This window comes from Acinetobacter sp. X9, assembly GCF_054889255.1.
This window is the reverse complement of sequence record NZ_CM142679.1, coordinates 3,400,888-3,458,558: the sequence shown is the minus strand read 5'-3', so window position 1 is coordinate 3,458,558 and position 57,671 is coordinate 3,400,888. Positions and strand designations below refer to the sequence as shown.

The window sequence follows — 57,671 nt, the reverse complement described above, 5'->3', positions numbered from 1 at the left end:
CACTTCAGTACAGCTATGACCGCCATACAACCTTTATTTTCCGAGCTAGAACCTATGCCTAAAGCATCAGCAGATGCCCCAATTGGTATTTTTGATTCGGGAATTGGAGGGATGTCAGTTGCAGCAGAAATTGCTAAATATTTGCCTAATGAACGTATTGTGTATTATGCCGATACTGCCTACGTTCCGTATGGTCCACGCTCTGATGAAGAAATCAGGGAACTCACGGCGCGAGCAGTCGATTGGCTATATCGTCAAGGCTGTAAAATTGCAGTTGTAGCCTGCAATACAGCTTCCGCATTTAGTCTTGATCATTTGCGTGAGCATTATGGTGAACACTTTCCAATTGTTGGATTGGTTCCAGCATTAAAACCTGCCGTATTACAGACGCGTTCTAAAGTGGTTGCCGTCTTGGCAACGCCTGCTACTTTTCGAGGGCAACTCATTAAAGATGTGGTCGAGAAGTTTGCTGTTCCGGCAGGTGTTAAAGTGATGACTTTAACTAGCCTTGAACTTGTTCCCTGTGTAGAGGCAGGTCAGCAAATGGGTGAGGCATGTTTAAAGGCATTAAAAGAAGTTTTACAGCCTGCTGCTGATCAAGGTGCTGACTATTTAGTGCTCGGTTGCACGCATTATCCTTTCTTAAATCAAGCAATTCATCACCTTTTTGATAACCAATTCACACTAGTTGATTCTGGATTGGCAGTTGCCCGACAAACAGCCCGTATTTTGATAAAAAATGAGTTATTATGTGACCAAATAGGTCAGAATGTTGCACGTATTGAATGCTACGTTAGTGGGAATAATGCCGAAGCACTGCAACCTGTTTTACAACATATGATTCCACACGAGTTAACTTGGACGCTACACAATCTGAATTGAGCTCTGTTGTAGGCATTCAGTATAAAGCTTTTTTATATTTATTTTTTCTTATTTGGGGCGGTTCATAATCTTGGCTTATTTAGGCCATCTTAGATTATGGGGCGATAAGGGTATTGTTATGCTCGATACACGCTATCAGATCTTTATTTCAACGTCAGGTCGCGATATGCAGCCAGAGCGGATGGTTCTGTCTCAAACCTTGGTAGGGATGGGTTTCTTTGCTTGGGGATTAGAACAACGAACACCCCTAACAACCACACTTGCACGTCGGCAAATTGATGAATGTGATTACGTTGTTTTGCTGCTAGGTAGTCAGTATGGTGAACAATCTATTTCTGGCGCTAGTTACTTTGCTTTAGAGTATGAATATGCCTTAAGTCAGGCTAAACCTATTATTGTATTGATGCACGAGCAGCCCGAAAGTCGTGATATGCATTTACAAGAAACACATCCACAGCTTAAAGATAAATTTCTCGCATTTAGAAAAAGGTTATTACTTGATGCGAATCATATTTTTTACTTTAAAACTCCACGTGAACTAGAGTTGGCTGTCCGTTTAAATATGCCTTTAATAGTTGAACAGCATATGGGACAAGGTTGGGTCCCTGCTCATCAAGCTCATCACTTAGAAGATGAAATTAAGTTATTAAAAAGTAAAATTTTACAGTTAGAACAACAATTAGCAGAATCATCAGCTCAAATAAACGAAGTTGCTCCTCAGGATGTTTTTGCATTTGAATATCAAATTCAAGCATTTCAGGATGGGAATTTTAAAGAGCTTAAACGACAACGACAAATGACTTGGTCGCAGTTGTTAAGCATATTGGCAAAGCAGTTTGAAACAGCTACACCAGAAGAGAATTTTGGGACATGTTTAAATGAATATTTAAATCAGGCTGGCTTAGAAGATGCTCGTCAGGAGTTACCTCGTGCTCATGCTGTTGCCTGCGCTCAGATTAACCATAAAGCATTGTTTCGGATCAAAAAGCAAATGCAGTCACAGGGCTGGATTGTTCCAACTCAGACTGAACAATCCTATAGCTTATGGAAAGTCACAGCTAAAGCTCAAAAGTTATTACTTAGCTATAAATGGAATCATCGGGGCATTCGATTAAAAGCTTAGAGCGATTCAATTTATATATGACAATAAAAGCTGTTACATTAGTGACATAAGATGAATTGAAAGGCATTTACACATGTCGTTTGAACAAAAACCGAAAGTCACAGTCATTTTAGCGAATTTAGGTACACCGGATGAGGCCACTGTTCCTGCGGTTCGCCGTTTTCTAAAGCAGTTTTTATCTGATTCACGTGTAATTGAAATACCGAAATTCATTTGGTGGATTATTTTAAATCTGTTTGTTTTACCTTTTCGCCCAAAAAGGGTAGCACATGCCTATGCTTCGGTATGGTCAAAAGATTCGCCGATGCGTGAAATTGTGTTTGAGCAAACTCAACGTATTCAGGCTTATTTGCAGCGAGAAAATAATCAGTTTGATTTAACCGTGATACCGGCGATGACCTACGGTAATCCGGGTATTGACGCAGTTTTAGAAAAATTGGCGACTAACCCGCAAGAGCATGTCATTCTATTGCCTTTATTTCCTCAATATTCCGCAACGTCTACAGCGCCGTTATATGATGCATTTGCCAAGTGGATTCCAGCTCAGCGGAACTTGCCGGGTTTAACGATTATTAAAGACTATTATCAACATCCAATGTTTATTCAGGCATTGGCAGAAAGCGTTTTAGCCTACCAAGAGCAGCATGGTAAACCTGAAAAACTGTTGATGTCATTTCATGGTATTCCACAGCCTTATGCAGACAAAGGCGATCCTTATGCAGACCGTTGTCGCATCACAGCAAAGTTAGTCGCTGAAGCCTTACATTTAAAAGATGATGAATGGGCGATTAGCTTCCAGTCACGTTTTGGGAAACAAGAGTGGGTTAAACCTTATACAGACCAACTTTTGCAAGATTGGGCGAAGCAAGGCGTTAACTCAGTACAGGTATTAAGCCCAGCTTTTTCTGCTGACTGTTTAGAGACACTTGAAGAATTAGCCATCCAAAATGCTGAGTTGTTTCAACAAGCTGGCGGTGGTAGCTATGCTTATATTCCAGCTTTAAATAGCGATCAAGCCCATATTGATTTGCTTGCAGGATTAGTTCAGGCTAATCTTGATGCCCTTACTTATACCTTAGCCCACCGTTAATTGCGTTTTAGCCAGAGGTTCTTATGCTGCAAGTCAAAATTGTTCCAGTTACTGCATTTGCCCAAAATTGTTCTCTTGTTTGGGACAGTGAAACAAAAGAAGCAGTTTTGATTGATGCAGGTGGTGACGCTTCAGTTTTGAAGAAAGAAGTAGAAGCCTTAGGTTTAAAAGTAAAGGCACTATGGCTCACTCATGGGCATTTAGATCACGCAGGGGCGGTGGGTGAACTCGCACAAGAATGGAGTGTCCCTGTTGTTGGTCCGCATAAAGAAGATCAGTTCTGGCTAGATATGATTCAGGAAGTTTCAGCACGTTATGGCTTTCCAATTCCACAGTCTGTTAAAGTCGATCAATGGCTTGAAGGCGGTGAAGTGCTAAAACTGGGTGAAGATGAGTTTGAGGTACGTTTTGCGCCGGGTCATACACCAGGACATGTTATTTTCTATAATAAAAATCATGGTTTACTTTGGACTGGTGATGTCTTGTTTAAAGGCTCGATTGGCAGAACAGACTTCCCGCGTGGAAACCATGATCAGTTGATTGAATCGATTAAACGTGAGTGTTTTAGTTTGCCAGATGATACTCAGTTTATTTCTGGACATGGTCCAATGAGTACCATTGGCTATGAAAAACAATTTAACCCGTTTGTCGCGGGTAAAGCTGGTTAATCCTCATAATCATCTTCATTTTGACTACCCTTGTTATGCTGAGGCGCATCTTGGGTAGGCAGTCTATATTCATCATTTGCCCAAGCACCTAAATCAATTAATTTACAGCGTTCAGAGCAAAATGGACGAAATTCGTTACCTTCCCAAACACTTGGTTCACCACAACGTGGGCAGGGAAATGTACGTGGCATAAAGCGATATCCTCAAAGTGAAGAGAAATAGATTAGGCAAAAGTCAGGTGACTTGTTAGACTTATGCCGATTTTTATTTAGTTTGATGTGATTATGCAGATTCGTCAATTTCAAGCACAACGTATGCAAGCGCCTCGCGATTTTACCCCAATTGAAAATACCCCGATTTGTGTAGAAATTGGAGCGGGCAAGGGTAAACATGCTTTGCTTTTTAGCGGGCAACAGCCGCAGCACACATTGTATGCAATTGAACGAACCCGAGAAAAATTCTTGGCAATGCAAAAACAGCATGGTCTGGAACCAAGAGATAATTTAATTCCTGTACATGCAGATGCTTTACCGTGGGTGGTACATGCACTACATCCTGCTCAAGTTGAACATTTCTTTATTCTCTATCCAAACCCAGAACCCCATAATCCAGCACAGCGCTGGTTGAATATGCCATTTTTTGAGTTCTTAATCTCTCGTCTGCAAACAGGTGGAACCATTACTTTGGCAAGTAATATTCCTGAATATATTGAAGAAGCTGAACAACAATTAATTAATGTCTGGAAGCTGCCTTACCAAAAAGAAAAAATTGCTCAAACATCTGCACGTACTCATTTTGAAATTAAGTATTTGGAACGTGGAGAACTTTGCCAACAGCTTGTGATCACTAAACCTGAAGGTTACAGCACACGTTTTGATGAGTTTGCCCCATTACAAGGTCAAGTGCATGGCGAATAAGCGGGTTGCCATTATTGGAGCAGGCCCAGCAGGTCTTATGGCTGCTGAGGTGTTGAGCCAATATGCTTATGATATTGATGTATACGAGCAAAAACCTTCAGCTGCACGTAAGTTTCTGATGGCAGGGAAAACGGGGTTAAACATCTCACATGCTGAACCATTAGCGCAGTTTATTGAGCGCTATGACCATGCAGAATGGCTCAAACCGTGGGTTGAAAAGTGGGATGCAGTCTGGATTCAAAACTGGATGAAAAATCTGGGAATTGAATCTTACGTTGGCACCTCAGGTCGCATTTTTCCTGTCGAAATGAAAGCGGCCCCTCTGTTACGTGCTTGGCTAAAACGCTTAGCAGAACAGCAAGTTAAATTCTTTTATCGTCATCGTTGTATTAATTTGCAAGGCACAACGGTGACTTTAGAAAACCAAAATAATCAAAGCACTGAAACTTTTACCCAGCAATACGATGCAGTCGTGTTGGCTTGCGGTGCGGTGTCGTGGTCACAATTGGGCAGTGATGGTGCTTGGCAGCAATGGGTTGATCAATCCAATATTGAACCTTTCCAGCCAAGTAATGCAGGTGTACTTCACACTTGGTCAGCTTTTATGGAAAGCTGTTTTGGTGAGCCTTTAAAACGTATCAATGCGTGGGTTGATCCTAGCCAGATTACTCATGGCGATATTGTGATTACTCACTATGGTTTAGAGAGTGGCGTTATTTATAAACTTGGACGTGCTTTACGAGAACAACAAAAACAAGGGAAAAGCTTAAATTTGTTTTTAGATTTATTGCCTGATGTAGAGTTGTCACAGTTAGTTAAAAAATTACAAGTTAGCAAAAAACAATCACTCACCAATATCTGGCGTAAAGCAGGCTTAGACACGGCCAAGATTAACTTAATTCGAGAAGTGGTCGATAAAGCACTATGGAACCAACCAGAGGCTATGGCTCAGCAGATCAAAGCGCTTCAAATTAAGTTAGAGGGGTTTAGACCCATTGAAGAAGCGATTAGCTGTGCTGGTGGTGTTAAGCAGAATGCATTAACTGAAAGCTTAGAGCTTAAACAAACCTCAGGTGTTTTTTGCTGTGGTGAAATGCTGGATTGGGATGCTCCTACGGGTGGATATTTACTTACAGCATGCTTTGCTACAGGGCGAGCGGCTGGTGAGGGTGTGCATTCATTTTTAGAGAAATAACAGGATGATTTGGTGCTATGTTTGATATGTGAAAAGTGTTATTTTTGAGCGATCAATAATAATGGGATTTACGAGAACATGTCTCAAGCATCACCAGTTTATCAAGGAAGTTGTTTATGTCAGGGTATTCGCTATGAAATTAAGGGCGATATCGGAGATATTATTCAATGTCACTGTCAACGCTGCCGAAAAGCCAATGGAACAGCATTCGCAACGAATGCTCCTGTTAAAAGTACAGATTTTAAAATTACCCAAGGTGAAGACCTTGTCAAAAAATTTGCTGTGAACGGGGTATATCGTTGGTTTTGTAGCGAATGTGGTTCACCGCTTATTAGCTCGCGTGATGCGCAGCCTGAATTATATCGCTTAAGAATTGGGACACTTGATACACCACTAGACCAAAAGCCGACAATGCATATTTTTGCTGCTTCTAAGGCGGAATGGGAATGTATTCAGGATGATTTACCACAATTTGCTGAACGTCCATGATTTAAAAAGTATGTTTTAATCAAATTTTAGATGATTTAATATACTTAAAACGGGGAGATGGCATTCCTCCCCTGAAAAACCGCCGTATTGGCTAATGATGCCTACGTTACCCTCATGTATTTATATCGCTGGGTACGTAGGTTATTGCGTACTCTGCTTATTTTTGGAGTACGCTGTGTCATATTTCCCTTCATTATTTTTTGCTCTTTTAGCGTCTATCTAAAGGGGTGGTCCTATGTATTACTCTCTACTTTCAATTGCTTTAGGCTCAGTTCTAGGGGCATGGCTGCGTTGGTTTTTAGGTTTAAAACTCAACCCGATTTATCCGCAAATTCCACTTGGTACAGTGACTGTTAATTTAGTGGGTGGCTTTATTATTGGCTTTGCGATGGCTTATTTTGCTCATAGTGATTTAAGTCCGAATTATAAGCTTTTTGTGATTACTGGTTTTTGTGGTGCTTTAACTACGTTTTCAACTTTCTCGATTGAGATCGTCACTTTATTACAAAGTGGTAAGTTGGGAATGGCTATGTTGGGGATTTCTATCCATTTAATTGGGTCTTTAATTTTTACGTGTTTGGGGTTGGCGACTTATTATTGGGTAGCGGGCAACTGATTATTCGGATGTTTAAGGAGCGAGATATGCGGTACGGCCTCCGTTTTAAGATGTTCTCCAATACCATTTGTATAGGCATACCTTACTTTTGAAAGATCAAAAGTAAGCAAAAATCTTTTGTTTCGCTGATGCTACAACCATGTAGCACAGCAAAACTGCGGCATCCATGCCGCTTGTCACGATAGTAAATGATGAATTAAAAACTCCTGATTTATTTTGGGATTTGATACGCGTTAAAGTCATCAACAGCCTGACTGAAATCAGCTATATATTGTTTTTGCAAGATATGGGATAAGTGCAAACAGATAACAGGTTCTGTTGATGAAAATGGTTTTGCCTACTTTTCCCAAAAGAAAAGTAGGTCGAGCCGAAGGCTAATCTAGATATAGAACGTCACTGAAAAAACTCTGTTGTGACAATCTTCTAATTTAAGACATTTCTATTATTTATTTAAATCTTATTATTTTTCAGTTAAAGCCTGACCTTCAAACTTGACACCATCCCAACCATTTTGCATAAACTGACGAATATTTTGATGATCAGTTCCTTCTGGTGTAGCCAATACAGATGCGTAGTGTTCTGCAAATAAACTTAAAGTTTGTGCTTGGTCTAAACCTTGTAACTTGGCAAAAGAGAAAACTTTTGCACTGCCTTGATTTTCAGTAGCAGCGTTATGCTGTGCACCATTTTGAAAAGCCGTTGGAGTATGTTGGTAACGTGCTTCAATATGAGCTAAAACGTCTGAAAATTTTGCTGTGCCTGCTTGTAATTGGGCAAGTAACTCTTGTGCCATAATCTTAAACTTCCTATCAAATGGGGCTTAAGCATAGCATTGAATACATGCTTTGAAAGCTTGGCAATTATAAAAATTGAGGAGTTATTGAAAAAAAGCAGAAGAGTTTTTATACAAGTTGTGGATAAGTTCTCTTTTATACACAACATAAAAATATCGAAAAAATACACATAAAAAAAGAAGCCTAAGTGGAGGAGATAGTCTTAGGCTTCCAATGATTTAAGTGTATTGGTCAAATCTTAACGTAAGATTAACTCTTACGATTAAAGCGAGCGAAGCGTTTATTAAAGGTTGCAACACGGCCTTCGTTACTTGCTTGACGTACTTCACCTGTGTAGAAAGGGTGAGATGCACTTGAAATATCAAGGGTTACATAAGGATAGACTTTTCCTTGATATTCTTTGGTTTGTTTAGACTGAAGAGTACTACCAATTAAGAAGTACACGTCTGCATTGGTGTCATGAAATAACACTTGTTGATAAGCAGGATGAATATCTTTACGCATGAGAGATTGTCCTAAATTATTTTTGATTAAAGAAATGTTATAACATAACAATTAAAAAGTCAATGTAACCCCTAGAAGGCTACATTGATCAGTAAATTAAGTTAGTTAGAAGGTGGGACAAGCTCTTCAAATAAACCGTTCAGATTGTCATGTACTTTTAAGTGAATTAGGTTCCAGTAGTGTCCTGAAATGGTTCTATTGACCATTAGGGTATCTGGTGAAGGCTTAAAGACATCCCAGTACTTCAAAGATTTTTTCACAAGCAACATGCCATCATGATGTGATGAGTTCTCGGCAAAATCATAAGTAGTGGTAAGCGGACGTAATAACACTTCAATCCAGAGTTTATAAAGATCGCTCGGGAATTTGCCTTTTTCGGCTAGTGAATGTAGCTCAAGTAACTCAGTTTCAATAAGATCAATATCTTCATGACGAGCTGCGTTCACCAATCGTTTAAAGCTATATACAATTTCATTGGAAAGCGTTTTAACACTGCCATAGTCATAAATAATGACACTGCCATCTTGGCGGAAGGCAAAGTTACCCGGGTGAGGGTCACAGTGAAAACGTTTTAAAAAGAACATTTCCTGGCCTAAAGCACGAATCAAACGACGTCCAATCGTATTTCGAATTTCAATGGGCCATGCACTGGCAGTTTCAATACTGTCACCTTGTTCGAGGCTCAAGGTTAAAATACGTCTTGAAGAATAATCTTTATAAACAGTAGGGATGATAATTTTGTCATCTAACTGGCTGTGAAATGTTTTGAAAACTTCAAGGTTTTGAGCCTCAATTTCATAGTTAAGCTCTGCCGAAAGACTATCCTGAATTTCTGCAAAAAGCTGATCTTGTAGCTTTTTATCAATTTTAAGTACGCCCATTAAACGAAGGGCTAAACGTACTTGTTTTAAGTCACTTTCACAGGCCTCATCAACACCTGGATATTGCACCTTAACAACAACTTGTTCACCACTTGGCAGGACAGCTTTGTGAACTTGTCCAATTGAAGCAGCTGCAAAAGGTTCTTGATCAAAAGATTTAAAGGCAACATTCAGCGGTTTGCCAAGCTCGCGTTCAACTTGTTGCTGAATAGCAGCAAAGGGCATAGGGGGAGCTTGGCGCTGCAACTTAGAAATCGCTTTAGCAACTTCGGGTGGGAAGATATCTTTATATTGCGATGCAATTTGGCCGACTTTCATGACGGCACCTTTCATTTCGCCTAAGGTGTCGGCAATTTGCAAACCAATATCCTGAAATAACTTGGTTTTTGAAGCCAGCTTTTGCTCTTCATCTGCGGTCAAGTTTCGAATCGAGTTAGAAACGGTTTTCGTTGCAATGCTCGCGGTCATTCCTGCAAGTTTCATAAATCGTTTGCCAGGTGAACTTGCATTCTTTGCCATATCTTCGATACCTCGTTGACTACAACATAATATTGTCTAGTTTTGATCATAGGTGACAAAACTTAAAAAGCCTATATGAAATTGTTTAGCGCATGTAAGAAAATTTTCGAAAAACAAAACGTTATTTTTAAAGTAAAAAATGTGAAAAGCTTTTCAAAATTCATTTCATAAACAAAGCTTTAATAACTATAAAGTCGCTGTTTTTTTAGTGCTAAGGTGAAGGACATGTTAAATAAAAATAGAGATAACAAAAGTTATGACAAGTTTAAGTTCGGCCCATGGGCGGTCTCAGGCGGTTCCTTTATCTGTGTTTGAGCAGTCAAAAGATGCGCATATTATTCGTTCTGATGAAGAGGCAATTGAGCTTGCCAAACAACTTGCTCAAGAGTTTGCACAAGAAGCATCTGAGCGAGACAAAGAGCGCCGTTTACCTCTAAACGAAATTCAACAGTTCTCACAAAGTGGCTTATGGGCTATTACGGTTCCCAAGCAATTTGGTGGTGCCCAAGTTAAATATCGAACCTTGGCTGAGGTCATCAAAACAATTGCGAGTGTTGATTCATCTCTTGCACAGCTTCCCCAAAATCACTTGGCTTTTATCGAACATTTACGTCTTGATGCAGGCCCAGAACAACAACAGTTCTTCTTTAACTTAGTGTTGAGAGGGATTCGTTTTGGCAATGCATTTTCGGAAAAACATAGCAAAACAGTGGCTGACCTCACTACCACATTAAAAAAGACTGAGCACGGTTATGAAATTAATGGGAAGAAGTTTTTTGCAACTGGCGCATTGCTTGCACATTGGGTTCCAATTGTCGCTGTAAATGAACAAGGGCAGCCTTATGCGGCACTAGTTCCTCGGGAAACTTCTGGCGTTAATATTATTAATGACTGGTCTGGTTTCGGGCAAAGAACCACAGCCAGTGGTACGGTAGAGTTAAATCAAGTACCAGTACGTGAAGAATATCTAATTCCGATTTATCAGGCTTTCGAACGTCCTACACCGGCAGGTGCAATTTCACAATTTATTCAAGCTGCTGTTGATGCTGGTATTGCACGTGGCGCGATTGAAGAAACAATTCACTATGTCAAAAATCATAGCCGTGCATGGGTCGATTCAGGTTTAGAAAAAGCGAGTGATGATCCTTATACGATTGCAAATATTGGCGATTTAAAAATAAAACTTCGTGCAGCAGAAGCGGTATTAGATTTAGCAGGAGATGCGATCGATCAAACGATTGCCGACACGACAGAAGAACATGTAAATCAAGCGACATTATTAGTTGCTGAAGCAAAAGTACTCACTACAGAAGTTGCGATTTTAGCAGCCAATAAGCTTTTTGAGTTGTCTGGAACACGGTCAACCTTGTCTGAGCTTAATCTGGATCGCCATTGGCGTAATGCGCGTACTCACACCTTGCATGATCCAGTGCGTTGGAAATATCACATTGTCGGTAATTACTACCTCAATGGCATCCATCCACCTCGTCATGCATGGAGCTAAAGTGAAGAAAAAATAAGATTAGGAGAATAAAGATGACGATTACCCAAATTGAATTAGAAGAACTGTCTGTAGGCGCCGATTATGAAAAGGTCGCAAGTAGATTTCGCCCAGTTTTTGAAAAAATTGCCCAAGGTGCAATTCAGCGAGAAAAAGAACGAATCTTGCCTTTTGAACCGATTCAGTGGTTAAAAGAACTCAAGTTAGGTGCGGTACGTGTTCCGGTTAAATATGGTGGAGATGGGGTGTCATTACCGCAACTTTTCCAGCTTTTAGCAGAATTGGCGCAAGCAGACTCGAATATTGTTCAAGCTTTGCGTGGACACTTCGCTTTTGTTGAAGACCGCTTAGTTGCCCATAAAGAGCATTCGCAGGAGGTTTGGTTTCAGCGTTTTGTACAAGGTGATTTAGTTGGGAATGCATGGACTGAAGTTGGAAATGTGCAAATCGGTGATGTCGTTACACGAGTAACCAAAGATGCTTCGGGCAACTTGGTAGTGAATGGTGAAAAGTACTATTCAACCGGAAGTATCTTTGCAGACTGGATCGATTTATTTGCTTACGATGAAGTAAATGACCGCCACGTGATTGCTGCTATTTATCGCCATGAAACGGGCGTGAGTGTGATTGATGATTGGGATGGCTTTGGTCAAAAGACAACGGGTAGCGGTACTTTAAAAGTACATCAGGTTCATTTACCAGCTTCGCACCTTATTCCATTTGACCAACGTTTTAAATATCAAACTGCTTTTTATCAGGTTGTCCACCTTGCAACCCTAACAGGGATTGCACATGCGGCAGTAGAAACTTTTAGTCAAGAAATACGAGAGCGAAAGCGTATTTTTAGTCATGGTAATGGTGACCTTGTTCGTCACGACCCACAAGTTTTACAGGTGGTGGGTAAAGCCTCTGCTCAAGCCTATGGAAGTCTAGCAATTACGATTAAAACAGCTGAAGCATTACAGAAGGCTTATGAAAGTCACTTTAGTGAGTTAGAGGTGAAAGAACATCAGTTTAATGTAGATGCTGAGCTCGAATCGGCGCAAGGGCAGGTGGTGATTTCTAATTTGGTACTCGATTTAACCAGCCAATTATTTAATGCTTTAGGCGCGTCAGCAAGTAGTCAGGTCAAACAACTCGACCGTTTCTGGCGTAATGCGCGCACGGTATCTTCGCATAATCCGCTCATCTATAAAGAAAAGGTGATTGGAGATTGGGAAGTAAACCGTACCGATTTACCTTTTGTCTGGCAAATTGGAGCAAGCCCGCGAGCCAAGTCTGCATAAAATAAAAAAAGCCGATGTTTCATCGGCTTTTTTTATTAGGTTTTGCTTAAACGTTTGGTATTTAAATAAAGCCTTGAAAGTAATAAAACACAAGCAATGCTTAAACCAATAATTAAACCTAACCACACGCCAGCTACACCCCAATGGGTATAACGTGCTAAATAAAGTCCAATAGGGAAAGCAATCACCCAATATGCCATAAGCGTAATCCACATCGGTGCTTGAGTATCTTGCATACCTCTTAAACAGCCTGCGGCACTCACTTGCAATGCATCCATCAACTGATAACCCATTGCAAACCAGAGTAAATACATGGCAACAGGAACCACATCTATATCTTGAGTATAAACCGAGACAATTTGTTCACGGCCTAAGGCAATAAAAGACATGGTCAATAAGGCAAAAAATATTGCTGTGCTCAAACCAATTTTTTGTACTTGGTACATCGAAGCCCAGTTCTTTTCACCATAATAGGTTCCCACACGAATGGTCAGGGCAATCGCAAGTGAAAGCGGAATCATAAACAGCACAGAGGTGACTGAAATTGCAACTTGATGTGCTGCAATAAACACTTCACCTAGTGGGCTAAGCACCAATGCGCCAGTACTAAAAATACTGACTTCAAAGAACACAGCTAAACCGATTGGCAAGCCAAGCTGTAAAATTCTTTTTACCCAAGTCAGGTTAATTTTATCGAATCTGCTAAAAATAGAGGTGTTTCGGTAAGCCGAAGCTTTATAAATATAGCCAGCTAAAGTAATTAGCATGAGCCACTGTAAAATGGATGTTGCAAAACCACAGCCTGCACTACCTAAAGCAGGTATTGGTCCTAACCCATACATAAAGATCATGTTAAGAGGAATCAAAACCACTAAGGCCAATAAGCTAATGACCGTTACAGGACGTGGATGGCCTAAAGCCTCAGAATAACCGCGTAGGGCTGCGTACATGGTCACAGCAGGCATGCCTAAACCAATCGCATGTAAGAACAAACTTGCTTTAGGCTGTAAGCTCTCTGGTACGCCAAACACATGCAAGAAAAACGGCATGAGCTGCAAAATGAGCATAGCCATTACGCCTAAAATGATGGCGACCCATAACGATTGACGGACAATGACAGGAATTTGTTCTGTATTTCTTGCACCTTTTGCTTCAGCGACCAAAGGTGTAGTTGCAATCATAATGCCACTGAACAGGAGCATGACTGGGATCCATAAGCCCACACCTACCGCAATTGCTGCTAAATCGGTTGCAGATAAATGCCCAGCCATAATAGTGTCAATTAACCCAAATCCCGCTTGAGCAAACTGGGTAATTAAAATCGGTAGCATTAAGTGGAAGAGTTGTTTTAATTCAGACCGAAAAGATGTGACATTCGACACAAAAGGTACTCTTTTTAAATATAAAAATGAAGCTAACGTTGTAAAGTGAGTAACACACCAACAAAGATGATCACGCCACCAAGAAACCGTTGCCATGTAACAGGTGTCTTTTCTGTACCTAACCAGCCAAAATGGTCAAGCAACATTGAAATGACCAATTGCCCAAAAACGACTAGCCCTGTAAAGGTTAAAAAACCAAGTTTAGGTGCAGTATAAATGCTCATGCTGATTGCATAAACCCCAAGAAATCCTCCCGTCCAAAGAAGCCATGGAATATTTGATATTTCACTTAAAGTGGGCTTCTCGGCACTTTGAAAGAAAACCATAATGGCTAAAACAATTGTACCTATGAAAAATGATAATAAAGCTGCCTGCAAGGGTGAGTGTAGTTGCTCGCGCAGTTGAGCATTGATTGCAGTCTGAAAAGCCATGGCAACACCGATTCCCATAGCTAGAGGTAAGATCAGGAAAAGTTGACTAGAGAATTTCATCATTTTTATCAATATTTAAGTATGTTTAAAAACAGTCTAAAGCAATTAAGGTATGTTTTCATAAGCCCATTGATGCAGTCATGTTAAAATAGAAATATTGTGTAAATTGGACCTGCTCCTTGGCCGTATTAAATCCTGCTTCTGTTCCTTTATCTTTATATATCCATATGCCTTGGTGCGTGCGTAAATGTCCATATTGTGACTTTAACTCGCATGCCGTACCAGATGGAGCGCTTTCGGCAGAACTCGAGCAAACCTATTTAAAAGCATTAGTGACCGACTTTGAAACTCAAGTTGAGATGGCTCAGGGACGTTCAATTCATAGTGTATTTATTGGTGGCGGAACGCCTTCACTTATTTCTGCTAAAGGCTATGCGTGGCTGTTTGAACAGCTTAAGTCATTGCTCAAATTTGAAGATGGCTGTGAAATCACCCTAGAGGCAAATCCCGGAACACTAGAACATGACCCGTTTGCAGGCTATTTAGACGCAGGTATTAACCGTTTATCGATTGGTGTGCAGACTTTTAATACAGAGCACTTGCAAAAACTGGGGCGTATTCATTCAGCCAACAATGCTATGGATGCAATTGAGCAGGCACGACAAGCAGGCTTTAAGCGAGTTAATGTCGATTTAATGCATGGCCTACCTGAGCAAACCCTAGGACAAGCGCTTTATGATTTAAAGGTCGCTGTAGAGCATGGCGCGACACATATCAGTTGGTATCAACTTACTATTGAGCCAAATACCGTATTTTTCCGAACTCAGCCTATTTTACCTCAAGATGAAGTGTTAGAAGATATTCAAGAGCAAGGCGAAGCATATTTAAAAGCAAATGGCTTTGTAAACTATGAAGTGTCGGCTTGGCGTAAAGAACAACCTTCAGCCCATAATTTAAATTACTGGGAATTTGGTGATTACCTTGCAATTGGTGCAGGGGCACATGGCAAAGTGACACAACCAGATGGGGTGTACCGTTTCCAAAAAACTCGTTTGCCAAAAGACTATTTGGCTAAGGTTCCAGCCGAACATTTGCAAATGAAAAAGATTGAGGCTGAAGAGATACCTTTTGAGTTCATGATGAATGCTTTACGTCTAAATGATGGTGTAAAAGCTGAGTTATATGAGCAGCGCACAGGCTTAAGCTTAGATCATTTAAATGAGGTACTCACTTCACTACGAGCTAGAAAGCTACTGGTAGAGGATAGTTCTCGTTTGGCTTGTACAGAGCAGGGGCATATTTTCTTGAACTCAGTACTAGAAGAGTTCTTGTGATAAAGCAAAGTCAAAGCCGCATTATCAAATGCGGCTTTTTTGATTTTAGCGAGTGGTGTAGCCACCATTTGCAAAAATTGTTTGACCGGTAATCCACCAACCATCGGTCACTAAAAATCGAACTAGAGGTTCAATATCTTCAATTTTGGTAAGCCCACCTAAAGCTGAGGCTGATTTGTGGTAAGCCACTGCCTCGGCAGATTCCTGACCATAAAAGAAAGGTGTATCCATTGGGCCTGGTGCAACCGCAGTCACGGAAATCTGGCGATCACCAAATTCTTTTGATGCAGCACGTGTGTAATGCTCAACAGGTGCTTTTAAACCTTCATAGGTTGAATAGAGTCCAGTGTAGGCTGCAAGAAGAGAAGTCACGATTGAACAAATCTTGCCGCCGTCATTTAAATGACGACCTGCCGATTGAATAAAGAAATAGGCAATTTTTGAGTTGATATCGCTCATGCTATCAAACTCTTGTTCTGTGGTATCTAAAAAAGATTTCTTTAAAACCTTTCCAACTGTATTGATCGCAATATTAATTCCACCAAAATGCTGTTTAGTATCTAAGAACAGCTTTTCGATATTATCAATATCCGTTAGGTCTGCCTGAATTAAAACGGCATCTACACCGAATGCTCTTACATCTGCGAGCGTCTGTTCAGCATCTGCTTGAGTTTCAGCGCTATTGTAGTGAATCGCGATTCTTGCGCCTTGTTCTGCAAATTTACGGCTAATCAGTCCACCTAAGTTTTTTGCGCCGCCTGTAATCAATACAACTTTATCTTTAAGAGTATGAGCTGCCATGATGGTTGTTCCTATGATGACTTGTTTTAATGTTTTTTTAGTCTAGATTGGCGATAATTTTTGATCAATTATGCTAGTTTGGTTTAACTATTCAAAAAATACGAACAATTAAATGGATCGGTTGCAGCAATTTTTTATTTTTACAGAAGTCGCTAAGCGACAAAGCTTTAGTGAAGTGGCAAATCAGCTTGATTTACCTCGCTCGACAGTAACGAGCGCAATTCAACAGCTGGAAACTCACTATGGAGTACGCTTATTTCATCGAACTACACGCAAAGTAAGCCTCACTCAAGATGGACAACGAATATTACCTGAGTGTCAAAATCTATTATTTGATTATGAACAGCTCGAACAGCTTATACAGGCACAAAAGCAGCATTATCGTGGCACGCTAAAAATTTCAATGCCCAGCCGAATCGTGCATCAAGTGATTATTCCTGAACTTCCCGATTTTTATAGTCGCTATCCAGATATCCATTTACAACTTCATAGCTCTGATGACATTACTGATTTAATCGAGAAAGGAATTGATTGTGTTGTTCGGGTGGGGCAGCTAGATAATAGTAGTTTAATCGCGAAATTTGTTGGTAACTTGATTATGGTGAACTGTGCAAGTGCTGACTATTTAGAACAGTACGGTATTCTTGAACAATTAGAAGATCTATCTCAACACAAACTTATTAACTATGCGGGAGCAGTAGGAGAAAAACAGGGCGTATTTTTATATCAAGATGGAGCTGTGATGATGGATAGTGCTTTAAGCGTAAATAATACGGAAGCCTATATTGCAGCAGCTAGTGCAGGTTTAGGAATTATTCAACTTCCATACTACGATGTTCAGGATAAAATCGAGCAGGGAACTTTAGTTGAAGTACTAAGTGCCTATACCGCTCAATCACTTCCACTTAATATTTTATATCCGAATAGAAGTTATATTCCTAAACGTTTGGAAATCTTTATGGAATGGACTAGGGATGTTCTATATAAGAAGTGCATCGTCATCTTTTAGTCATAAAACTAAAATAAGATAACAATAAAAAAAGCCTCTCGCAGTTAGAGGCTTTTTAGAATTTGGTGGGTCGTCCGCGACTCGAACGCGGGACCAACGGATTAAAAGTCCGCTGCTCTACCAACTGAGCTAACGACCCAAATAGGTTCAAAACAGATAAGTGGTGGGTCGTCCGCGACTCGAACGCGGGACCAACGGATTAAAAGTCCGCTGCTCTACCAACTGAGCTAACGACCCGTATCGTTTTGATGTCGCGTATTTTAGCAAGTTATTCAACTAACACAAGAGGAAATTTAAAAACATTTGCATGATTGCCTATAAAAAGCACGATTTCCTCTTGTTTAGCTAAAAAATGAACTAAAAACGGTATTTATATGCCTGAATGTTGTCAAAAATTTCAGTTGTGATGTCACAGTAACTGCTTGCACCAGGCAATAAAGCGAGTAAACGTTCAGAAGTTTTGCTTGGATTAAACGCATCTTCCTTCAATTTATTCTTTTGGTACTTAAAAGTACCTGTGGTTTCAACTTTAGCTTGTATACGTAAAAACACTGGTACCGCATAAGCAGGTAAGCATTTTTTAAATACAGTCACCATTTCTGTTAAGTCAGTGTCATTTAACTCGGCACCATCAGCAAGTGTGATTGCTGCCATACCTGCACGACCATTGGTATTTGGAATTTCTACACCGTAAACCACAGCTTCAGCGATCTTGTCATATTCACACACCATGTTTTCAACTTCGGTGGTAGATACATTTTCGCCTTTCCAGCGGAAGGTATCACCTAAGCGGTCAACAAACTGGGCATGACGGAAACCAATATTACGGACAAGATCACCTGTGTTGAAATATGAGTCACCCTTTTTGAAGACATCTTGCATAATCACAGATTTGTTCTTTTCTGGGTCGGTATAGCCGTCAAATGGAGAGCGACTGGTAATTTTACCTACCAATAAACCGACTTCACCCGCTTTAACTTTTTTACACCAGCCATTTTTATCGCGTATCGGTTCGTTTTTCTCTTTATCAAACTCAATAATTGCGTATGGTGTAGGGGAGAAGCCTACTGTGTTGTCAAAGTTGAAAATATTACTAAAGCCAACGTTACCTTCACTTGAGGCATAAAGCTCAAGAACTTCTTGAACGCCAAAACGTTGTTTGAATTTATCCCAGATGTTTGGACGCATGCCGTTACCAATCATTTTGGTTACACGGTGAGCACGGTCAAGCTCTGTAGTCGGAGCATCCATCAAGTAACGGCAAAGTTCACCTACATAACCGATTGCAGACGCATTAAACTTCTGAACATCTTTCCAGAATGCACTGGTTGAATATTTACGTCGGATGGCAAGGGTAGCGCTTCCTGCAATCACACCACACCAGCAAACAACTACGCCTGTTGCATGATATAGCGGCAAAGTGACATACATCACATCATCTGGGCCAAGGTTTAAAATGTGGCCGTAAGTACCATAGGCCAGTGTCCAGCGACTATGTTTAAAAATAACTGCTTTTGGTAAGCCTGTTGTTCCCGAAGTATAAATATAAAACAGACCATCATTTCCATGAACAGAATGTGTGGTCGATGGATTGAATTTCGGGAATTGATCAATTTCTATTGCAAGATTGGCATAACCTTGAGGTGCTGTTCCGGCATCTTGATGAGTAGCCTGATCTGCAAACCAGTGGAAACGGTCTTTAGGAACATTTAAGTCTTGACGAATTTCATCGATTGCAGCACGGACTTCTTCGCCCGCAATGACTGCAATTGGTTTTACAAGATTGATACTATGAGCGAGGACTTTACCGACTTGAGATGTATTCACAAGCGCAATCGTTACCCCAATTTTAGCTAAGCCCACAATAGTGGCAATAAGCTCAGAACGGTTCTCAACCATTACGGCAATCACATCACCTTTACGTGCGCCGAGAGATAAATAATAGTGAGAAATCTGGTTAGCCCATTCATTTAAAGCTTCGTATGAGTAACTTTGATCTTCAAATAATAAAGCAATACCTTTCGGATTCCGCTTAACAGCTTTCTCAAAAGCTACACCTAATCCAGTTGGTGTATTTGCTGTTCTTAAATAAGCCTGTTTAAGACCATTCAGGATATGGGGTACTTTGGGAATGAAGCTAGGAAGTCTGGTGGCAACATCCCCAAGCGTAATGATATCGGTCTGTGTTGTCTGGCTCATATCAATCCTATTTATTTTTCGATCAATCCAAAAAAGGTTGCGTTGGCAAAAGTACAGTATTTTTCATGGTTCACCATGCTTTTAAAACTTTTCTTCTAGTGCAATCAACCTAATTGGCTAAAAATAACAAAAAAAACCTAGTCATCGAAATGACTAGGTTTGTTTAAATTAGCTGCAATTGAGCAAATGATTTACTCAGCTACAGGATTTGCTTTCTTTGGTGGACGACCGCGAGGGCGACGAGGACGACTTGGTTTGTCCTTATCCGCTTTAGAATCTTCTGATTCACTCTCGGCAGGGGCTTCAGTTGGCTCTACAGCTTGTTCTGTAGCTGCTTTGGCTTTTGCAGCTGCTTTTGGCTGTTTTGCAACCGGAGCTTCTACTACAGGTTCAGCTGGTGTCTCTTCTACATTAGCTACTACTTCAACTTGCTGATCAAGCTCAAGCGGTTGTTGTTTTGATTCAACAGGTGCTTGTGTTTCAGCAGTAGGAGCAACAACGGCTTCTTCTACAGTCTCAGCTACAGGGGCAGCTTCTTCTGGTGCAGAATGTTGTTGTTTAACTTGCTCAAAAGCTTGTTCAGCTGCAAGTTTCGCTAAACGACGGCGTTCACGCGGATCATTAGCAACACGTGGTGTCGCTTCTTTCGGTGGCGTCAACGGAAGTACTGGCGCAGGTTCTGCTTCTTGTGAAGGCTTATTACTTGGAAGCTCAGCATCACGAGTAACAGGCTTTTTGTCTTCAGCTTCAGCTGCGACTTCAGTCACTAGCGTACTTGCGTATTGCTCTGCAAATTTCTGCAATGCACGATTGAATGTTGGAACTAAACCAAACTGTTCAATCAGTACTGTGCAGTCTTCACCGTAAATATGACGGATCAAGCTGCCAATTGTATATTGCGCCAACGTTGGAATTTGCGATGGGGCAATTGATGGTGCAGCAGCTTTAGCACGTTTTGCATTGCGTTGTTCACGGCGACGCATACGAGGATCATTACTTGCACGTTGAACTTGCGGTTGAGTTTTCTCAGCTTTTGGTTGAGGAGCTTCTGCTTCAGCAGTTACTGTCTCTTCCACTGCCACAACTGGTGCTGGAGCTGGTTCTTGAGTAGCTTCAACAACAGGTGCTTTTTCAGTACGTTCAACAGGTTGCTCAGGCGTTAAAGCAATAATTTCGCTTTGTGCTTGATCAACATTGATGACTAAGGCTGTATTCATGACTTCATGCTGTGGAGCATCAATCAAATCAACCTTAACTTGTTTTTCATCAACAACTGCTGGTGCCGGCGTATTTTGATTTTCATTTAATACGCTTGGATCGCGGTGGCGATTCGGGCGGTTTGGACGTTGTTGATTATTACGGTCACGACGTGGTACAGCATGTTCAGCTTGTTGCCCATCATTTTGATGTTGCGCATGCGGCTGATCTTGCTGTTGACGCTTTTGTTGACGTTTTAATTCACGTTGCTCTTGACGTGATAACTGTACAACCTCTTCATGAACCTGTTGTTGCTGTGGTTCTTGATTGTGGTGGTGCTGATGTTGTTCACGTTGCTCTTTGTGCTTACGTTTTTTGTTGTTTGGACGTTGCTGTTGTACTTTATCGTCTTTTTCAACATTCTCACGTGCTTCCTGCTTAACAGGAGATTGAGAAATATAAGCATTGTTAGATGGAGCCGAAGTAACTTCAGCAACTGCTGGTGCTACAACTTGTCCAAACTGCCCACGGCTAACAGCGCCAGTATTCACCATTTGTTCAATTGCGGCAGCAGCATTTTGTGCTGAGCGAGATTGATCAACTGTTTGAGCTTGTTTTTGAACAAAAAGGTTTTCTAACCATGCACAAGGGCTTGCTGCTTTTTGAGCGCTTGCCTGAGCAGCAGGTTGAGCCGCTTGATTTGCTTTCTTTTGATTAGCTGCGTTATTGGCAGCAGGAGTAGCATGAGTATGGCCATGATCAGCTTCTTCTAAATGCCATTCAGAAGATTCATAACCTAACTCTTTTTCACTTGAACGAGTTGCTTCAGTACGTTCGTAGCTAGATGGTGCAAATCCATCTGGATTGTACTGAATTTCGTAGTGAGGGGTTTCTAAGTGCGGGTGAGGCAAAACAGTTACACGAACACTAGAAGTTTGTTCTAAATAAACAAGACTATGACGTTTTTCATTGAGTAAGAATGCTGCAATTTCAACAGGTACTTCTACCTGTACTTCACCATGACGTTCACGAAGCGCGATCTCTTCTACTTTACGCATAATAGAAAGCGAAAGTGAGCGTAAGTCACGAACCATGCCTGTACCATGACAGCGTGGGCACACATAACCTGTTGCTTCTTCAAGAGATGGACGTAAGCGTTGACGGCTCATTTCCATTAAGCCAAAACGAGAAAGTTGGCCAAACTGAATACGTGCGCGATCGCTTTGAGTCGCTTCACGAAGTTTTGCTTCAACCATACGTTGGTTGCGCTCTTTAGTCATATCGATGAAGTCGATTACAACTAAACCACCAATGTCACGAAGACGAAGTTGGCGAGCAATTTCTTCTGCTGCTTCTAAGTTAGTATTCAGCGCAGTTTCTTCAACGTCATGTCCACGAGTCGATTTCGCAGAGTTAATATCGATTGAAACTAAAGCTTCAGTCTGGTCAATCACAATTGAACCGCCAGAAGGAAGTTTTACTTCACGTTCATAAGCAGTTTGAATTTGACTTTCAATACCAAAATGAGCAAACAATGGCTCGTTTAAAGTATAAGTTTTAAGTTTGTCTAATTGACGTGGCATCACTGCTTTGACAAAGTTATAAGCTTCGTTATAAGCCTGTTCGCTATCAATTAAAATTTCTGCAACATCATCACGTAAATAATCGCGGATAGCACGAGTAACAACACCAGCTTCTTGATGAACTAGCATTGGAGAAGGGCCAGAGCTCGCTGTGCCTTGGATTTGTGCCCAAAGGTCAAGCAAATGCTGTAAGTCTAACTGTAATTCTTCTTGGGTACGGCCAATACCAGCGGTACGTACAATAACGCTCATACCACGTGGTAAATTTAAAGAAGCTAGAATTTCTTTTAATTCTTCACGTACAGAACCTGAAATTTGACGACTAATACCGCCGCCTTTCGGGTTGTTTGGCATAAGAACCAAATAACGTCCTGCAAGTGAAATAAAGGTAGAAAGGGCTGCACCTTTATTGCCACGTTCTTCTTTTTCGACTTGAACAAGTAATTCAGTACCTTCAGTGATAAGTTCACGAATGTTTGAAGTTTGTCGTGGGTCTGCTTGGAAATAACTGTTAGCAATTTCGCGCATAGACAAGAAGCCTTGACGGCCTGCGCCGTATTCAACAAAAACAGCTTCTAAAGATGGTTCTACGCGGGTTACATGGCCTTTATAGATATTGGATTTTTTCTGTTCTCGGGTACGATTCTCTAAATCAAAATCGTAAAGACGATTACCAGTGATAAGTGCAACGCGGACTTCTTCTGCGTGAGTTGCATTAATCAACATACGTTTCATGGGTGTGACACCTAATAGTGACCCACACAAACATATCGCACAAACTTAAAGGTTCTGAACGAACATCGAACATGACGGATCATTTCCCAGATCTCAAAATATTTGTGGTCTGAGTCATCTGTTACCGGCTACATTTAGCCTTAGCTTCGATTCTCGTCTGTGATGTAGGCAATACTGCTTCAACCTTTAAATCGGACTTCCTTAGTGCTTCACTGGCGGGTGAGCGGTGCATTGGTTAATGACTTTCACTGTCATTGGGCGCGAAGTGACTTCTTTTTGGAAGTTTGATACGGAATGCTCATCGTATCGGTGCTTTCGGCAGTTCCAATGCATCAACGCTTTAGCCTGAAGGCAACATTAAGGAGCGATTTGTCTGATGTGTATCAGTTTACGTTCCATAACCAACTAGAGTTGGTAACATATTTTTTTGAACAAACTGAATTAAACGCAACAGTTTGTCATTTTGCCGATATAATAAGCCTTCGGCGTCGGCATAATTCTTTAGGACCAATCCGAGCTGGTGATGAAAGCATCATTTTGATTGAGGTTTCAATCAGGGAAATTCCCTATTAGATGTTCACTTACGGCGGTATCCGTGCGCTGACTATATCAAACCTTGCAGCATCTGCCTATGGGCTAAGCTTAGATTTCTTGTGAAAAAACTAAGCTAATCGGTCATTTATTAATCAAATTTAGCAAAATTTCAGGTTTAAATATTAGTATGAATTCTACACAGCAATGGCAAAGTGTCACTTGGTTTGAGGTGGATGAACATCAAGCAGGACAGCGAATTGATAATTTCCTGTTTTCGCGTTTAAAGGGTGTACCTAAGAGTCGTATTTATCGTTTGATTCGTGAAGGTCAGGTTCGAGTAAACAAAAAACGTATTAAAGCTGAGACCAAATTAGAGATTGGAGATCAGATTCGTGTTGCACCTATTCGCTATGAACAAAAGGATGAAACCGCTGCTCCTGTGAGTGATAGTGTAGCACAGAGCCTACTCAGCCGTGTGGTCTATGAAGATGAAGGACTGTTAGTCATCAATAAACCATCAGGTATTGCTGTACATGGCGGTAGTGGTGTGGCGTATGGTTTGATTGAGGCTTTACGCGCCGCGACAGGTAAAAAATATTTAGAACTAATTCACCGCATCGACCGTGACACCTCTGGGCTGGTCATGATTAGCAAGAAACGTAGTACTTTAAAGCTGCTACAAGATATGTTGCGTGAGCACAAAATTCGTAAGACTTATGCGGCAATTGTAAAAGGTCAGGTGAGTCTCGATAAACAACTCATTGATGCTCCTTTATTTCGTTATGAGTTAGCCAATGGCGAGCGTCGTGTACGTGTGTCTAAAGAAGGTAAACCGAGTAAAACCGAATGGGTGGTTGCAGAGCGTTTTAAAAATGCCACTTTAGTTCATGCATCACCTTTATCAGGCCGTACTCATCAAATTCGTGTACATGGTTTAAGTATTGGACATCCGTTGTTGGGTGATGATAAATATGGACATACCACTGAGTACGCAGGTCCGCAGGCACGACGTTTATGTTTACACGCGATGCGTTTAGATATTCCGGGTTATCCACCGATTGAAGCGCCGTTACCAGAAGACATGACCCAGTTATTAAAGGCTTTGAGAGTAGGAAAATGAGTCTGAAAACCGAATTAGTAATTTTTGACTGGGATGGAACTTTATATAACTCTGTTGGTCAGATTGTTGCGAGCTTACAACATGCAGCAGAGCAACATGAATTGCCTCTAAGCGATGAAGCCGCAAAAAGTATTATTGGGTTAGGCTTGCCTGAGGTTATGCAGACATTATTTCCAGAGGCGCCAGAATTGCATGACTCGATCTTAAAAGCATATGGCGATCACTATATCGCGAACTCGACTAGTGATGCATGGTTTGAGGGTATTTCTGAACTACTCCATGATTTAAAAGCCCAAGGTTTAAAACTTGCCGTAGCGACGGGTAAAAACCGTCGAGGGTTAGACCGTGTAATCGCAAAAACACAGAGTACTCATCTTTTTGATGTAACTCGGGCTGCCAACGAGACGCGTTCAAAACCAGACCCGCTCATGTTGCAAGAAATATTAACAGTCACTGGGGTGAATGTTGAGCAAGCAGTCATGATTGGTGATAGTAGCTATGACCTTGAGATGGCACAGCGTTTAGGTATGCCACGTATTGGTGTCGGTTATGGCGTGCATTCCGTTGAAGTTCTGCAAAAGTTCCAACCTTTAACGATTGCTAAAGATGTACAAGAGCTTCACAGCTTTTTGAGAGGATACGCTCAATTATCTACTGTCGATGTAGCGTAGTTTAGAATGATAGAGAAGAGGGATTTATTCCCTCTTCTTTAAATTAAATAACAAAACAATAAGAAGAGAAAAATGAGCCGTTCAATTCGCCTATTAAATCTTTTACAACAACTCCGCGAAGCTCGTTATCCAGTTACTGCACAAGTCTTAGCTGAACGCCTAAACATTAGTGTTCGAAGTATCTATCGAGATATTGATAGCTTGCGTGAGCAAGGTGTAAGAATCGATGCCTCAGCAGGTCTGGGTTTTCAGCTCAAAGAAGATATTTTATTACCCCCAGTGATATTCAATGAAGACGAAGCTGAAGCTTTATTTTTAGCTTTAGAATGGTTGAAAGATGTTCCTGATCAGTCATTAAAATCTGCTGCAGTTTCAATTTATTCAAAACTTTATGCGGTTTTGCCTAAACATCGAAAACATCTACTCGATGATATGACCTTGGGTGTTGCACATTATTGGCATCCAGTTGATGCGGCTCTGGTGGAGCAGGTGCGTATAGCCATTCGTAATCAAGTAAAAATAAAAATAGATTATTGCGATGAACAAAAACGGTTAAGTGAACGTTCACTTTGGCCTTTTGCTTTAGGATATTTAAACGACAAAGTAGTACTGGCTGCTTGGTGTGAATTGCGTCAGGCATTTCGCCACTTTCGAATAGATCGTATCCATCAGCTTCATATTAGCCAAGATATATATCCCGAATTTAAAAAGCTTCTGTTCCAAAAGTGGTGGAAACAGGAAATGCAAAAGGCTACTGACAAAAACTGACAAAAGTTATTTGTACACTAGGAACTACGATAAACAAGGAGCAATAAGAATGAGCCTTAAACTTTATACTAACAAAGAGTCACGTGGTGTTGTTATTGACTGGCTTTTGGTCGAGTTAGGTGTTGAATGTGAACGAATTGAAGTCGCATACAAGACCGAAATGAAATCACCTGAATATTTAAAAATTAATCCTTTTGGAAAAGTGCCGGTATTGGTAGATGGCGATGTCGTGATTTATGAGTTGGGTGCAATCTGTGCTTATTTGGCTGATAAGTTTTTTGAGAAAGGTTTGGCTCCTGCTTTAGATGATCCGAAACGTGGTTTGTACTATCGTTGGTTATTTGTGATGGCGGGTCCTTGGGAGGCTGCAGGTGTTGATAAAGCTTTAGGAATAGAAGTATCACCTGAGCAAAAGATGTTTGTTGGCTATGGCGATTACAATGATGCTTATCAAGCTTTAGTTCAAGGATTGAGTGAAGCAAATCCGTATGTATGTGGTGAGCAATTTACTGCAGCTGATGTAAGTGTTGGAGCAATGCTTTTATGGCAATTAAAAATGAAAACAATTGAATCACACCCAGCCATTGAACGTTATATTGATGCGATTAAACAGCGCGAAGGCTTAAAACAAAGTACGATGGGGCAACTGTTGTAAACTTAATATTCTTAAAAGCCATCCAAATGGGTGGCTTTTTTTATTTTCTAAATACGTCGCTTTAGTTAGTAAGAAAGCCAGCAGCAACGTTAATACAGATCGCCAAAATGGTGGTATTAAACCCAAAAGACAACACTGCGTGAAATAAGTTTAAAAGGCGCATATGCTTGGTGGTAATTGACACATCGGCAGTTTGCGCAGAAGTCCCAATAATATAACTAAAATATAGAAAGTCAGGATAAGTTGGTTGTTTTGTCCCTGGGAAATCTAATCCTCCATTTTCCTCATTTCTAGATAAGGCCATATAAAAATCATGGGCATAATGTAGAGCAAAAACGGTATGCATAAAAAGCCATGCAGAAACAATCGTCAGCAAAGCTAAGGCTACATGGCCTAACTTAGCAGAACTTTCTGAAGGAAGCTGTGACAGTTGAATCAGAATAGCAACCAGAGACATGGTTAAGGCTAGTAAAACAATCAGCATAATGACCCATTTGCTTTCATCTTGTTTTTTAGCTTGCTGTTGCATTTGTGAATGATCGGCACTTTTCATGAGTTGCCAAACATGGAGTAAATATATGCTAACCGAAGCATTCCAACTGACTAATAATATAGTTGACCATTTCCATGAAGTTAACCATGTCAAAATAATAGCGGTGACAATTCCTATAAATAAGGCGATAAAGAAATGAGGACGGTTTAGTACACTACGTCCAAGGTGTTGAAATAATCCAGTCATTTTTCTAATCTCCTTTATTACAGGGTAAATATATTATTTTTTATTAAATGGTGAAAATAATATCTGGTTTTATATGGATTTTATTGCGGTTTTTTTATTTATATCCATGAGATATTTAAAGTGCCTACTAGGGAACATAGAACAATATTGTGAATTAAACTAGTTATGAAAAGTATAAATAAATATAAAGAATATTTATTTATACTTTTTTATATAGATAATCTTATTAATCATGTGTTTAATAATAAAATCATTTTTGATAATTAAGCGTGGCTTAAGTTTTTGTCTAAATGAAATACTTTGGTGAGCTGGTCAATGAATTTTTGAACGCCTAAAGACTGTGAGTTTCTACGGTAATTTACGAATAAATCAATCGTTGGTAAGTCGACATCAAGTGGGCGAACAATTGTATTTTTGATTCCTAATGGAGCCACGTAGGCAGGTAAAATTGTACACCCTAAGCCAGAGCCAAGAGAGTTAATATTAAACAGCATGCTGTCTGCTTTTTGAACAATATTCAGTTCGATATTATGAGTTCTAGCGAAGTCTAAAATAGTATTATGTAATGTTTGTGATTGCTCAGCAGCTGGAATAATGAAATCAATTCCTTGTAAGGCATGAACAGGAATTCGATCATACTGAGCAAGTGGGTGGCTCTTAGGAAGTAGGAAAATCAAGGGCTCAGTCAAAACAAATTGACTTTGAATTTCATCATTATTTGTATTTTCACGGGTAAATGTAATGTCCAGCTCTCCTTTTTTTAAGGCTTTAAGCTGTTCGGTATTATTCAGATTAGATAACTCAATGGTGAGGTCGGGATGTTGTATTCGAAGATTGGGAAGAACGTAAGGAAAAATCTTCATTTCTGCAATGGGCACGAAACCGATACGTAACAATTGCTGTTTAGCTTTAGAAACCTGTCGTGCCATAGCGACCGCTTTTTCAGCTTGAGCAAGAGTGAGCCGAGCATGTTCTAAAAATACTTCTCCCTCTTCTGTTAACTCAACTTTACGTTTTGTACGATTTAAAAGGCGTACGCCAACATCTTCTTCTAAATCTTTAATTTGTTGGCTAAGAGAAGGTTGTGCAGTAAAAAGTTTAAGAGCGGCTTTACTAAAATTTAATTCTTCAGCAACGGTAATGAAATATCGGAGATGGCGTAGTTCCATAAGACTAATCCAAAAAATGTCTTACTATGATTTAAGTGAAGTATAAAGCATAAATAGATATAGCGTGAAGGTGATTTAGGTATTTATAAAATAAATGGAATTTTAATTTTCATTAGATAATTAATATAGGAATATAAGTTTAAATAATTCATAAATTATATTAATTATTCAATCATGAATACAATTTTTTTACTTAATCAAAGAAAAAATTAAACGTTTTAAATATTCATACAATTAATTCTCATATTATGCAAAAATAAAGAATAATAAATTAAAATTATGAAATATGTTTCATTGGGAATTCACTGGCTGTAAGTGTTGCTAAATATTTTGTGCTATAGGTTGTCAAAATATTTTAAATTGGAAAATTGTGGACTATGAAAGTAAAACAGAGCAGATCTATGATGACTTTAGGTGATTTATACTGTTATGTTGTACAAGATATCTTAATAAGAATAGTAATTATCGAAGCATAAACCCAACACATCTATGTGTTTTTTATGGCACTCTAGTTCAACTTATGTTGGCTATGACTACGATAAAAGGGATATTTATATGATAAATAAGTGTAAGTACCATAGCTTAATTTGTTTTAATCGTTAAGATAGAAACCTGAACACATCCATTCTGCTGCTGCTAAAACATAGAAAAGCCCATGAAAGACAAGCCGACATTAACATATCAATTGCCGACTCAGTCCTGTTGGACGCATACATGGATAAAACCTCCTTTTTATCATCCCGAGTCAGGGCGTGAATCAGATACGCGGTTTTATAACCAGCAGCCTAAATTACCAGCTAGAGGCTCAAAAGAGCTATTACGTTGGTTAGTTACACGTGAGTCTTTCACGTGGAAAGTGGATATTCAAAATGAATATGAAGCACGTGTTAATACGCCAATTGCTTTGCCTCAAAACCGGCCGCATGCAGACTTAGATGATTGGCAAGTTTGGTTTGTTGGGCATGCAACAGTATTAGTTCAGATCGGGCCTTATAACTTTATTACTGACCCAGTATGGTGTGATTATGCAAGTCCTTCACATGGACGTGGGCCACGCCGTGTGTGTCCAGCGGGTTTTGCTTTAGAACAATTGCCGACCATACATGGAGTTCTACTCAGCCATAATCATTATGATCATATGGATTTAGCTACACTTGAGTGGCTGCATAAAAAATTCGCTATGCCTATTTATACAGGCCTTGGAAATGGATTTTATCTACCTAAAGATTTTCATGTGATTGAAATGGATTGGTGGCAAGAAATTCCCTATCACGAATTAAGAATAATCTATACACCTGCACAGCATGGCTCAGGACGTGGTCTACGTGATCAAAATAAAGCACTCTGGGGAGGCTTTTCGGTTGTAGCTAAAACTGGTCATTGTTTCTTTGCTGGTGATACCGGTTATGCAGGCCATTTTAAGCAAATTCATGCACGTTATGGCGCACCGCGTGTTGCCTTGCTTCCAATCGGTGCTTATGAACCTCGTAAGTTAATGAGCTATGTTCATATGAATCCTCAAGATGCTGTTCATGCTCATTTAGATTTACAAGCTCATCGTTCTCTTGCAATTCATTATCGAACTTTTCAGTTAACTGATGAAGATCGAGAAGACCCGGAACATGCTTTAGCTCAAGCAATTAAAGCTTCATCAAAGCTTGCTAATCCCTTTTATTGCATTCGGGAAGGGCATAAATTGACTGTGTAAAACCTGGTTACTTTATATTAAAAAGCCAGTTCAAATTGAACTGGCTTTTATTATTTTGACTTTAATTAAGCTAAGTCAAAACGATCAAGATTCATCACTTTAGTCCATGCTGCGACAAAGTCTTGAACAAATTTTTCTTTACCATCTGCCTGAGCATAGACTTCGGCCAACGCACGTAAGATTGAGTTTGAACCGAAAACTAAATCATTACGTGTTGCGGTAAATTTTACTGTGCCGGTTTTACGGTCTTTGCCTTCAAAGACTTCGCTTGTTGAGTCAACAGGTGCCCATACAGTAGACATGTCGAGTAAATTCGTAAAGAAGTCAGTGCTGAGTACACCAACTTGCTGAGTGAATACGCCGTGTTGTGAGCCATCCCAGTTGGTGCCCAGTACACGTAAGCCACCAATCAATGCAGTTAACTCTGGTGCAGTCAAAGTCAGTTGTTGTGCTTTATCAATTAATAATGCTTCAGTTGTTGCGCTGACACCCTCTTTTTTCCAGTTTCTAAAACCATCGGCAAGGCCAAGGAGTAATTGGAAAGATTCGACATCAGTTTGACTTTGTAATGCATCAACACGACCAGGAGCAAATGGAACGCTAATATTGAAACCTGCCGCTTGAGCAGCTTGCTCTACACCAACGTTACCTGCAAGCACGATTAAATCAGCTAATGATAATTGAGTAGATGCTTTGAGTTCTTCAATTTTAGTTAAAGTCTCAACTGCTTTTTTATTTACGTCCCATTCACGTTGTGGTGATAAAGCAATACGTGCACCATTTGCACCGCCACGCTTGTCTCCACCACGGAACGTGGATGCCGAAGCCCAACCAAGGGAAACTAGCTCACCAGCAGATAGTCCTAATGCAACAATTTTTGCTTTTGCATCATCTATGCTAGCAGTAGACGGTATAGCGCTAGCAGCAGGTAATGGGTCTTGCCAAATTAAATCTTCAGCCGGAACCTCAGGACCTAAATAACGTGCTTTTGGACCCATATCACGGTGAGTTAACTTGAACCAAGCGCGAGCAAAAGCATTGGCAAAGGCTTGTGGATCGTTAAGGAAACGACGAGAGATCTTTTCAAACTCAGGATCAAAACGTAAGGTCAAATCTGTAGTAAGCATTGTTGGCTTACGTTTAACTGATGGGTCGAATGGATCTGGAATGATCGCCTCAGCATCTGCTGCCACCCATTGAATTGCCCCAGCAGGTGAACGCTCTTGTACCCATTCGTATTTGAATAGGTTTTCAAAGAAGTAGTTGCTCCATTGTGTTGGTGTTTGCGACCAAATTACTTCTAAACCTGAAGTTATTGCATCTTTACCCACACCAGTGCCAAAACTGTTTGACCAGCCAAAGCCCATTTGTTCAATTGATGCTCCCTCAGGATCAGCCTGAACATGGTCAGCAGAGGCAGCGCCGTGAGTTTTACCTAAAGTATGACCGCCTGCGATTAAGGCAACAATTTCTTCATCATCCATTGCCATATTGCCGAAAGTCGCGCGAATAAATGGTGCAGCTGATTTAGGGTCACCGCTGGCTTGTGGACCTTCAGGGTTTACATAAATTAGACCCATTTCGGTTGCAGCTAAATTGCTACCTTCCAGTGCTTCAGAGTTTCGATGAGCTAACCATTCTTTTTCATCGCCCCAGTTTACATCGTTGTCTGGTTCCCAAACATCTTCACGACCTGCACCAAAACCGAATGTGCGGAAACCTGAAGACTCAAGTGCGATATTTCCAGCAAGAATAAATAAATCTGCCCACGATATTTTTTGACCGTATTTTTGCTTAACTGGCCATAATAAACGGCGCGCTTTATCTAAGCTTGCATTGTCAGGCCAACTATTTAATGGCGCAAAACGTTGTTGACCACGACCAGCACCACCACGGCCATCACCCATACGATATGTACCGGCAGCATGCCATGCTAATCGAATAAATAAGCCTGTATAATTTCCCCAATCGGCTGGCCACCAATCTTGAGAATCGGTTAATACATTTTTGATATCAGCTTTGAGGGTGTAGTAGTCGAGTTTTTTAAATTCTTGACGGTAATTAAATTCTTTACCGAGTGGGTTAGAGCGTTCTGAATGTTGATTGAGTAGGTCGACGCGTAGTTGTTTTGGCCACCAGTGTAAACTAGGCGTGCCACCACCGACCGTTACTTCTGGTTTTGATTTATGGCCTGAAAAAGGGCATTTTGATTCGTCTGACATGGTTATATTCTCTCTGGGTAATAATTATTGAGCTCTTCGTAAAAATGTTAGGGCTCATTTTCCTGGACTTCTGGTTTAAAAACTCATGTTTACTAAATAAAGAAATGGGAGAACAAATGGTGAGAGAAACCGTTTAAAAGTCTTTTCACTGAGATGTCGGCCCATTATTTTTATTTAATAATGCATCAGATTCCTTTACTTGTTATTCCTCCAATTTACTGCATGAAGGTTAAAAAACAAGAGGAAAAATAAGATGAAACTTGTAAATAACGATGCATAGAATTACCTCTTCAATTGTTGGAACAACGTAAGATCTTTTAATAACGCTCTGTAAATATACTAGGAGTAGGAGTCTTATTTTTCAAATGGATTAAACTGTCAATATTGATTTAAAAAACCGATTATATGTTTATTTAAAAGATTAAGATGGCGGCAATAGTGAGATGAAATTTTTATATTTAGTTGTAGTAGACGCGATCTTAAATGAATAAAGGAGAGCATTACTCTCCTTTATTTTATTATATATTAAACATTTACGATTCGATTCGATTTCACCATATCAGCTAAACCGTGAGTTTTAAAATAGTACTCAAGCCAGCTTTTCACAATGAGTGGATTATTCATTTTCATAACATCATCAAGTAATTTTTGTGCATCTGTCATAGGGACATGACAAATTGCTTTTCGTACTCGCAAAATGTTACTCGAACTCATCGAAAGGGTATTAAAGCCCATCGCCATAAGTAAAATTGCCGATAATGGATCACCTGCCATTTCACCACAAATGCTGATTGGTTTTTTGTGATCATGGCATTCTTTAACCAATCGAGATAAAGCACGTAAAATGGATGGGTGGAAATGCGAGTAAACGTTTGCTACATGTGGATTATTACGATCAACCGCGAGTAAGTATTGGGTTAAGTCGTTTGAACCGACTGAGAAGAAATCGACGAGTTCAGCAAACTCATCAATTTGTAGCAATACGCTCGGCACCTCAACCATAATTCCAATTTTAGGCTTGGTAATTTTAACTTGCTCTTCTTCTTGCACCGCAATCCAGTCACGCTCAAGTAAATAAAGTACTTCTTCGACTTCACTTACTGTAGTCACCATAGGCAATAAAATATGCAAATTATTTAGACCAATACTAGCTTTGAGCATGGCGCGAATTTGAGACGAGAAAATCTCAGGATGGTCAAGCGTGAAACGAATACCACGCCACCCTAATGCCGAGTTTTCTTCTTCGATACTGAAATACGGTAAGTCTTTATCGGCACCAATATCGAGAGTTCGCATCACCACAGGTTTGTTGGCAAAGTGGCTCAACTGTTGACGATAGATTGCGCGTTGTTCCTCTTCACCTGGGAAACGTTCCCGTAACATGAATGGAATTTCGCTTCGGTATAGACCCACACCTTGCGCGCCACGTTGTACTCCGCGGACGACATCAATCATGAGACCCGTATTCACATAAAGCTGAACAGATACACCATCTGGCGTAATCGCTTCTTTGGTCTCGTATTGTTTGAGATCTTTTGCGATCTGTTCATCTTCTTTTTGAATTTCTTTATAACGTTGGCGTAAACGACGTGGAGGGTTTACAAAAACACGGCCTTGATAGGCATCCACAATCATTTCTGCATCATCAAGTGTGTTCACTGGCAGTTCAGTTACACCAACTACGGTTGGAATACCTAATGCACGAGCAACAATCACCATATGTGAGTTGGCTGCACCTTCGGATGTCACAATCGCTGCAATATTGTCTACTGGCAACTCAACGAGAGCCGCAGTACTAATTTCTTCACCAATTAAAATACTGTCTGGGCTCAGGTCACGATGGCTAGAGTCTTCTTCTTGCAAAGAGGCTAAAATACGTCGCCCTAAATCTTTAAGGTCGGAAACTCGTTCACGAAGATAGTCATCTTCCATCTGTGCAAATAGGGCAGTATGTTTTTCAATGACACGACGTACTGCACCTTGTGCCCAATGTCCATCACGAATGAGTTCTTTAATTTCTGCTGGCAATGCATTTTCATCTAGCATTCTTAAGAAAACACTAAATAAAGCGCGCTCTTCGGCCATGAGTGAATCATGCATTTTTTCATCCAGAGAACGAATCTCTGAACGTACTGATGAAATGGCTTGATCTAAAATTCGAAGTTCATCACTAATATCTTCTGCTTCACGATCAGGTACAGAACCCAAATCGGCAGGCGGATATAAAATAATAGCGCGACCTAAAGCAACACCGCCTGCACCTGAAGCGCCTTGAAAGGTTTTGTAGGCAGGTCCATTACTCGGCTTACGAAATACGTCAATATTACCCACTGCATGAGCATGAGCAATAACGCCAGAAAGCTGAGCACACAGCGTAACTAAAAAGGACTCGGCAGCTTCACTAAAATCTTGAGGAAGTTTGTTTTGGACAACCAAAACGCCCATAACCTTACGACGATACATGACCGGTACGCCGAGGAAAGAGTTATAAATTTCTTCGCCTGTTTCAGGTAAATACAAGAAACGCTCATGTTTTGGCGCATTGTCAAGGTTAACGATTTCTTCGCGTTGCCCGACCAGACCAACCAAGCCCTCACCGAGTTGCAAAGAAACATGGCCTACAGATTCTGGATTTAAGCCTTTAGAGGCCATTAATACATAACGCTGATTGCGTTCATCGAGTAAATAAATAGAGCAAACATCCACTTTCATGGCCTCAGCAACCTGATTAACCATGATGTCTAATGATTCATGCAAACTGACGGACGCATTAACCTCTTGGACAATGCGCCGTAGAGTGTCGAGTTGCATGTTTGACATGGATGTATACTCCAGTATTTTTTTAGACTATGAATGTATTTATAACAGCACTTTTAATAAAAATCATTTGCTAGATAAATGATTTTTAGGGTAATTGTTGCATCGGCAACTGTGTACACAACTCCACCATGGCTTTACGATAAACATCACGCTTGAAGTTCACCACTTGTCCAAGAGGATACCAATAGCTAACCCACTGCCATTCATCGAATTCGGGCGGGTCGGAGAGGTTTAACTGAATATTTTTTGCAGGCGCAGTTAACTTCAGTAAAAACCATTTTTGTTTCTGTCCGATACATACGGGGTCAGAGTCTGACCGAATGTACCGATGTGGCAAACGATAACGCAGCCATCCTTTGGTTTGCGCAATAATCTGGACATGTTCGGGCAATAAGCCGATTTCTTCTCTCAGTTCTCGAAAAAGTGCCTGTTCAGGGGTTTCTCCAAACTGGATGCCTCCTTGTGGAAATTGCCAAGCATTGTGACCAATGCGTTTTGCCCATAAAACCTGTCCATCATCGTTTGCCAAAATGATCCCGACATTCGGTCGGAAACCTTCTGAATCGATCATTTGGCTACCTAAATATTGTCTATATCGTTGACTTTAATCGCGGGGACAAACACTTTTTTATGTCCAGCTCGAAAAGATCAAAGTAAAATGTTTAAATTGCTACGATCTTAACGAATTTCTATCAACTAGCGGAGATAGATTTACATTTTTTTTCTTAAATTTCAGTTTAAACGAGAATTTTCATGAAACTGGCGTTGTTTGATTTAGACCATACCTTGTTAAATACCGATTCAGACCATTCTTGGGGTGAATTTTTAGTCAATGAAGGTTTGGTTGATCCGGTTCATCATCGTCAGATGAATGATAAATTTTATGAAGATTACAAAGCAGGCCAACTTGACCCATATGCTTATAATGAATTTGTTTTTGGATTTTTAACGCAGCATGACAATGACTACTTAACTGAGCTTCACCAATTGTTCATGCAAAAAGTCATTCGTCCGCAAATGCGTCCAAAAGGTTTTGATGCAATCAAAAAACATCAAGATTTAGGCCATACTATTGTCGGTATTACGGCAACAAGTGATTTTATTACTGCACCGATTTTTCGTGAATTTGGGATTACCGAAATTTTAGCAACCAATGCTGAAGTGGCTGACGGAAAATATACGGGTAAAGTTGCTGGTTTAGCGTGTTATCAAAAGGGCAAACTTGCACGTCTAGATGCATGGTTGGAAGGCCGTAACGTGTCTGAGTCTTGGGCGTATTCCGATTCAATTAATGACCGTTTTTTACTTGAATATGCAACGCATGCAATTGCAGTAAACCCCGATGATCGTCTTGAAAAACTGGCTCAAGAACATAAGTGGGATATTCAGGACTGGTCGATTTAAAATTGTGGAGTTGGAAGAACAATTTGAAAAGTTCTGAGGTCTTCCAACTCTTAACTATATTTAAAATCATTTTTTAATATCTCTTATAAATCTTAGCTAAAAACAGATATTGCTATGATTAATAAAATAAATTCTATCTTGGCAAAGATTTCAGAATATAAAAAAATTTAATTTAAAAATGAGGAAATAATGTCAAAAACAGCACAAATTAAATTACCAAAACAACTTTGGAAAGATGAAAGTATTGATTTAACACGTCATAGCTATCAGGGGAAATTACTTAATAAAAGCGAAGGTTTCAAATTAGGTAAGGCTCAACGTAAAAAAGTTCCACGTGAACAGCTATCAAAGCTTTCTGAACGACCAAAAGGTACAACTGCCTTAACGGTCTATGATTGGAGTAACCAAGGACGTTTAGAAAAGCTCAAGCCGATTCGTGCAAAACGGATGAGTGTTTCTCCATTTACATTTTATCGTGGCATGCCTTCTTTGATGCTATTTGACCAAGCGTGGGAGCAGGCAAATTCAGGCTTATTTCAACAGATTTGTGGGGATTGTCATTTAAGTAATTTTGGCGGTTTTGCAAGTCCCGAACGTAACCTGTTATTTGGAATTAATGATTTTGATGAAACTTTAGTTGCCCCATTTGAATGGGATGTAAAGCGCTTAGCAACCAGTTTTGTAATCGCGGCACGTGATATTCATCTTGCAGAGAAAGTCGGGTTAAAAGCAATTAAAATAATGCTGAATAGTTATCGTCAGCACTTATTAGAAATTACAGAACTTTCACCACTCCAAGTTTGGTATGAAAAAGTTGATGCCAGTACATTATTAGAAAATACTGAGTGTCGAAAACTAAGAAAGAAACGCGAGAAGCATCTTGATTCAGCACAGAAAAGAACGGCGTACTCTGTTTTGCCGAAGCTTACGCAGCAAGATCAAGATACAGAATTTCGTCATTTTGTGGATGATGCGCCGTTATTATGGCATCCAAGTGCAAATGAGCCATTTGGTAAAGATGTTGATGTATTCTTTCAACAATACCGTAATTCTTTGAAATATGATCGCCAAGTGCTTTTTGATCGTTATCAACGTACAGATGTAGCTTTGAAAGTGGTGGGTGTCGGAAGTGTTGGTACACGATCCGCGATTGCATTATTTCAGGATGCAGATCGAGAACCGTTAATTTTACAAATGAAAGAAGCGAATCCATCAATTCTCAGCCCGTTATTTGTAGACAAGGTAAATCACGAAGGTGAGCGTGTAGTGCATGGTCAGCAGCTCATGCAAGCTGCAAGTGATATATTTCTTGGGTTCTCTTCAATATCGACTCAACATTTTCATGTACGTCAGTTACGTGATATGAAAATTTCGGTTGATCTTAGTGACATGGATGATGAGTATTTCTATGAGTATGCCGAAAGTTGTGGTTTAGCCTTAGCTCATGCCCACGCTAAATCTGGAAATGCAGATGTACTTATGGGATATCTTGGCGAAGGTAATACGATAGTAGAAGGATTACAAACGTATGCAGAAGAATATGCAGAACGTAATCTAAATGACTATCAGCAATTTATGAATGAAGTTGCAGATGGTAAGATTCAGCTCGCTGGAGATGATGCACTTTAATAATAAGTATGCTGCTACAGATGACATGAAATAATTCGAAAGGTTAGAGAAAAAATGTTTAGTAAAATTATGTCTGGTTTGGGTCTTCAAGGTGTGACGGTAGAAACCGTTTTGCAGAACCCAAGCTTGCAAGCTGGTAGCACATTGCATGGGGAAATTAGCTTTAAAGGTGGATCATCTGATAAAGAGATTAATGGTCTTTATTTGCAATTGGTGACGATGGCAGAAGTTGAATCTGGTGATCATGAGTTTAACCAACCTTTAGTTTTACAAGAGTGGTTAGTGAACTCTCGATTCCTCTTGCCGGCACATCAAGCGCATTCTTTCCCTTTTAGTATTCAACTACCATTTGAGACACCGATTACAGAGGTTGCTTGTCGAAGAAATGGTGCACGTGTTTGGATTCAAACCCATATGGATGTTGATTGGGGATTAGATGCAACTGATCGTGATTATCTAAAAGTTCTGCCAACTCCAGCCATGCAAATGTTTCTACAGGCTATGCAGCGATGTGGCTTTGTTTTATCGACAGTAGATGTAGAAAAAGGGCAGCTTACTGCGCGAAATTTTAGATCAACCATTGGTTGTTACCAAGAGCTTGAATTTGTCTCTTCACATATGTTTAGCGGATTTAATGAAGTTGAGGTATCTTTTGTTGCTGAACCTAATCAAACTCACGTTATGCTTGAAGTAGACCGCCATTTTCGATCAGATCAGCTATTAACGATGACGATTCCACACCATATGCTTGATGAAAATCAAATGGTGCAACAAATTAGAAGCCTCTTAAAGCTTGGATAAATTAAATTCGATTAGATGATTAGATGAGAGTCTTTTATGCATCCTGCATCATTTTAATCAACTCCTGCATGGCTCTAGATTGAGTGCGTGCAGGATGCCAAACCATACCTAATTGACGATTCATCTCAACATTTAAATCAAGCTGCTGCATATCCTGATTCAATAGAGTTTTTGGTAAAACTGACCAACCCAAACCAATCGAGACTAACATGCGAATAGACTCAAGAGGGTTATTGCTCATGGTGATTTTTGGTTTAAGTCCTTGTTTTTCAAACTCAGCTAAAGTGATTTGAGCAGTATAAGTTTGTGCAGCGGGTAATAAGCTTGGATATTCAATTAAATCTTGTAAGGTAAGATTCTTCTTTTGTGCCAGCGGATGAAAAGGGGCAGCAACAAAAACTAAAGGATCATTCCAAATTGTAATGTAGTTAAGACGCTCATCTCCTGAAGGAGGAAGCGTTAAAAATGCTAGTTCTAAATCACCAGCCAATACTTGTTCATGGGCTTGCTCTGAATCAACAAAATGCACATCTAAGGTAACTTGAGGGAATTGCTGAACAAAATGCTTAAGTGGTGCGGGTAAATGGTGCAAACCAATATGGTGACTCGTACCGACTTTCAAGCGGCCTTGTACCTGAGTTTGTTCATGGCTCAGCGTATGGTGAATATCACCCAGCTCATTTAACCAGTTTTTAACTTTAGGAAGTAATGAATGTGCGGCATGAGTTGCCTGAACACCTCGGCCTGCAGATTCAAATAGTTTTACGCCAAAATATTCTTCTAAGCTGTGAATTCGTTTGGTAACAGCAGGTTGAGTAATAAATAACTGATCTGCTGCCACAGAGATAGACCCTGTTTCCATAACTTTTACAAAAGCTTCAAAGGCTGCAAGATTCATAATACAACTCAACTTGGAATAGAAAAATCGAGGGGCTAAAGTTGCCGAGCCAAAATCGTATCATGCTTGCAGCAAAACGAGTGAGAAAGTTGTGAATTACCGCACTAATCTTAGCCTAAGCCGTTGTTTCTTTTTCAGCTAAGGCTGATACGCGGCGATCTTTAGCAGCCCAAACTTTTTCATGGAAGAAAAAAGCAAAAGCTTGTACGGTTGGTTCAAGCATACTTAATGTTAAAGCCATCCAGATATTACCTGTTACAAAGTATGCAACTAGCATTGCGACAGTAATATGCATAATGTAATAGCTTAAGGTTTTCTTTAAGGTACGTTGATTATTTATAACGAATTTTTGGATGTTAGCCATGATCATTCTCTTTAGCCACTTTAGATATTTTTAGTATAGGCATTAGAGTATAAGATTAAAAATTGATTATGCAAATGATAATCATTAGCAAAAACGATTTATTAAATTTGATGTGCCTTGCAGAAATTATAATTTATTCCAAAAAGTTTTCTAATTTATAAAAATGATAAATTAGATTTATGTGAAACTCTGGCTATAATCGAATAAAGATCAGAATTACCCAGTCCAATGGAGCAAGACGACATGGCAGGCAAAACTTTATATGACAAATTGTGGGATGAGCACGTTGTTTCACAGCGTGATGATGGCTCATGTTTACTATACATTGACCGTCATTTATTGCATGAAGTGACTAGTCCACAAGCATTTGAAGGGTTGCAACTTGCGGATCGTCAACCATGGCGTTTAAGTGCAAACGTTGCTACACCGGACCACAATGTTCCAACGTCTAAAAAGGAACGTGACCAAGGCATCGCTGGTATTGAAGATGATACATCTCGTATTCAAGTTCAAACCTTAGATGACAACTGTAAAGCCTTTAATATTGTTGAGTTTAGTATTAATGATATTCGTCAGGGGATTGTGCATGTAGTTGGGCCTGAACAGGGCTTAACTTTACCGGGCATGACGGTCGTATGTGGCGATTCACATACAGCAACTCACGGTGCTTTTGGTTGCTTGGCGCATGGTATTGGGACATCTGAAGTTGAACATGTGTTAGCAACACAATGCTTGATTCAGAAAAAATCTAAAAACATGTTAGTTCGTGTAGATGGCGTATTGGGTAAAGGCGTAACACCAAAAGATGTTGTCTTGGCGATTATCGGTAAAATTGGTACTGCTGGTGGTACAGGCTATGCAATCGAATTCGGCGGCCAAGTTTTCCGTGATATGTCGATTGAAGGGCGTATGACGGTATGTAACATGGCGATTGAAGCAGGTGCTCGTGTCGGTATGGTTGCAGTTGATGACAAAACTATTGAATACGTGAAAGGCCGTAGCTACGCACCAAAAGGCGAGCAATGGGAACAAGCAGTTGCTTACTGGAACACATTGCATTCAGATGAAGATGCTGTGTTTGATGCTGTAGTTGAGTTAAATGGCGCAGAAATTGAACCACAAGTATCTTGGGGAACTTCACCAGAAATGGTTATTCCAGTTACTGAAGCTGTGCCAACTTTAGAACAAGCGAAAGATGACGTTCAACGTAATGATTGGACACGTGCTTATCAATATATGGGTTTAAATGCGGGTCAAGCATTAGCTGATATTCAGCTTGATCGTGTCTTTATTGGTTCTTGTACGAACTCTCGTATTGAAGACATCCGTGCTGCGGCTGAGGTGGTTAAGGGTCGTAAAGTGGCATCTACCATTAAGCAAGCTATGATTGTTCCGGGTTCTGGTTTAGTGAAACAACAAGCTGAAAAAGAAGGCTTAGATAAAATCTTCTTGGAAGCTGGCTTTGAATGGCGTGAGCCGGGTTGTTCAATGTGTTTAGCAATGAATGCAGATAAGTTACAACCAGGTGAACACTGTGCATCAACATCAAACCGTAACTTTGAAGGCCGTCAAGGCAATGGTGGTCGCACTCACTTAGTAAGCCCGGCAATGGCGGCAGCGGCTGCAATCGCAGGTCACTTCGTTGATGTTCGTTCATTTTAATTCGATCTGGAGCAAACCATGAAAGCTTATACAGTTGAACAAGGTGTCGTTGCACCATTAGATCGTGCCAATGTTGATACAGATTTAATTATTCCAAAACAGTTTTTAAAGTCGATTAAACGCACTGGTTTTGGCGATAATTTATTTGATGAACTTCGTTATTTAGATGAAGGTTATCCAGGACAAGACAATTCAGTACGTCCAAAAAATCCGGATTTCGTTTTAAACCAGCCTCGTTATCAAGGAGCAACAGTTTTAATTGCTCGTACTAACTTTGGTTGTGGTTCAAGCCGTGAGCATGCGCCTTGGGCATTAAATGAATATGGATTCCGTACGGTTATTGCACCAAGCTTTGCTGATATTTTCTTTAATAACTGTTTCAAAAATGGCATGTTACCTGTCATTTTGCCAGAAGAAACAGTTGAGCAGTTATTTAAAGAATGTGCCGCTAATGAGGGATATCAATTAACAATTGATTTAGCCGCTCAAGAAGTGCGTACGCCAACAGGTGAAGCGTTTAAATTTGAAGTTGATCCATTTCGTAAGCACTGCTTATTAAATGGATTGGATGATATTGGTTTAACTCTTCAAAATGCGGACGCAATTCGCGCTTATGAAGATAAAACTAAACAAGTTCGTCCTTGGGTATTCCAAGAGTTGAATTAACCTTTCGGTACATTTTAAACATAGCCATGGCGTAGCGTTCAAACTCTTGCTAACATGCTAAAGCATAAAAACACCTTAGAATTATGCACTAGATGAGGATTGGGCTTGAACAATGAAGAGGAACGTTACTCATAGCTTTTTGTTGAGCCTGTGCGCAATAACACTCAGTGCTTGTCAAAGCACTTACAATGTAGTGGATACTGTCCGCATTAAGCAGGCTGAACAAGAAAATTTGGGGCAGAATGCAGCAATATATTGTTCGGGCGCGAAGAGTTGTGAATTTGAACGACTAAATGATATTACTGTAGTGGATGCGCAAACACGAAGAATTAGTAATCAGGCAATTCATCAAGGGATTGTGAGATTACAAGGTTCAGTGCTTAGTCAAACTAACAGCTTATATTTATCTGTGCCTGCTAAACAATATGAAGTGGTGATTCGTTTCTATCCGATCTCTCCAGATCGTGCAGAAACATTTCATGTGATTCACCAGTTTAATGCTAACCATCGCTATACATTTAAAATGTACCGGGACAAATCTAACCGTTCGGGTAGTTTGCTGAATGTTTCTGTACCAGATCCATTATGTGTCGATTTAGAACAAGATGGGCGTGTCATCCGCCGTTTTTGTCGACCATTTGATGTTACAACGGGACTAGGTGAATTCCTTGAGCAGAAAAAACTAACACCGCGGTAGTTGTAGCACTGCTTGTCTTTGGAAAATGGAAAAAGTTCATGTCTAAACAGATTTTAATTTTAGCTGGTGATGGTATTGGTCCTGAAATTGTTGGGGCAGCAGAAAAAGTATTAAATACAGTAAATGAAAAATTTAATTTATCGTTAACTTGGGAACATGGCTTATTAGGCGGCGCGGCAATTGATGCGCATGGTGAACCGTACCCAGCAGTAACAAGTGAACAAGCAAAAAAAGCTGATGCAATTTTATTAGGTGCGGTAGGCGGACCAAAATGGGACACCATTGAGCGTTCTATTCGCCCTGAACGTGGTCTTTTAAAAATTCGTAGTGAACTTAACTTGTTTGCTAACTTGCGCCCAGCGATTTTATATCCGCAATTAGCAGATGCTTCTAGCTTAAAGCCTGAAATTGTTGCTGGCTTAGATATTTTAATTGTTCGTGAATTGACTGGCGGTATCTATTTCGGTCAGCCACGTGGTATCCGTGAACTCGAAAACGGCGAAAAGCAAGGTTATAACACCGATGTTTACTCTGAAAGCGAAATTAAGCGTATTGCAAAAGTAGCTTTTGAACTTGCAGGCTTACGTGGTGGAAAGGTTTGTTCTGTAGATAAAGCTAACGTTTTGGAAGTTACAGAGCTTTGGAAGCAAACAGTCACTGATTTACAGCAAGCAAATTATTCAAATATTCAGCTTTCACATATGTATGTCGATAATGCTGCAATGCAACTTGTACGTGCGCCGAAGCAGTTCGACGTGATCGTAACGGGTAACTTATTTGGCGACATCTTATCTGATGAAGCAGCAATGCTTACAGGTTCAATCGGCATGTTGCCATCAGCATCTTTAGATGAAAATGGCAAAGGTATGTATGAGCCTTGCCATGGTTCTGCACCTGATATTGCGGGTCAAAATGTGGCGAACCCATTAGCAACTATTCTTTCTGTTGCAATGATGCTTCGTTATACATTCCGTGAAGAAGCTGCTGCAAAAGCAATTGAAGATGCAGTAGGTCAAGTGCTTGATCAAGGTTTGCGTACAGCAGATATTATGTCTGAAGGTATGACAAAAGTAGGTACGGCTGAAATGGGTGAGGCTGTTGTAGCTGCTCTTGCTTAAAAGATTATTACAAAAAAACGCAGCGTTGAGCTGCGTTTTTTTGTGCCAATGTTTTAGCAGGCTTTACCCTCATATAAGATTGACTCGGCAATTTCATTTTTAAGCTGAAAAATCACTTTGCAATTGAAATTAATATCATAAGAATTGCCGCTCAGATTTCCTGATTGGACAGGAATAGAACTTCCTCTCATATCAACATTACTCACCATCGGAATTGGAATGCTTAAAGGGCGCAATATTGTATAGATGAGCTGATTGGATGTTTTTTGCGGTGTATTGGCGACTTGAAAACCAAGACTACGTAGGTTGATATCTTGTTGAATGGTCGCCGAGGATTTACCTAAAAAGCCTTTTAAATATTCCTGTAAATCTACGGATTGACGTGGGTGGCTAGCACAACCGTTAAGAAAAATAATGATGAAAGATAATAAGCCAATTTGGCAGCGGGTATATATGTTCATTTTTCTCACTATATAAAATTATATTTATTATTAAAGAACAATAAGTTGTATTTACAAGCTTGTAAAGTAAAAAAGGAGGATTATGATAAATGGAAGGTAAATTTGTCTTTCGATTTATCAATTACATCCGAATCACTTTAATAATAATTTCATAGAAAACTTAAGGAAGAAAAGCATGAGAAAAATAGTTTTTGCTTTTTTATGCGGCTTTGGCATGACGGTGGTGTATGCAGATAACTGTGATAGTGCCCGTAATACTTACGATGATATTTACTGTACAAATAAAATTTATGCGAGTGCTGATGCTGATCTGAATAAGAATTATCAAGCACTGCGAGTAAAGTTAAACACCGCGCAGAAAAATATTCTTAAGAAGTCTCAGCTTGCATGGATACGTCAACGTGACGCAGAGTGTACAGATTCAAATAGAAATAGTGTAGACGTGCAATGTCGTTTACAGACAACGCAAGAAAGAAACCATTGGCTGCAAGAAAGATTGCGTGAATGCCAAACGGTAGGATGTAAAACCAGTCGCTTAAATGAATAAAGGACGCAATAAAAAAGCCACATCATGAAGTGGCTTTTTTGCATTCACTAATTAGCGAGCACGGTACGTAATACGACCTTTAGTTAAGTCGTATGGAGTCATTTCGACTTTTACACTGTCACCAGTAAGAATACGAATATAGTGTTTACGCATTTTACCAGAAATGTGTGCAATAACTTCGTGACCGTTTTCAAGACGTACACGGAACATCGTATTAGGAAGCGTTTCGGTGACAACGCCTTCGAACTCAATGAGTTCCTCTTTATTGGCCATAGCCTACCTGATGATCAAATTGGAAAGGCGCAAATTATAGTCAATTTTTTTAAAAAAAACAAGATAGACACACTTCTGCTAAAGCATCTGGTTAAAGTATGACTAATAAAAAAAGATGTAATTTTTTTCACAAAAGAAGTGTAATTCTGTTGTCAGTTTGGTCAATCAACGCTAATCTAAAATCATAGTTATTAGGGACTGTTAATTGCATAAAGGTCAACAGCCCTAAATATCAATGAAGTATCTACATGGAAGGGCACTGCGTGGGTCAGCTAACAGATGCATCAGTTGTATTACGCTTTGGCTACCAAGCGATTCGTCGTGCGGGTTTGCCAACAGAAGAAATATTAACCAAAGCGGGAGTTGCTTTAAATCAGGTCGATACCAATGCACGTACACCGTTAAGTGCACAGTACGCCTTTTGGACTGCCGCTCAGGAAGTCAGTAAAGATCCAGATATCGGTCTGCATTTAGGTGAACATTTGCCTTTGTATCGAGGGCAGGTGATTGAACATCTATTTATTAGTAGTGAAACTTTTGGTGAAGGTCTAAAACGGGCTTTAGCTTATCAGCGACTCATTAGTGATGCTTTTGATGCAAAACTAGTCGTTGAGGAAGGGCGTTGTTATTTAACCAATGGTGAACAAATTGGTGCTGACAATCTCGTTAATCGCCATTTCTCTGAATGTGCAATTTCGGGCGTGCTTAGATTTTTTAAGTTCATTACTGAAGGGCAATTTCATCCTATCTTCATCGATTTTAATTTTAGCGAAGGAGCTTCTGAGGATGAATATTTCCGTGTATTTGGCTGCCCGGTTAGCTTAGGTCAGAAAGAGACACGTTTATATTTTGACCCAGCTATTTTGGATTTCCAGCTTTGGCAAGCAGAGCCTGAGTTATTACAATTGCATGAGCAGCTCGCAATTGAGAAATTGCAGGAATTGGCCCGCTATGATTTGGTGGGGGAAGTTCGCCGTGCGATTGGTTCAACGCTTGAAAGTGGAGAAACGACGCTAGAAACGGTAGCGGCACAATTAAATATTACACCGCGTCGTTTACGGACGCAGTTAAGTGAAGCAAATACCAGCTTCCAGCAAATACTTTCTGACTATCGTTGTCGTTTAGCTAAAAAGCTTTTGGCAAATACCAATGAGAGTGTTGAACGTATTGTGTATTTAACAGGTTTCTCTGAACCAAGTACGTTCTATCGTGCATTTAAGCGTTGGACGAATGAAACACCTGTGGAATACCGCAAGCGTAAACAGCATCGCTAGATAAGTATATGTAAAGTTGGCTAAGCTTACTCAGGTAAGTTTAGCCAATGTGGCCCAAGTGGTGGCTGCGGCAAATCAAACTGCTCAGGATAGTTACACTGAATAAAATAAAGGCCATCGGGTGGAGCAGTTACCCCAGCTGCCTTACGATCCTGCGCTGCAAACATTGCATCGATATGATCAATCTCATACATACCTTGACCAATTTCGAGTAAGCAACCGACAATATTACGCACCATGTGGTGTAAAAAACCATCTGCTTGAATATCTAAAACTAAATAGCGTCCGTGTTCAAATAATCGGCAATGTTTTACATGACGAACAGGCTGGTTTGACTGGCATGCTGCTGCGCGGAAAGTTTCAAAGTTATGCGTTCCTTCGAACTTACTGGCAGCTTTAATCATCTTTTGCACGTCTAGCTTTTGATAAATGTGCGTAACTTGCTTATGTAATAGTGCTGGGCGATGGGGGGCGTTATAGATGATATAGCGGTAACGTCGAGCAGTCGCTTTAAAACGGGCATGAAAATTTTCATCCATCAGTTTAATCCACTGAATGGAAATATCTTTAGGTAGTTGGCTATTTGCCCCTCTTAACCACCCCGTTTCTGGACGAATAGCGTTTGTGTCGAAGTGCGCCACCATATTTGTTGCATGTACTCCCGCATCAGTACGCCCCGCACCGTGAAGTGCAATGGGTTCATCTGCAATTTTACTCAGTACACGCTCGATCGTTTCCTGAACGCTGGCAACGCCTGGCTGTTGTGTTTGCCAACCTCGGTATTGAACTCCGCTAAATTCAATACCGACTGCATAACGTTGCATAGCTTTACCTCTATTTAATGCAAATTTTCATTCCAATGGCTTAGCCATTGTTCTGGGGTTGGGTATTTTAAATAGATTTGAAGTGCTTTTGCATAGAGATCTGCATGACTATGTGCATCACTAATGACAATTTTTGCAGTTTTAGCCCAGGCACTAATCGCATAACGTTGATCAATACCACCGAATGTCACCTGAGTCGTAAGAATCGGAACGCAGCCACGTGCGTAAAGCTCATCTAATGTTGCGAGTAATTCTTGGTTTACTGCAATATTGCCAGTACCAAAACCTTGTAACACTAAAAAGTGTGGTGGGGCAGGAAGTAAGTGACGTAATTGCTGTATTAAGTGCTGTGTTGCAATCGGTTGCATCATCCAGTTTAAAATCTGGAAGGAAGCAGCTCGTTCAATTTGAGCATCTTGTACGATCAATTCATTTTGCTGAGGTGTAAACTCAGTTTCACTACTTAACCCTGAGAACGCATCGAGTTCGGTCGTATGCGTTTTTAATGCAGTTTGCGCATGGAATACTTGATGGTGGAATGCGAGATAAGCACCTACAGGTAGAGCAATCACTTGTTCTAATGCAAGATATAAGTTTTCAATTGCATCCGTAAATTCACGGGTATTATCACCTTGAATATTAAGTAACGGATATTGGCTACCGGTAATCACAATATGACAGCTTTGGCCTAAAAAGCGAGCTAAGGTTGCAGCCGCATAACTGAGCGTGTCTGTACCATGAATAACAACGAAATGCTGGTAACCTTCAAGTTGTAGTTGTTGTATGCGTTGAATCAGGCGTAACCAGTCAGGTGCCGTACATGCACTGCTATCAACAATATTAGGTGCGGCAAAGCAGTCAACTGTTAAGTGTGGGGGAATCACTTTTTCAAGTTGAGGCAAGAATTGTTCATAAGGCATAGGAGCTAGAGGTTCACCAATGCAACCAAAAGTACCACCCATATAAAATAAGGCTATTTTTTTCATATTTTTTGCAGGCATAAAAAAGCAGTCATTTCTGACTGCTTATGGTAAATCGAACAGTTCTAAGAAGCTATGAGATTAAGTAAGTTTTTCGCGCGTTGTTGTTGTTCTGTGTTGAATTTTTGCTCATTGCTTGCTAATAAGGCTTGGGCTGCTGGGTAAGCGCCTAACTTGATATATTGCTCAGCCAGTTTTAAATCGAGTTCATTTTCATCTAACTGTTTTAACTCTGGAAAGGCTTCAAGAAGTGGATCTTTTATCTGATCTTGAACAGACTCTTTGCTTACTAAATCTATATGATTTTGAGTTTCAATCTCTGGTGCTATAACTAACGCAGACTCATCTAATGAGAACTCTAGAGGTGCGATTGGTGTCGTTTCTAATGGAGTTTGTTCTACTAATTTAAGCCCATCTAATGGTGGAACTTGTTCATTAGATTTCGACTCTGTATTTGGCGGATTTAATTCAAGATTAAAATCTAATGCATTGGCGTTATTCTCTTGATTTGCTGGTACTTCTACTACTTGAGTTCTTTCCTTAGTTTCATGTAAAGGTGCCAAGTCAAAAGAAAACTCTAAATCAGCGAGATCGTTTTTTTCTTGAGATGACGATAAATCTAGTACTTCTTGCGATGTTGATAGTTCTGGTTCGTGTACAGGTTGGCTAGTATTTTCTGTAACTACAGTTTGTTCAAATGAAAAGTTAAATTCTAAAGGTTCAACTTCAACAGTAGGTTCTTGTTTTACAGGTGTATAGTCCTTCTGCAAGTCATCAAAAGAAGTTTCAGAAGAGCTTGCTGTTAACTGATCAAACTGAGCAGTTGTGTCTGGAGTATCTTTGGGTTCTTCATATGTTTTAGCTTGAGGAAAATCAATAGCATCGGGTTGTCTTGATGACTCATATTCTTTTTTTCTAGCTTCTGCTTGAGTAGCTATTTCATTTAATGCCAAGCTGCGAATATGACTAACAAGTTGCTGAATCGCAAATTCATCTTTTTGAGCAATATGAATCTCAAGAAGTAATAAATACAGTTCATGTTGGGTATTATCTTTTTTCAGCGCCTGATTGACTTGAGCTTCAGCGGTTGAGAATTGTCTTTCTTGGATAAGTAGCTGAATCTTCTGACGAACAGCATCTGGAACAGGACTGCTTTGTGGAGTAGAGGGAATAGATTCTTCAACTACATTTACTTTAGTTTTTTCACGCGAGTTTTTAGTTGATTTAGAGTTCGCTTTTTTATTGGTTTTTCTATTTACCGTCTTCGGGGAAGTGGCCTCTTGTTTTTGATTATTCTCGCGCTTTTTTAAAACAACAGCGACCACGAGCAATATGATAAACGGAATCACATATAACATTACTTTCCCCTTAAAAAATAAATATTTGCAATATAAAGTCAGCTAACTCTGGTTTTAACTTAATGTTTTTGCTTATGAGCCTGTTGCTGTGCTTGTAACTGCTGTTGTAACTCTGCTAAACGCGCATTCAAAAGTTGAATACGTTGGTCTTTTAAACGTAAAGTTTGATTTAGTTTGGTTACATTCCGTTGTAATGTAACGGTTTTTTCTCTTGTTGTCATAACTTTTACTGCTAACTCAGTATTGTTTTGACTTTGTTGTGTGCTCTTTTTAGCACTCCCATGGCTAGAATTTTGGCTGTTTTCAGCTACGATACTCATTTCCGCTTGTTGTAAACGGTATTTAGCTTTGCCAGAAGTTGATTTTGCAGTATGTGTTATGTCTGTTTTTGACTTGTTTTGCTGAGGTTTGGCAGTAGGAGTGTGAGCTAGGTTAAGGGCGATTCCCTGACGTAAACGATTTACATCACCTTGAATAAAAGCATGTCGGTTTTGTGTTTGAATATCATGCATGACTTTCGCAACAGGTTGTTTGGTCTGTGCTGCAATACGATTAGCAATGCTCCATAAAGACTCATTTCGCTGTACCACATACTTACCTGATGTTGCTGGCCCTTTGTAGGAACTTAGAGATTGTTTCTTCGCAGGATTTTGGTTGAGAGGCTTTTTAGATGGTGATTTCTTTTGCGATATTAGATTCTTGATAGAAGTTTTGGGTGAATCATTTGTATCTGTCTTAGGGGGAGTCGGTTTAATTTGATTTTCTATTACTGTCTGATTAGGAGCAGTAGCTGTTGTAACTTGTTGAGCAACCTGATTAGAAGAATTTGCACTAAGTGTATTGGATGAGTTTGTATTTACAGCTGGAGCAGTTCCAGAGTTAATATTAAGACTGTGTTCACCATTCGAATTATTTGTAGTTGAGGCCGAAGTTGGTGATGCATATCGAGTACTTTCTGGCAGATTTAGAGCAATGTCTTTTTCATTGACAATAAACTGAGGTGATAAAGTACTTTCGTTATTTTCAGTCTTTTTTATAGAAGAAGGCTTAATTAAAGTTTTAATATGCTGCAAACGTGTGGCAGAACCTTCACTAATTTTCACCACAATATTGAGTTCAGGATCAAGAATAGGGCGAGATGAGGTAATCACAATAACCCCTGAACCTTGACCATTTTGGCGTGTATAAAAATTAAGATTTCCTGGAGGCTGATGAGACACACCTAGAGTACTTAAATCTTCAGAAGTTGCTAAACTGACTTGTAAAGTTGCGTTAGGGTCAGCTTGTTGGAAATTCATTTCTGCATATAACAAATCGCCGGGTGCGGACTGAATTTGTATAGGGTCTAATGTAATCGCATAAAGAGAAGGCGAAGACATAATGGTGAAAATGGCAATTTTTAATTTGTTATAAACAGTCATCTCAATCCATGACCTAATAAGTCGTAAAGTCGTTCAAAATTATACAATAATGAAATGTAAATAAATTGTAAAATTTTCACAAACCAGTTACGAAAAAGCCGATCTAATGTGATCGGCTTTTTATTTTGACTGAATAATTCAAATCAAATTATGAGCTTTTGTATTCAACTAAAATACGTAACATGCGACGTAAAGGCTCAGCAGCACCCCAAAGTAACTGGTCACCCACTGTAAATGCACCTAGATATTCTTTACCCATGTTGAGTTTACGTAGACGACCTACAGGCACAGTTAAAGTACCAGTTACAGCAACAGGTGTAAGGTCAGTCATAGACGCTTCACGAGTGTTTGGTACAACTTTCGCCCATTGGCTTGAAGTACGAATCATATCTTCGATTTCATCAAGTGGTACATCTTTTTTCAACTTGATTGTCAGCGCTTGAGAGTGGCAACGCATCGCACCAATACGGACACAGTGGCCGTCGATAGGAACAATTTGTGAGTTACCCAAGATCTTGTTGGTTTCAACTTGACCTTTCCACTCTTCTTTTGACTGGCCGCTTTCAAGTTGCTTATCAATATAAGGAATCAATGAACCAGCTAATGGCACACCAAAGTTTGCAGATGGGAAACCTTCACCACGTTGTAACTCGGCAACTTGACGATCAATATCCAAAATTGCAGATTTAGGATCATCTAACAATGTTTTAGTATTGTTGTATAAGTAGCCCATGCCAGTAAGTAGCTCACGCATGTTTTGTGCGCCAGCGCCTGATGCTGCTTGATAAGTCATAGCAGTCATCCACTCCACCAAATTGTTTTGGAAAAGTGAACCTACACCCATCAACATAAGCGATACTGTACAGTTACCGCCCACAAAAGTTTTGGTGCCGTTAACCAAGCCGTCTTTAATAACGTTAAGGTTTACAGGGTCAAGAACGATGATTGCATCATCTGACATACGTAAAGTTGAAGCTGCGTCAATCCAGTAACCATCCCAACCAGTCGCTTTTAACTGTGGGAAAACTTCAGACGTATAGTCACCACCTTGACAGGTAATAATGACATCCATTTGCTTCAGACTATTAATGTCTGTAGCTTCCATAAGTGCTGGGGCAGTCTTACCACCAAATGAAGGAGCTTCACCACCTGCATTACTGGTAGAGAAATAAAATGGCTCAATATGAGCAAAATCATTCTCTTCAACCATACGTTGCATAAGGACGGAACCGACCATCCCGCGCCAACCGACCAGACCTACTTTCATGTCATTTTGCCTCGGTGCGTTAAAATTGTTAGGGGGAGTTGAGTGTATCAAAAGTGTCCACAACTGCAAGCGTTACAGAAACAAAACACCATGTTTATTGAGTAGAATATCTTGTTTATGTTACATACAAAATTGATAAAGATGACAAAAACTTTAAAAAACAAATCATCTTAAAAGAGAAAATTCAATGATTTATATCGAAGTTCTAGCTGGTCTGGTGATTTGGTTAAGTTTCTGGTCACTTATTCCTCGTGATGAGTGGTGGTTTCGTGGTGCCGACTTTCCTCGGTTGCAGATTTTATTTGTTGGTCTGTTAGCCTTTATAGGAATGCTGTTTTGGCCCGACGAATGGAATCTCTGGCGTGAAGTAGTGCTGGCTGTGCTCATCGCGGCTATTGCTTATCAGCTTAAAATGATTTTGCCTTATACCTTGTTTTGGAAAAAACAGGTTAAACAGGTAAAGCAGTCTCAATTAGATCCACAAAAGCAGATTTCATTAATCGTTTCAAATGTTCTAACCCCAAATGATAAATATCATTTATTGCTTGAACAGATCAGGACATTGAAACCAGATTTGCTGCTTACATTGGAAAGTGATACGACGTGGGAAAATGCTTTAAGAGAGATTGAAGGTGTCTATCCTTATCGTGTTCCTGTGCCTTTAGATAACCTCTACGGCATGCATTTATATAGCCGTCTACCTTTATCAAATACTGAAGTTAAATTTATTCTCAGTGATGAAATTCCCTCTATACATACCACTGTAACTTTACGATCTGGTATGCCTGTTCAACTCTATTGTTTGCATCCTAAGCCACCTAGTCCAACTGAGGCGAAGGATTCAACTCTACGCGATGCTGAACTTTTAATTGTGGGCGACCAAATTAAAGATCTAGATGAAAGCTGTATTGTGATGGGAGATTTAAACGATGTAGCTTGGTCACGTACTACACGGTTATTTCAACGGATTAGTGGATTGCTTGACCCGCGTGTTGGGCGACATTTTATTAATACTTTTCATGCGGACTATCCTTTATTGCGCTGGTCTTTAGACCATATTTTCCATAGTACAGACTTCGGTTTAGTGAAGATGCAGCGTTTACCTCATATTGGATCTGATCACTTTCCTGTCTATGTGGTTTTGCAGACTGGTCGAATATTTGAGCATATTCAAGAGGAACTGGAACAAACTCAAGATGATGAAGAAGAGGCGCAAAGAGCCATCCAAGAAGGAATTGCAAAGGCTGAAGCTGAAGAAAAAGTAGTAACTGATAAAATTGCACAGACTTATAAATAAAAAGAATATAAAAAGTGATGTAAGCAATATCGTACAAAGATTTGAGTCTAGGGCGAATAGGCAGGGGGTTATAAAAACCTTATTCTACATTCATCGGCACACGGAACCGGGAATGGATAATCCCAAGTAAGGATACATAACGCTGATATGGAATAGCATCACGGATCAGATGTTGGAACGGAAACGATAAAAATAATTATTAACCTGAAAGCACAACCTCATTTACCCGAGTTTTGCAGGACGCAGAACTCGGGTTGATATTTTTATATACCTTATTAAATTTATTGTAAATCAAATAAAAATTTCCAAGATTATCTTATTTTTAAAATCTATTTAATTCGCGTTAAGCCTTCATAAATTTTCATGTACATGTGCGCAATTTTAAATGAAAAAAGATACAAAAATTTTTTTATCTAAGTTTTTGTTTTTATAGGTTATTGATGAATAAATATAGGCTTTAATTTATTTAAAGATAAATTGGGGTTGTTTAATTAATAAATCTCAATAGAATGTGCCGATCGTTGACATGTTGGATCGTCAACAGGCATTGTTTTTTACTTCGCCGGATCGGCGGGTTGTGATTTGTTTGTACATTTAAATTTCTGTTTGGAAATTACTGTACATGTTGAGGTTTCACTCTTAGTTAGTGTTCTTCTCCCTCTCATATTTGATACTTTGCGGTGCATAAGGATTGTCTTATGAAGAATTTTAAATTTAGCCTTGCTTGGCAAATTTTAATTGCTTTAATCCTAGGGATAGTTGTCGGGGCTGTTTTACATAACCAGCCTGAAATCAGAGACAGTATTGTGAATAATGTTCTTACCCCACTTGGTAAGATCTTTATTAGCCTGATTAAAATGATTGTTATTCCAATCGTTTTCTCTACCTTGATTTTAGGTATTGCAGGTGTTGGCAGTACGAAAAGTTTAGGGCGACTTGGTTTTAAAACCATTCTCTATTTTGAAATTATTACGACTATTGCTATTTTGGTTGGCTTGGTTGCAGCAAATATTTTCCACCCAGGCTCAGGCATTGATATGTCTCAGTTGGTGCAGTCGGATATTTCTCAATATAAGCATACAACTGAAGAAGTTCAGTCACAGTCACATGGTTTAATTCAAACAATATTATCGCTTATCCCTACGAACATTATTAGTTCAATGGCGCATGGCGAAATGTTACCTGTGATTTTCTTTGCTGTGCTATTTGGTATTGGTTTATCTTCTTTGCCAGCAACCACTAAAGACCCATTGTTAAATGTGTTTCATGCAGTTTCAGAAACGATGTTCCGCGTAACGCACATCATCATGAAATATGCACCAGTGGGTGTATTTGGTTTAATCGCTGTAACTGTTGCAAACTTCGGTTTTGCTTCACTTATTCCATTAGGTAAATTAGTTGTATTAGTTTACGGTGCAATCTTCTTCTTTGCTTTTGTTGTGCTTGGTTTGACTGCAAAAATGTTTGGAATCAACATCTTTATCTTATTTAAGATTTTAAAAGATGAATTGATTTTGGCATATTCAACGGCAAGCTCGGAAACAGTATTACCGCGTATTATGCAAAAAATGGAAGCTTACGGTGCGCCAAAAGCAATTTCCAGCTTTGTGATTCCAACTGGTTATTCATTTAACCTTGATGGTTCTACGCTTTACCAAAGTATCGCGGCAATCTTTATTGCACAGCTTTACGGTATTGAAATGTCAATCAGCCAACAAGTTATTTTGGTTGTAACATTAATGATTACTTCTAAGGGTATTGCTGGTGTTCCTGGCGTATCATTTGTTGTGTTATTAGCGACATTAGGTAGTGTTGGTATTCCTGTAGAAGGCTTAGCATTTATTGCTGGTGTTGACCGTATTATGGATATGGCTCGTACTGCGTTGAACGTTGTTGGTAACGCACTTGCTGTACTTGTAATCAGTAAATGGGAAAAACAATACGACTCTGAAAAAGCTGCTGCTTATGAAGCAACATTTAAATAAGATGGCTTTCTTTTAGTTGTAAAAAACCCGCGAATATTGCGGGTTTTTTATTGGGGTTATTTCAAAACGCGTTGGTATAGTTCTAGTGTTTGATCACACATATCTTTTAAGCTAAACATAGTGACAGGAGCAACGATTTGAGGTTGTTCAATATGATTTTTTACAGTCTCGATTAATGCTCTTTCATTTTCTGCTTCAACAAGACCTTGTGGGTATACATTCGATAAAATCTCGGCAACACCGCCACGGTTCCAGCCAATGACTGGCGTACCCACTGAAAGCGCTTCTAAGGCTGTTCTACCGAATGTTTCGGCTTGATTGGATAGAGAGAGCACAGTATCGCTAAAAGCGAGCCATTCGCGAATATCTGAGCGATGACCTACGAAGGTAATTTTATCTGCGAGCCCTTTGCTTTGAATAGTACTTTGCAATTCACTTAAGTAAGCTTGCTTTTTGGCATCAGCACCACCGACAACAACCGCATGTAGCTGAGGATATTGCGACTGAAGTTGTTGCATTAGTTCAATTAAACTTTCATGCCCCTTTAAGCGTGTAATACGACCAGGTAAGCAAAGTAAAAACTTATTTTCGAGCTCAGGAAAGTCATTAAAAACTTGGTTAAACCATTGTGCTGAGGGTTGGTAATTATGTGGAAAAGCAGCTGGGTCAATGCCTCGATAAATCCGCACAATATCTTGCGGTGGGCAGTTTTTATAATGGTCAGTGATATATTTAACCACGCTGTCAGAAACAGCAATCACTTTTTCAGCTTGAGTCATAATCGCACTATAACGATTAACTGAATAGAAACCATGTACAGTGCTAATGAGGTGAGGGCGTTTGTTTGCAGGTATTTTTCTTAAGGCAAAGTGAGTAAGCCAAGCTGGTACACGAGAGCGCACATGAACAATATCGGGTTGATGCTGTTCAATCAGCCGGCGTAAAGGACAAATTTGCCACAAGCTTGAAAGTGATTTTTTATGAATTGGTAGCGTTAAGTGAATAGAACCTTCAGCTTCAAGTTGAGACACTAATCGTCCGCCATTAGACACAACTAGAGATTGATGGCCCTGTGCAACAAGTGCGCGTGCAATTTCTAGCGTGCCGCGTTCTACGCCACCGCTATTGAGTTCTGGGAGAAGTTGCATCACTTTCATTGTTTTTTGCCTTATACATTCATAAAAGATGGACCATCTATAGATA

The 57,671-nt window shown here is 39.9% G+C and carries 53 protein-coding genes, 2 tRNA genes and 1 riboswitch; of the genes, 29 read left to right on the top strand and 26 right to left on the bottom strand.

The window, feature by feature from the left end; translation table 11 throughout:
* Positions 1 to 15: 15 nt before the first annotated feature.
* The 4 genes from murI to ACYU0V_RS16455 all read left to right on the top strand — a co-directional run bounded on the left by murI (position 16) and on the right by ACYU0V_RS16455 (position 3,763).
* The gene (murI, locus tag ACYU0V_RS16470) at positions 16 to 882 is read left to right on the top strand and encodes a glutamate racemase (protein WP_461848283.1); all 867 of its coding nucleotides are present in this window, start codon (positions 16 to 18) and stop codon (positions 880 to 882) included.
* A gap of 118 nt (positions 883 to 1,000) precedes the next feature.
* Positions 1,001 to 2,005: a DUF4062 domain-containing protein gene (locus ACYU0V_RS16465; protein ID WP_461849962.1), complete on the top strand. Its 1,005-nt coding sequence runs from the start codon at positions 1,001 to 1,003 to the stop codon at positions 2,003 to 2,005.
* A 73-nt stretch (positions 2,006 to 2,078) separates the two neighbouring features.
* The gene (gene hemH / locus ACYU0V_RS16460; protein ID WP_461848281.1) at positions 2,079 to 3,095 is read left to right on the top strand and encodes a ferrochelatase; all 1,017 of its coding nucleotides are present in this window, start codon (positions 2,079 to 2,081) and stop codon (positions 3,093 to 3,095) included.
* A 23-nt stretch (positions 3,096 to 3,118) separates the two neighbouring features.
* Positions 3,119 to 3,763 carry an MBL fold metallo-hydrolase gene (locus tag ACYU0V_RS16455; protein ID WP_461848279.1) on the top strand — a complete coding sequence of 215 codons (645 nt, stop codon included), beginning with the start codon at positions 3,119 to 3,121 and terminating at the stop codon, positions 3,761 to 3,763.
* Here ACYU0V_RS16455 and ACYU0V_RS16450 read toward each other — a convergent pair.
* A complete protein-coding gene (locus ACYU0V_RS16450; RefSeq protein ID WP_002114956.1) occupies positions 3,760 to 3,954 on the bottom strand; it encodes a DNA gyrase inhibitor YacG in 195 nt (64 codons plus the stop codon). The genes ACYU0V_RS16455 and ACYU0V_RS16450 overlap by 4 nt on opposite strands.
* Before the next feature lie 87 nt (positions 3,955 to 4,041).
* Here ACYU0V_RS16450 and ACYU0V_RS16445 point away from each other — a divergent pair, with 87 nt between their 5' ends.
* From ACYU0V_RS16445 to ACYU0V_RS16425, 5 genes are all read left to right on the top strand, one after another.
* A complete protein-coding gene (locus ACYU0V_RS16445; protein ID WP_078224410.1) occupies positions 4,042 to 4,680 on the top strand; it encodes a class I SAM-dependent methyltransferase in 639 nt (212 codons plus the stop codon).
* Entirely contained in the window at positions 4,670 to 5,875 is a 1,206-nt protein-coding gene (locus tag ACYU0V_RS16440) for a TIGR03862 family flavoprotein (RefSeq protein ID WP_461848277.1), read from the top strand. Before ACYU0V_RS16445 ends, ACYU0V_RS16440 begins: the two co-directional genes overlap by 11 nt.
* A gap of 78 nt (positions 5,876 to 5,953) precedes the next feature.
* A complete protein-coding gene (locus ACYU0V_RS16435; RefSeq protein ID WP_032062892.1) occupies positions 5,954 to 6,364 on the top strand; it encodes a GFA family protein in 411 nt (136 codons plus the stop codon).
* 44 nt (positions 6,365 to 6,408) lie between these two features.
* Positions 6,409 to 6,475: riboswitch (Fluoride riboswitch) on the top strand.
* Positions 6,476 to 6,599: 124 nt separating this feature from the next.
* Complete coding sequence (crcB, locus tag ACYU0V_RS16430; protein WP_151821913.1) at positions 6,600 to 6,980, top strand: fluoride efflux transporter CrcB; 381 nt, start codon at positions 6,600 to 6,602, stop codon at positions 6,978 to 6,980.
* A 166-nt stretch (positions 6,981 to 7,146) separates the two neighbouring features.
* Positions 7,147 to 7,275, top strand: a complete 129-nt coding sequence (locus tag ACYU0V_RS16425; RefSeq protein ID WP_461848275.1) for a hypothetical protein — start codon at positions 7,147 to 7,149, stop codon at positions 7,273 to 7,275.
* Between the two features lie 165 nt (positions 7,276 to 7,440).
* Here the strand turns inward: ACYU0V_RS16425 and ACYU0V_RS16420 are convergent, their stop codons facing one another.
* The 3 genes from ACYU0V_RS16420 to ACYU0V_RS16410 all read right to left on the bottom strand — a co-directional run bounded on the left by ACYU0V_RS16420 (position 7,441) and on the right by ACYU0V_RS16410 (position 9,678).
* A complete protein-coding gene (locus ACYU0V_RS16420; RefSeq protein WP_002114866.1) occupies positions 7,441 to 7,773 on the bottom strand; it encodes a HopJ type III effector protein in 333 nt (110 codons plus the stop codon).
* 250 nt (positions 7,774 to 8,023) lie between these two features.
* Positions 8,024 to 8,278, bottom strand: coding sequence for a type B 50S ribosomal protein L31 (locus ACYU0V_RS16415; protein ID WP_005301976.1), 255 nt, complete (start codon positions 8,276 to 8,278; stop codon positions 8,024 to 8,026).
* 101 nt (positions 8,279 to 8,379) lie between these two features.
* On the bottom strand, positions 8,380 to 9,678 hold the full coding sequence (locus ACYU0V_RS16410) for an ABC1 kinase family protein (RefSeq protein WP_461848273.1): 1,299 nt from the start codon (positions 9,676 to 9,678) through the stop codon (positions 8,380 to 8,382).
* Between the two features lie 256 nt (positions 9,679 to 9,934).
* Between ACYU0V_RS16410 and ACYU0V_RS16405 the strand changes: the two genes are divergently transcribed.
* Entirely contained in the window at positions 9,935 to 11,182 is a 1,248-nt protein-coding gene (locus ACYU0V_RS16405; RefSeq protein WP_104075040.1) for an SfnB family sulfur acquisition oxidoreductase, read from the top strand.
* Between the two features lie 32 nt (positions 11,183 to 11,214).
* The gene (locus ACYU0V_RS16400) at positions 11,215 to 12,465 is read left to right on the top strand and encodes an acyl-CoA dehydrogenase family protein (protein WP_005301987.1); all 1,251 of its coding nucleotides are present in this window, start codon (positions 11,215 to 11,217) and stop codon (positions 12,463 to 12,465) included.
* 35 nt (positions 12,466 to 12,500) lie between these two features.
* On the opposite strand, the gene abeM is transcribed toward ACYU0V_RS16400, so the two are convergent.
* Together abeM and ACYU0V_RS16390 are read right to left on the bottom strand one after the other, a co-directional pair.
* Positions 12,501 to 13,847: a multidrug efflux MATE transporter AbeM gene (gene abeM, locus ACYU0V_RS16395; protein ID WP_320539453.1), complete on the bottom strand. Its 1,347-nt coding sequence runs from the start codon at positions 13,845 to 13,847 to the stop codon at positions 12,501 to 12,503.
* Positions 13,848 to 13,879: 32 nt separating this feature from the next.
* A complete protein-coding gene (locus ACYU0V_RS16390) occupies positions 13,880 to 14,341 on the bottom strand; it encodes a DMT family transporter (protein ID WP_032005126.1) in 462 nt (153 codons plus the stop codon).
* A 116-nt stretch (positions 14,342 to 14,457) separates the two neighbouring features.
* Between ACYU0V_RS16390 and hemW the strand changes: the two genes are divergently transcribed.
* On the top strand, positions 14,458 to 15,612 hold the full coding sequence (hemW, locus tag ACYU0V_RS16385) for a radical SAM family heme chaperone HemW (RefSeq protein ID WP_461848271.1): 1,155 nt from the start codon (positions 14,458 to 14,460) through the stop codon (positions 15,610 to 15,612).
* Positions 15,613 to 15,657: 45 nt separating this feature from the next.
* Here hemW and ACYU0V_RS16380 read toward each other — a convergent pair whose 3' ends face one another.
* Entirely contained in the window at positions 15,658 to 16,413 is a 756-nt protein-coding gene (locus ACYU0V_RS16380) for an SDR family oxidoreductase (protein WP_461848270.1), read from the bottom strand.
* Between the two features lie 112 nt (positions 16,414 to 16,525).
* On the opposite strand from ACYU0V_RS16380, the gene ACYU0V_RS16375 reads away from it, so the two are divergent.
* A complete protein-coding gene (locus tag ACYU0V_RS16375) occupies positions 16,526 to 17,422 on the top strand; it encodes a LysR family transcriptional regulator (RefSeq protein WP_101664157.1) in 897 nt (298 codons plus the stop codon).
* A 63-nt stretch (positions 17,423 to 17,485) separates the two neighbouring features.
* Here the strand turns inward: ACYU0V_RS16375 and ACYU0V_RS16370 are convergent.
* The 4 genes from ACYU0V_RS16370 to ACYU0V_RS16355 all read right to left on the bottom strand — a co-directional run bounded on the left by ACYU0V_RS16370 (position 17,486) and on the right by ACYU0V_RS16355 (position 23,136).
* A tRNA-Lys gene (locus ACYU0V_RS16370) sits at positions 17,486 to 17,561 on the bottom strand.
* 22 nt (positions 17,562 to 17,583) lie between these two features.
* A tRNA-Lys gene (locus ACYU0V_RS16365) sits at positions 17,584 to 17,659 on the bottom strand.
* Positions 17,660 to 17,779: 120 nt separating this feature from the next.
* Positions 17,780 to 19,621 (bottom strand): long-chain-acyl-CoA synthetase, encoded by a 1,842-nt coding sequence (locus ACYU0V_RS16360; protein WP_461848269.1) that lies wholly within the window; start codon positions 19,619 to 19,621, stop codon positions 17,780 to 17,782.
* A gap of 191 nt (positions 19,622 to 19,812) precedes the next feature.
* Entirely contained in the window at positions 19,813 to 23,136 is a 3,324-nt protein-coding gene (locus tag ACYU0V_RS16355; RefSeq protein WP_461848267.1) for an Rne/Rng family ribonuclease, read from the bottom strand.
* 721 nt (positions 23,137 to 23,857) lie between these two features.
* Here ACYU0V_RS16355 and ACYU0V_RS16350 point away from each other — a divergent pair.
* The 4 genes from ACYU0V_RS16350 to ACYU0V_RS16335 all read left to right on the top strand — a co-directional run bounded on the left by ACYU0V_RS16350 (position 23,858) and on the right by ACYU0V_RS16335 (position 26,884).
* Positions 23,858 to 24,790 carry an RluA family pseudouridine synthase gene (locus ACYU0V_RS16350; RefSeq protein ID WP_461848265.1) on the top strand — a complete coding sequence of 311 codons (933 nt, stop codon included), beginning with the start codon at positions 23,858 to 23,860 and terminating at the stop codon, positions 24,788 to 24,790.
* Complete coding sequence (locus ACYU0V_RS16345) at positions 24,787 to 25,461, top strand: HAD-IA family hydrolase (RefSeq protein WP_069141725.1); 675 nt, start codon at positions 24,787 to 24,789, stop codon at positions 25,459 to 25,461. Before ACYU0V_RS16350 ends, ACYU0V_RS16345 begins: the two co-directional genes overlap by 4 nt.
* A gap of 72 nt (positions 25,462 to 25,533) precedes the next feature.
* The gene (locus tag ACYU0V_RS16340; protein WP_461848263.1) at positions 25,534 to 26,229 is read left to right on the top strand and encodes a helix-turn-helix transcriptional regulator; all 696 of its coding nucleotides are present in this window, start codon (positions 25,534 to 25,536) and stop codon (positions 26,227 to 26,229) included.
* 49 nt (positions 26,230 to 26,278) lie between these two features.
* Positions 26,279 to 26,884 carry a glutathione S-transferase family protein gene (locus tag ACYU0V_RS16335; protein WP_086265076.1) on the top strand — a complete coding sequence of 202 codons (606 nt, stop codon included), beginning with the start codon at positions 26,279 to 26,281 and terminating at the stop codon, positions 26,882 to 26,884.
* 61 nt (positions 26,885 to 26,945) lie between these two features.
* Here ACYU0V_RS16335 and ACYU0V_RS16330 read toward each other — a convergent pair whose 3' ends face one another.
* Entirely contained in the window at positions 26,946 to 27,623 is a 678-nt protein-coding gene (locus tag ACYU0V_RS16330; protein WP_461848261.1) for a DUF1345 domain-containing protein, read from the bottom strand.
* A 263-nt stretch (positions 27,624 to 27,886) separates the two neighbouring features.
* Positions 27,887 to 28,792, bottom strand: coding sequence for a DNA-binding transcriptional regulator HcaR (gene hcaR / locus ACYU0V_RS16325; protein ID WP_461848260.1), 906 nt, complete (start codon positions 28,790 to 28,792; stop codon positions 27,887 to 27,889).
* A gap of 655 nt (positions 28,793 to 29,447) precedes the next feature.
* On the opposite strand from hcaR, the gene ACYU0V_RS16320 reads away from it, so the two are divergent.
* Complete coding sequence (locus ACYU0V_RS16320; RefSeq protein ID WP_086265073.1) at positions 29,448 to 30,500, top strand: MBL fold metallo-hydrolase; 1,053 nt, start codon at positions 29,448 to 29,450, stop codon at positions 30,498 to 30,500.
* 65 nt (positions 30,501 to 30,565) lie between these two features.
* Here the strand turns inward: ACYU0V_RS16320 and katG are convergent, their stop codons facing one another.
* The 3 genes from katG to ACYU0V_RS16305 form a co-directional block, all read right to left on the bottom strand.
* Positions 30,566 to 32,722 carry a catalase/peroxidase HPI gene (katG, locus tag ACYU0V_RS16315; RefSeq protein WP_199113708.1) on the bottom strand — a complete coding sequence of 719 codons (2,157 nt, stop codon included), beginning with the start codon at positions 32,720 to 32,722 and terminating at the stop codon, positions 30,566 to 30,568.
* Between the two features lie 525 nt (positions 32,723 to 33,247).
* Positions 33,248 to 35,542, bottom strand: coding sequence for a phosphoenolpyruvate--protein phosphotransferase (gene ptsP / locus ACYU0V_RS16310; protein WP_304594942.1), 2,295 nt, complete (start codon positions 35,540 to 35,542; stop codon positions 33,248 to 33,250).
* A gap of 85 nt (positions 35,543 to 35,627) precedes the next feature.
* Positions 35,628 to 36,113 carry an RNA pyrophosphohydrolase gene (locus ACYU0V_RS16305; RefSeq protein WP_000567255.1) on the bottom strand — a complete coding sequence of 162 codons (486 nt, stop codon included), beginning with the start codon at positions 36,111 to 36,113 and terminating at the stop codon, positions 35,628 to 35,630.
* 182 nt (positions 36,114 to 36,295) lie between these two features.
* Between ACYU0V_RS16305 and ACYU0V_RS16300 the strand changes: the two genes are divergently transcribed.
* From ACYU0V_RS16300 to ACYU0V_RS16290, 3 genes are all read left to right on the top strand, one after another.
* Positions 36,296 to 36,946, top strand: a complete 651-nt coding sequence (locus tag ACYU0V_RS16300; RefSeq protein WP_033849525.1) for an HAD family hydrolase — start codon at positions 36,296 to 36,298, stop codon at positions 36,944 to 36,946.
* A gap of 189 nt (positions 36,947 to 37,135) precedes the next feature.
* The gene (locus ACYU0V_RS16295) at positions 37,136 to 38,575 is read left to right on the top strand and encodes a DUF2252 domain-containing protein (protein WP_461848257.1); all 1,440 of its coding nucleotides are present in this window, start codon (positions 37,136 to 37,138) and stop codon (positions 38,573 to 38,575) included.
* Between the two features lie 54 nt (positions 38,576 to 38,629).
* Positions 38,630 to 39,376, top strand: coding sequence for a sporulation protein (locus ACYU0V_RS16290; protein ID WP_002115100.1), 747 nt, complete (start codon positions 38,630 to 38,632; stop codon positions 39,374 to 39,376).
* Between the two features lie 34 nt (positions 39,377 to 39,410).
* Here the strand turns inward: ACYU0V_RS16290 and ACYU0V_RS16285 are convergent, their stop codons facing one another.
* Positions 39,411 to 40,274, bottom strand: a complete 864-nt coding sequence (locus ACYU0V_RS16285; protein WP_005066023.1) for a LysR family transcriptional regulator — start codon at positions 40,272 to 40,274, stop codon at positions 39,411 to 39,413.
* Between the two features lie 115 nt (positions 40,275 to 40,389).
* Complete coding sequence (locus tag ACYU0V_RS16280; RefSeq protein WP_017482004.1) at positions 40,390 to 40,644, bottom strand: DUF2061 domain-containing protein; 255 nt, start codon at positions 40,642 to 40,644, stop codon at positions 40,390 to 40,392.
* Positions 40,645 to 40,881: 237 nt separating this feature from the next.
* Between ACYU0V_RS16280 and leuC the strand changes: the two genes are divergently transcribed.
* The 4 genes from leuC (at position 40,882) to leuB (ending at position 44,781) form a co-directional block, all read left to right on the top strand.
* Positions 40,882 to 42,300: a 3-isopropylmalate dehydratase large subunit gene (leuC, locus tag ACYU0V_RS16275; RefSeq protein WP_461848254.1), complete on the top strand. Its 1,419-nt coding sequence runs from the start codon at positions 40,882 to 40,884 to the stop codon at positions 42,298 to 42,300.
* 18 nt (positions 42,301 to 42,318) lie between these two features.
* The gene (leuD, locus tag ACYU0V_RS16270) at positions 42,319 to 42,966 is read left to right on the top strand and encodes a 3-isopropylmalate dehydratase small subunit (protein ID WP_461848253.1); all 648 of its coding nucleotides are present in this window, start codon (positions 42,319 to 42,321) and stop codon (positions 42,964 to 42,966) included.
* Between the two features lie 112 nt (positions 42,967 to 43,078).
* Positions 43,079 to 43,663, top strand: a complete 585-nt coding sequence (locus ACYU0V_RS16265) for a hypothetical protein (RefSeq protein WP_069141732.1) — start codon at positions 43,079 to 43,081, stop codon at positions 43,661 to 43,663.
* Between the two features lie 38 nt (positions 43,664 to 43,701).
* Complete coding sequence (leuB, locus tag ACYU0V_RS16260; protein ID WP_002114882.1) at positions 43,702 to 44,781, top strand: 3-isopropylmalate dehydrogenase; 1,080 nt, start codon at positions 43,702 to 43,704, stop codon at positions 44,779 to 44,781.
* A 53-nt stretch (positions 44,782 to 44,834) separates the two neighbouring features.
* Here leuB and ACYU0V_RS16255 read toward each other — a convergent pair whose 3' ends face one another.
* Entirely contained in the window at positions 44,835 to 45,242 is a 408-nt protein-coding gene (locus ACYU0V_RS16255; RefSeq protein WP_461848251.1) for a hypothetical protein, read from the bottom strand.
* 175 nt (positions 45,243 to 45,417) lie between these two features.
* Between ACYU0V_RS16255 and ACYU0V_RS16250 the strand changes: the two genes are divergently transcribed.
* The gene (locus tag ACYU0V_RS16250; protein WP_199977386.1) at positions 45,418 to 45,789 is read left to right on the top strand and encodes a lysozyme inhibitor LprI family protein; all 372 of its coding nucleotides are present in this window, start codon (positions 45,418 to 45,420) and stop codon (positions 45,787 to 45,789) included.
* A 51-nt stretch (positions 45,790 to 45,840) separates the two neighbouring features.
* Here the strand turns inward: ACYU0V_RS16250 and infA are convergent, their stop codons facing one another.
* Positions 45,841 to 46,062, bottom strand: coding sequence for a translation initiation factor IF-1 (gene infA, locus ACYU0V_RS16245; RefSeq protein ID WP_001284370.1), 222 nt, complete (start codon positions 46,060 to 46,062; stop codon positions 45,841 to 45,843).
* Between the two features lie 263 nt (positions 46,063 to 46,325).
* Here infA and ACYU0V_RS16240 point away from each other — a divergent pair, with 263 nt between their 5' ends.
* Positions 46,326 to 47,336 (top strand): AraC family transcriptional regulator, encoded by a 1,011-nt coding sequence (locus tag ACYU0V_RS16240; RefSeq protein WP_005066032.1) that lies wholly within the window; start codon positions 46,326 to 46,328, stop codon positions 47,334 to 47,336.
* Positions 47,337 to 47,362: 26 nt separating this feature from the next.
* On the opposite strand, the gene truA is transcribed toward ACYU0V_RS16240, so the two are convergent.
* The 5 genes from truA to asd form a co-directional block, all read right to left on the bottom strand.
* Positions 47,363 to 48,160, bottom strand: a complete 798-nt coding sequence (gene truA, locus ACYU0V_RS16235) for a tRNA pseudouridine(38-40) synthase TruA (RefSeq protein WP_005079200.1) — start codon at positions 48,158 to 48,160, stop codon at positions 47,363 to 47,365.
* Between the two features lie 14 nt (positions 48,161 to 48,174).
* Complete coding sequence (locus ACYU0V_RS16230) at positions 48,175 to 49,146, bottom strand: asparaginase (protein ID WP_068565334.1); 972 nt, start codon at positions 49,144 to 49,146, stop codon at positions 48,175 to 48,177.
* A 59-nt stretch (positions 49,147 to 49,205) separates the two neighbouring features.
* Positions 49,206 to 50,498, bottom strand: a complete 1,293-nt coding sequence (locus tag ACYU0V_RS16225) for a hypothetical protein (RefSeq protein ID WP_461848246.1) — start codon at positions 50,496 to 50,498, stop codon at positions 49,206 to 49,208.
* A 59-nt stretch (positions 50,499 to 50,557) separates the two neighbouring features.
* On the bottom strand, positions 50,558 to 51,919 hold the full coding sequence (locus ACYU0V_RS16220) for a type IV pilus assembly protein FimV (RefSeq protein ID WP_461848244.1): 1,362 nt from the start codon (positions 51,917 to 51,919) through the stop codon (positions 50,558 to 50,560).
* A 148-nt stretch (positions 51,920 to 52,067) separates the two neighbouring features.
* Complete coding sequence (gene asd / locus ACYU0V_RS16215; RefSeq protein WP_005066045.1) at positions 52,068 to 53,186, bottom strand: aspartate-semialdehyde dehydrogenase; 1,119 nt, start codon at positions 53,184 to 53,186, stop codon at positions 52,068 to 52,070.
* 187 nt (positions 53,187 to 53,373) lie between these two features.
* On the opposite strand from asd, the gene ACYU0V_RS16210 reads away from it, so the two are divergent.
* Complete coding sequence (locus ACYU0V_RS16210; protein ID WP_461848242.1) at positions 53,374 to 54,483, top strand: endonuclease/exonuclease/phosphatase family protein; 1,110 nt, start codon at positions 53,374 to 53,376, stop codon at positions 54,481 to 54,483.
* Positions 54,484 to 55,181: 698 nt separating this feature from the next.
* Entirely contained in the window at positions 55,182 to 56,468 is a 1,287-nt protein-coding gene (gene gltP, locus ACYU0V_RS16205) for a glutamate/aspartate:proton symporter GltP (protein ID WP_033849512.1), read from the top strand.
* A 56-nt stretch (positions 56,469 to 56,524) separates the two neighbouring features.
* Here gltP and ACYU0V_RS16200 read toward each other — a convergent pair whose 3' ends face one another.
* Entirely contained in the window at positions 56,525 to 57,625 is a 1,101-nt protein-coding gene (locus ACYU0V_RS16200; protein WP_461848239.1) for a glycosyltransferase family 4 protein, read from the bottom strand.
* Positions 57,626 to 57,671 lie beyond the last annotated feature (46 nt).

Coding starts and splice junctions, on each gene's coding strand:
- ACYU0V_RS16250 (WP_199977386.1), top strand. CDS start 45,418: ATGAGAAAAATAGTTTTTGCTTTTTTATGCGGCTTTGGCATGACGGTG.
- ACYU0V_RS16465 (WP_461849962.1), top strand. CDS start 1,001: ATGCTCGATACACGCTATCAGATCTTTATTTCAACGTCAGGTCGCGAT.
- katG (WP_199113708.1), bottom strand. CDS start 32,722: ATGTCAGACGAATCAAAATGCCCTTTTTCAGGCCATAAATCAAAACCA.
- leuB (WP_002114882.1), top strand. CDS start 43,702: ATGTCTAAACAGATTTTAATTTTAGCTGGTGATGGTATTGGTCCTGAA.
- ACYU0V_RS16290 (WP_002115100.1), top strand. CDS start 38,630: ATGTTTAGTAAAATTATGTCTGGTTTGGGTCTTCAAGGTGTGACGGTA.
- ACYU0V_RS16375 (WP_101664157.1), top strand. CDS start 16,526: ATGGATCGGTTGCAGCAATTTTTTATTTTTACAGAAGTCGCTAAGCGA.
- ACYU0V_RS16210 (WP_461848242.1), top strand. CDS start 53,374: ATGATTTATATCGAAGTTCTAGCTGGTCTGGTGATTTGGTTAAGTTTC.
- infA (WP_001284370.1), bottom strand. CDS start 46,062: ATGGCCAATAAAGAGGAACTCATTGAGTTCGAAGGCGTTGTCACCGAA.
- ACYU0V_RS16330 (WP_461848261.1), bottom strand. CDS start 27,623: ATGACTGGATTATTTCAACACCTTGGACGTAGTGTACTAAACCGTCCT.
- ACYU0V_RS16300 (WP_033849525.1), top strand. CDS start 36,296: ATGAAACTGGCGTTGTTTGATTTAGACCATACCTTGTTAAATACCGAT.
- hemH (WP_461848281.1), top strand. CDS start 2,079: ATGTCGTTTGAACAAAAACCGAAAGTCACAGTCATTTTAGCGAATTTA.
- ACYU0V_RS16220 (WP_461848244.1), bottom strand. CDS start 51,919: ATGACTGTTTATAACAAATTAAAAATTGCCATTTTCACCATTATGTCT.
- ACYU0V_RS16390 (WP_032005126.1), bottom strand. CDS start 14,341: ATGATGAAATTCTCTAGTCAACTTTTCCTGATCTTACCTCTAGCTATG.
- ACYU0V_RS16360 (WP_461848269.1), bottom strand. CDS start 19,621: ATGAGCCAGACAACACAGACCGATATCATTACGCTTGGGGATGTTGCC.
- ACYU0V_RS16200 (WP_461848239.1), bottom strand. CDS start 57,625: ATGAAAGTGATGCAACTTCTCCCAGAACTCAATAGCGGTGGCGTAGAA.
- truA (WP_005079200.1), bottom strand. CDS start 48,160: ATGCAACGTTATGCAGTCGGTATTGAATTTAGCGGAGTTCAATACCGA.
- crcB (WP_151821913.1), top strand. CDS start 6,600: ATGTATTACTCTCTACTTTCAATTGCTTTAGGCTCAGTTCTAGGGGCA.
- ACYU0V_RS16440 (WP_461848277.1), top strand. CDS start 4,670: ATGGCGAATAAGCGGGTTGCCATTATTGGAGCAGGCCCAGCAGGTCTT.
- ACYU0V_RS16380 (WP_461848270.1), bottom strand. CDS start 16,413: ATGGCAGCTCATACTCTTAAAGATAAAGTTGTATTGATTACAGGCGGC.
- ACYU0V_RS16320 (WP_086265073.1), top strand. CDS start 29,448: ATGAAAGACAAGCCGACATTAACATATCAATTGCCGACTCAGTCCTGT.
- ACYU0V_RS16400 (WP_005301987.1), top strand. CDS start 11,215: ATGACGATTACCCAAATTGAATTAGAAGAACTGTCTGTAGGCGCCGAT.
- ACYU0V_RS16225 (WP_461848246.1), bottom strand. CDS start 50,498: ATGTTATATGTGATTCCGTTTATCATATTGCTCGTGGTCGCTGTTGTT.
- leuD (WP_461848253.1), top strand. CDS start 42,319: ATGAAAGCTTATACAGTTGAACAAGGTGTCGTTGCACCATTAGATCGT.
- ACYU0V_RS16420 (WP_002114866.1), bottom strand. CDS start 7,773: ATGGCACAAGAGTTACTTGCCCAATTACAAGCAGGCACAGCAAAATTT.
- ACYU0V_RS16280 (WP_017482004.1), bottom strand. CDS start 40,644: ATGATCATGGCTAACATCCAAAAATTCGTTATAAATAATCAACGTACC.
- ACYU0V_RS16450 (WP_002114956.1), bottom strand. CDS start 3,954: ATGCCACGTACATTTCCCTGCCCACGTTGTGGTGAACCAAGTGTTTGG.
- ACYU0V_RS16255 (WP_461848251.1), bottom strand. CDS start 45,242: ATGAACATATATACCCGCTGCCAAATTGGCTTATTATCTTTCATCATT.
- ACYU0V_RS16405 (WP_104075040.1), top strand. CDS start 9,935: ATGACAAGTTTAAGTTCGGCCCATGGGCGGTCTCAGGCGGTTCCTTTA.
- ACYU0V_RS16345 (WP_069141725.1), top strand. CDS start 24,787: ATGAGTCTGAAAACCGAATTAGTAATTTTTGACTGGGATGGAACTTTA.
- ACYU0V_RS16435 (WP_032062892.1), top strand. CDS start 5,954: ATGTCTCAAGCATCACCAGTTTATCAAGGAAGTTGTTTATGTCAGGGT.
- ACYU0V_RS16350 (WP_461848265.1), top strand. CDS start 23,858: ATGAATTCTACACAGCAATGGCAAAGTGTCACTTGGTTTGAGGTGGAT.
- ACYU0V_RS16335 (WP_086265076.1), top strand. CDS start 26,279: ATGAGCCTTAAACTTTATACTAACAAAGAGTCACGTGGTGTTGTTATT.
- ptsP (WP_304594942.1), bottom strand. CDS start 35,542: ATGTCAAACATGCAACTCGACACTCTACGGCGCATTGTCCAAGAGGTT.
- ACYU0V_RS16415 (WP_005301976.1), bottom strand. CDS start 8,278: ATGCGTAAAGATATTCATCCTGCTTATCAACAAGTGTTATTTCATGAC.
- ACYU0V_RS16340 (WP_461848263.1), top strand. CDS start 25,534: ATGAGCCGTTCAATTCGCCTATTAAATCTTTTACAACAACTCCGCGAA.
- ACYU0V_RS16285 (WP_005066023.1), bottom strand. CDS start 40,274: ATGAATCTTGCAGCCTTTGAAGCTTTTGTAAAAGTTATGGAAACAGGG.
- ACYU0V_RS16305 (WP_000567255.1), bottom strand. CDS start 36,113: ATGATCGATTCAGAAGGTTTCCGACCGAATGTCGGGATCATTTTGGCA.
- ACYU0V_RS16455 (WP_461848279.1), top strand. CDS start 3,119: ATGCTGCAAGTCAAAATTGTTCCAGTTACTGCATTTGCCCAAAATTGT.
- hcaR (WP_461848260.1), bottom strand. CDS start 28,792: ATGGAACTACGCCATCTCCGATATTTCATTACCGTTGCTGAAGAATTA.
- murI (WP_461848283.1), top strand. CDS start 16: ATGACCGCCATACAACCTTTATTTTCCGAGCTAGAACCTATGCCTAAA.
- ACYU0V_RS16230 (WP_068565334.1), bottom strand. CDS start 49,146: ATGAAAAAAATAGCCTTATTTTATATGGGTGGTACTTTTGGTTGCATT.
- ACYU0V_RS16295 (WP_461848257.1), top strand. CDS start 37,136: ATGTCAAAAACAGCACAAATTAAATTACCAAAACAACTTTGGAAAGAT.
- leuC (WP_461848254.1), top strand. CDS start 40,882: ATGGCAGGCAAAACTTTATATGACAAATTGTGGGATGAGCACGTTGTT.
- ACYU0V_RS16355 (WP_461848267.1), bottom strand. CDS start 23,136: ATGAAACGTATGTTGATTAATGCAACTCACGCAGAAGAAGTCCGCGTT.
- asd (WP_005066045.1), bottom strand. CDS start 53,186: ATGAAAGTAGGTCTGGTCGGTTGGCGCGGGATGGTCGGTTCCGTCCTT.
- ACYU0V_RS16425 (WP_461848275.1), top strand. CDS start 7,147: ATGCCGCTTGTCACGATAGTAAATGATGAATTAAAAACTCCTGATTTA.
- gltP (WP_033849512.1), top strand. CDS start 55,182: ATGAAGAATTTTAAATTTAGCCTTGCTTGGCAAATTTTAATTGCTTTA.
- ACYU0V_RS16410 (WP_461848273.1), bottom strand. CDS start 9,678: ATGGCAAAGAATGCAAGTTCACCTGGCAAACGATTTATGAAACTTGCA.
- ACYU0V_RS16265 (WP_069141732.1), top strand. CDS start 43,079: ATGAAGAGGAACGTTACTCATAGCTTTTTGTTGAGCCTGTGCGCAATA.